This window comes from Helicobacter sp. 23-1045 (genome assembly GCF_053654655.1).
This window is the reverse complement of sequence record NZ_JBSIUR010000009.1, coordinates 1-53,578: the sequence shown is the minus strand read 5'-3', so window position 1 is coordinate 53,578 and position 53,578 is coordinate 1. Positions and strand designations below refer to the sequence as shown.

The following is a 53,578-nucleotide window of genomic DNA, read 5'->3' as shown; positions in this document are numbered from 1 at the left end:
CGCCACGCCTCGCAATGACGATAAGCACTTCATACCAATCCTATCTTTGAAGCGCGATAAAAATTATACGCCACGCGCCCACTTCGCGCACCTTTTTGCGTAGCGTAAGCAAGAGCTTTTTTGCGCACCTCATCGCTAAAATCGCCTTCAAAATATAACGCCACAATTTGCAAATATTCATCGATTGTGGATTTGTAAAATGGGATACTTAAACCAAATCTATCGCTAAGGCTGATTTTTTCCTCTACGGCGTCTTGAAAATGGATTTCGCCGTTTATAAAATGCGCTCCATCATTTTCGCTCTGCATTTCGCTAATCAAATGTTTGCGATTTGAAGTGGCGTAAAGCAAAACATTGCTCGGCACTTTTTCGATAGAGCCTTCAAGGACGACTTTTAACGCCTTGTAGCTCATATCATCTGCCTCAAAGCTCAAATCATCGCAAAACAAAATAAATTTATAGGGCTTATCGCGAATCTTATCAATTAGCATTGGCATAATGTCAATATCGCTCATCGCAATTTGAATGACTTTTAATTCGCCCATAAATTTTGTAAAAATTGCGCGAACCAAAGTGCTTTTTCCGCAACCACGCGCACCATAAAGTAGCGCATTCATTCCGCCACGCCCATTGATGAAGCTTTGCGTATTTTTTAAAAGCGAATCTTTTTGCTCATCAATGCCGACTAATTTTTCTAAATCAAATGCGTTAAAATCCTTGACTTCGTGTAAATATTCGCCCCTCCAAATAAAGGCATTGCTTGTTTCAAAGTCTAATTTTTCAATCATTATTCTTTGCCTTTTTTATGAGTTTTATTTGCAGAATCTAGCGCAGATTCTACGTTTTTTGGGCGTGATTTTGTAGATTCTGCGTTTTTTATATTGTTATTTCGAGTCTCTTTTTTGTTATTTTTTCGAGTCTCTTTTTTGTCATTTTGAGCCGTAGGCGAAAAATCTCTTTTATTTTTTTGAGATTCTTCGCTTCGCTCAGAATGACAATGTGGCAAATCGCTTCGCTCAGAATGACAAATAAAGGCAAATTCGTCGCTTTGTTTAGGGCATTTATTAAATTTTAGTCCATTTTTATCCACGCTAACTTTTATATGAGAATCCTTTGTAAATCGCTCAAAGATTATCATTTCGCTTAATGGGATTTTGATTTCTCTATCTATAATTCGCTCAATCTCCCGCGCTCCTAGCGTCCTGTCAAAGTCCAAATTTAGCAAATAATCCACCGCCTTTGAATCTAGCGCGATTTGCACATCTTTTAGTTGCAGATTCAAATCAGCGATTTGTTTTGCGACAATCTGCCTTAAATGCGACATTTCAAGCGCATTAAACTTCACCACACAATCCAAGCGATTGCGAAACTCAGGCGAAAAAATCTCTTTTAACGCGCTATCTTTGGCACTTGAATCCTTTGTAAATCCAAGCGTAGGCATTTCGCCTTGCCCCACATTTGAAGTCATAATGATTATGACATTTTTAAAATCCGCCTTATTGCCACTATTATCCGTCAATGTCGCGCTATCAAAAATCTGCAAAAGTAGATTATAAATGCTACTATGTGCCTTTTCAATTTCATCAAGTAGCAAAACGCAATGCGAATCCTTGCGAATCGCCTCCACAAGCAAACCGCCCTCTTCAAAGCCCACATATCCCGCAGGTGCGCCCACAAGGCGTGAAACCGAATGCGCCTCACTGTATTCGCTCATATCAAAGCGTTTGAGATTGATATTTAGATTTTTGGCAAGTTCTTTTGCAAGTTCGCTTTTGCCCACGCCTGTGGGTCCTGTAAATAAAAACACGCCGATTGGTTTATTTGGATTGCCAAGCCCAGCTTTGTTTTTAAGCAAGGATTTATAAAGTGATTCGATTGCCAAATTTTGCCCGTAGATTCGCGCTTTTAGCTTTGCGCAGAGATTTTTTAGCAAAATTTTATCATCTACGCTTTTATCAAGTGGGAGCTTTAAAATCCGCGCCACTAGGGATTCAATGTCGCTTTGCTCTATTTTATTTTTTCGTGCGATTTTGTAATGCGCCCCCGCTTCATCAAGCAAATCAATCGCGCTATCTGGCAAAAATCTATCGTTGATATATTTTGCGGAGAGATTTACACAGGATTTTAACGCGCTTGTGGCGTAGCTCACGCCGTGAAATTTCTCATAAAATGGCGCAAGTTGCGTTAAAATTTTAAGCGAATCTTCAATGCTAGGCTCATTTATATCAACCTTTGCAAATCGGCGCGATAACGCCTTGTCTTTGTTGAAATGATTGCGAAATTCGCTAAAAGTAGTCGCACCAATGCAACGAAACGCACCATTTGAAAGGGCTGGTTTTAGCAAGTTTGATACATCTAAACTCCCGCCACTTGTGCTTCCAGCCCCTACAATCGTGTGAATCTCATCGATAAACATTATGGCATTTTTGATTTCTGCAAAGCTATTTATCACCTCTTTTAGCCGTTTTTCAAAATCGCCTCTATATTTTGTCCCTGCGATAAGTGCGCCCAAATCAAGCGCGAAAATTTTGCAATCTTTTAGCTCATCGATTATTTCATTTTTAGCGATTTTTAGTGCCAAACCCTCCGCAATCGCCGTTTTGCCCACGCCTGATTCGCCTACCAAAATGGGATTATTTTTTTTGCGCCTACACAAAATCTCACACACGCGCTCAATTTCGCGCTCCCGCCCTATCACAGGGTCGATTTTCCCATCTTTTGCCAAAGCGACAAGTTCCTTTGTGTAAGTGGCAAGGGCGGGAGATTCAGTGGATTCGGGGGCGGATTTTGTTTGCGTATTTTTGTCAATCACCTGCTCCAAAATATCTAACTTTGTGATATTTTGCGCTTTTAGTAGCATCGTGGAATAAGCGCGTTCATCGCTTGTAAGGGCTATAAGCAAGTCAAAAATATCCATATAACGCTTTTTTTTGTTGTCCGCCAAATTTATCATAATGCCAAAAACATTCTCTAACGCGGTGGTGTAGATAGGATTGCGCACTGATTCGCCTGAATCCAAATAATTTTTCAAATAATTTAGCGTTAAAAGCTTTAATTCATCGGTATTTGCGCCCACATTTGCCAAAAATCGCTCCCCGTCATCGTTGTTTAGCAATGCCAAAAAAATGTGTTCGGTTGTCAAAATATCGTGGTGCAAAATTCCAGCCGTTTTTAGCGCGTCCTCCATAATGGCATTTAGATTTTTGTCTAACATCATTTTATGTCCTTAAAAGCGATAGTTTCTGCGATTTTGCGCTAGATTCTGCGAATCGCAGAATCTGATTTGTTTTATTTTGTGCGAATCGCAGAATCTATATTTTATCATTTTGCAAAATCTCTTTTTTGTCATTTTGAGCGAAGTGAAAAATCTCATTTCACTCGTCCTCAACTACGATTCGCAAGGGGTATCCCGCCTCTTTTGATTTGATTCGTGCGATTTTTGCCTTTGTGTGCGCAATATCATAGGGATAAATGCCACAAATGCCACTGCCCTCGTTGTGAATCTTTAACATTATGCTTTCTGCCTCGCTTTGATTTTTCCTAAAAACTTCACACAAAATCATCACCACAAATTCCATCGCCGTGTAATCGTCATTTAGCATTATAACCTTTGACATTTTAGGCAGCGGGACTTCCACGCTTATGGCGACTTCCTCTTTGATTTTTTCCATAATTTGCTCTTTGTTTAGAAATTAAAATCGTAATTTTAGCATAAGTTTTGGCGTGATTCACAAAATAGAATTTACGATAAATTATTGTATAATGCGCCCTAATTTTTTATGCACTCAAATTTTATGCAAAGGTTACGGCGTTTATGAAGCTAATTTTTAATTTTTTCTCGCGTTTTATGCCCTATATCAAGGGACATTACAAGTATTTTGCAATAGCGATTTTAGGCTCTCTTATGACAGCAGGGGCGACTGCGGGAGTGGCGTATTTTATAAATCCACTTTTAGGCACACTAAATGGTAAAGTGCCAAATCTTCCGCTAATTAGCTTTGAATCAATGCAAAATAATCAAAATCTTGCACTTGTGATGGCAAGTATCATTGTATTTTTGTATCTAATGAAATCAGGCGGTATGTATATTCAAGGCTATTTTATGACTTATATCGGGGGCAATATCGTCCGCAAGATTCAAGATAGAATGCTTCGCCGTGTGCTATCTTTTGAGCTAGGATATTTCAATAAAATGCGCACTGGAGAGCTAATCTCGCGCACACTTAGCGATGTGGGGGCGATTCGCACCGCTGTTAGCAACTATATCCCTGAATTTGTGCGTGAAGTTATCACAATCATAGGACTTGCCGCTGTTGTGATTTATCAAAATCCAAAATTGGCATTCTTTGGATTAGTCGTAATGCCTATGGCTGTAATCCCGCTAAAAATGATTTTTCGCAAAATCAAAAAATATCTCCACACTTCAATGCAAAAAGGCGCGGATATTAGCGCGAAAATCGTAGAAATTTTTAATAATGTAGAGATTATCAAAGCAAGCAATGGCGAAAAAATGGAAGCAGACATTTTTGAAGCAAAAAATTTGGAGCTTTTCAAAATCGGTATGAAATCTACCAAATACGGACAGCTTACCACGCCACTAATGGAAGTGCTTGGCTCTATTGCCTTTGGAATCGTGCTTTATATCGCAATCATTCAAATAAACAAAGGCAATCTCACAATGGAGCAATTTGGCAGCTTTGCCACCGCGCTTTTTATGCTTTGGACGCCGATAAAGCGACTTGTAAATATGTGGGGCGGAATGCAGGGCGTGATTGTGGCAAATGACAGAATTTCGCAGATTTTGGAGAGAGAGCCTGAAATAAAAGACGGCACAATAACGCTAAATGCACCGATTCAAAGCATTGAGCTAAAAAATGCAAGTTTCAAATACGGCGATATTGATGCGATAAATGGCGTGAATCTAAACTTTAAGCGCAATGAAATCACCGCGCTTGTGGGAAAAAGCGGTGCTGGAAAAAGCACTTTGGTAAATCTAATATTGCGCCTTTATGAATGCAGTGGCGGGGAAATCGCCATAAATGATAAAAATATCAACGACTACACACAACAAAGTCTTTGCGCAAATATCGCAATCGTAACGCAACGAATCTTTATTTTTAACGACACAATCGCTAAAAATGTCGCTTACGGGCAAGAGATCGATGAGGCAAGAGTCGAATCTGCTTTGAGGGACGCGCAAATGTGGGATTTTGTCAAAGATATGCCAGAGGGGATTCATAGCATTTTAGACGAATTTGGCGCGAATCTTAGTGGCGGACAAAGACAGCGAATCGCAATCGCAAGGGCACTTTATCGCAACCCTGAAATTTTGATTTTAGATGAAGTAACAAGCGCGCTTGATATAAACACCGAAAATCTCATCAAAGAGGCAATAGGCGCGATTCGCAAGGATAAAATTATCATTATAATTGCGCATCGCCCAAGCACGATTGAGTTGGCTGATAAAGTGGTGCAGTTAGAAAATGGGGTTATAAAAAGTGTGCGTGTAAAGTAGGTTTGGCAATTTGTTCTGGGGTAATCATTTGCGTTGTTTTGACACAAAATTTCGCTCGGGTGTTCCCCCAAGTTCTATCTCGCTCATTTCGCGCCAAAACAACGCAAAGCACCACCGCCATTACTTCGATGGTTGCTTCGCTACGCTCGCAAATCCTGCGGATTGTAGATTCTGCGAATCGCAGAATCTAGTGTGCCTTGCCGTCATTGCGAGAAGTCGCGACTTTGTTAAAAGTTGCAAATTCGTGGCAATCCAAAATTCTCCCCCTCCCTTGCGAAAAATACCCCACCCCAAACCCCTCCCGCAAGGGGAGGGGCTTTCTTTATCTCCCCCTCCCAAATGCGCGCGGGGGATTAAGGGGGTGGGTAAAATTATTTTAGATTCTGCGAATCCAAAAACTTAAATTCTTTTTTCGCTATAATCGCAAAATTTTATTTTCAAACGGAGCAAATTATGCAAAAAAAAATCGAAAAAATACAAGATTTTTTACAAAAAGAGGTAAAAAAGCGCGGATTTAAATCTGTCGTTTTTGGATTAAGCGGTGGCATTGATAGCGCGGTGGTGGGGAAATTTTGCGCTTCTGTTTTCAAAAGCAAAGCAAAGGCAATCATTATGCCCGCATTTACTTCAAATCCTAAAAATACGCAAGATGCGATAAACTTCGCGCGGAGCGTTAGTTTAAGCTATGAAGTGGTGGATATTTCGCAGATTCTGCGGAGTTTTGTTGAAAATTTGGATTTATACAATGCGCCAAATGTCCGCCGTATAGGCAATCTCACGGCACGCATTAGAATGAGTGTGCTGTATGATAAAAGTATCGAAAATAACGCGCTGGTGGTGGGTTGCAGTAATAAAAGTGAGCTTATGCTAGGCTATGGCACGATTTTTGGCGATTTGGCGTGTGCGATAAATCCCATCGGCGACTTGTTTAAGAGCGAGATTTTCGCACTCGCCCAAAATATCGGCATTCCACGCCATATCATCGCTAAAAAACCAAGTGCGGATTTATTCGCGGGGCAAAGCGATGAGGGAGATTTGGGATACTCTTACAGCGAAATCGATAAGATTTTAAAATTGATTGAAAAAGGTGCGGGGGCAAAGGACTTGATTCAGGCTGGTTTTGGCAAAAAATTCGCAGAATCTATCGCAAAAAAAGTAAAAAATAATAAATTTAAAAGCGAATTGCCAAAAGTGCTAAAAATATAAGAAATTTGATTTTGGGCGAATTTCAAAATAGATTCTGCGATTTTGGCAAAATTACAAAGAAATTACAAAGCAGATTCTGCGATTCGCAACATTAAAAGGGGCAAAATGCGTTTTATTGATAGATATTTTTATAAGCCAAATTTCTTGCATATTTGCATAAGTTTTGCTCTGCTTCCTATGTCGCTTTTTTACCTTATCATAGCGACTTTACGGCGTAAATGTGCCAAATATTATGACTTCAAAATTCCTATAATTAGTGTAGGCAATCTCATCGCAGGTGGCAGTGGCAAAACGCCATTTTTATGCGAAATTGCAAAGGATTTTGACAATGTCGCCGTCATCTCGCGTGGTTACAAGCGCAAGAGCAAAGGACTGCTTGTAGTTTCACGCAATGGCGAAATTTCCGCTACACAAGAGCAAAGCGGCGATGAAGCATACCTAATCGCACTAACTTTAAAAAATGCAAGTGTGATTGTCAGCAAAGACCGCGTAGCAGGGATTTTGGAGGCGCAAAAATTAGGCGCGAAAATTGTGTTTTTAGATGATGGATTTCGCTTTAATTTTAAAAAATTAAGCATAGTTTTGCGCCCAAAATTAGAGCCGTTTTTCAAACTCCCCATTCCTAGCGGAATCTACCGCGAAAATCCCTTTGCAAAGGGCGATTTAAATCTAAAAGAGGGCGTGGATTTTGTGCGCGAAGTGGGCGTAGAAAATCCAAGCGAAAAAATGCTACTTCTCACCGCCATCGCAAATCCCGCAAGATTAGATGAATTTTTGCCAAAAGGCGTCATCGGCAAGATTTTGCTAAAAGACCACGATAGATTTGATTTGGACTTTTTACGCGCCGAATTTAAGCGTGTGGGCGCGACTTCTTTGCTCGTTACGCGCAAGGATTTTGTGAAGCTTAGCAAATGCGAACTGCCTTTGAGTATCTTAACGCTAAAAATTCACATAAAAGAGAGCGTAAAGCGCAGAATCTATGAGTTTATCGATGAAATGCGGTATTCTACCCACCCCCTAGCCCCCTCCGCAAGGGAGGGGGAATAAATGTAGATTCTGCGAATCGCACGAAAATTTGCAAAAAAGCGCAGAATCTATGAGTTTATCGATGAAATGCACTAGATTCTGCAAATCGCACGAAAATTTGTAAAATCGCAGAATCTGCAAAATTTTCGCACTAGATTCTGCGAATCGCATAAAAATTTGTAAAATCGCAGAATCTCGCAAACTTAAAAATTCGCAGAATCTCCAAATATTTTCAAAAAACACAAAAATTTTTATGCTACAATTTCAAATTTTAACTTCAATTTTTAAGGACTTGCGTTGATTTCGTGGATGCAAAAGCATAAAAAATATTTAATCGTTACCATTTGGATAAGCACGATTGCCTTTATTGCCGCAGGAATGGTGGGCTGGGGGGCGTATAGTTTTGGCGGCTCATCTAGCGCGGTGGCGAAGGTTGGAAGCATTAAGATTACCGCGAATGATTTGAATTTAGAGTATAGCAATATCTTGCGAAATTACGAGCAAAATAGCGGTATGACGCTTGATGCAGAGCAGGCAAAGGCGCTTGGCATTGAGGATTTGGCGATGCAAATGCTGATAAATAAAGCGTTGTTAGAGAATTTCGCGCTAGATTCTGCGATAAGAATTAGCGATGATGAGGTGTTTGATGAGATTAGCAAGATTGAGAGTTTTAAGGAAAATGGCATATTTAACACGAATCTTTACAAAGAGATTCTGCGACAAAATCGCCTAAAACCGCTTGATTTCGAGGAAAAAACGCGCAGAGATTTGCTAATCCAAAAGATTTTGGCGTTGTTCCCATCCATTCTAACGCCCCTAGAAAAAGAGATTTTAGATTTGGTGAATTTGCAGGATAGATTAAGCGTGCAAATAATCCCCGCAAGTGCCGTGCGTGTGGATATTAGCGATGATGACTTGCAAAAATATTTTAGTGAAAATAAGGAAAAATATAAAAGCGACAAACGCTTTGAGGTTGAGATTCTGCGATATGAGATAGACGCGGTGGAAGCGGGAGATTCTGCGATTAAGAAATATTATGATGATAATTTGCAAAATTATACAAAAGATGGCGCAAGAGAGGATTTTGAAGCGATAAAAGAGCGTGTGGCGGAGGATTTCAAAGAATGGAGGGCGAAGCGAAGTGCTTTGGAGGCGATTATCGCTTTGCGAGATGGGAAGCAAAAAGGCGAGATTCTGCAAATCAATCAAAATTCGCACCCAGCGATTGTTAGCGCGATTGAAAAAGCAAAGGGCAGAGTTGAACCCATTTTGGATGGCGGGGCGTATTACGCGATAAAAGTTTTAAAAGAAATCCCGCAGGAAAATCTCTCATTTGAAATCGCAAAAAAGCAAGTGCGAAGCGACTTCTACCCCACTGCGCTAAAAAATGCTTTGATAAAAGAAGCAAAGGCGAGGCAAAATATTTTCGACGGAAGGGATATTGGGTTTTATTCACTTGGCGCAAATAAGAGCATTTTATCCCTAAATATCGCAGAATCTGCCCACGCTTTGCAAGAGATTTTTAGCAAAAGCGATAAAAGCGGATTTGTGATTTTTAGCGATAAGGTGCTTTTATATAATATTTTGGAACAAAAAATGCTAGATTCTACGCAGAATCTGCCATTTTACAATGACTTTAAATCGCGCATTTTAGAGCAAAGTATATTTGAATTTTTAAGCAGAAAGTATAAGATTGTAGATTACACAAAGCAAAGGGGTTAGGTTATGGAGCAGATAGTTTTAGGTATTGATATTGGTTCATCCAAAATTTGCTCTCTTATTGCGGATTTGCGCGATGGGACGCCACGCATTTTAGGTGTGGGACTAGCGCAGTCAAACGGCATTCAAAAAGGTTCGATTAAGGCGATAGATTCTGCGAGTAAGGCGGTAAAAGAGTCTATTGATGAAGCAAAAAGAATGGCGGGCGTGGAAGTTAGCAAGGCATATATTTCGCTTTCTGGCATTTCTACAAATAGCAAAAATATCAGCGAAGTGGTGACTTTACAGGCAAACTGCGAGATTGGTAGCAAGGAAATAAATCGCATTATGCAGCAAGCCGCCTTCAACGCCCCGCGAAGCGTCATCCCGCAAAATTATGAGTTAGTGCATATTTTGCCCTATTCTTTTAAATTAGACAATCGCGAGTTTATCGATGACCCCTTTGGGATGGTGGGTTCTAGATTAGATATGAATGCGCGTGTGGTGTATGCACACAAAAGCGATTTGGCAAATCTTAAAAAAGTCATCCAAAATGCGGGAGTTGAAGTCGCAGGAATCGTGCTAAATGCCTATGCGAGCTCCATTGCCACGCTAAATAATGATGAAAAGGAACTAGGCGTGTGCTGCATTGATATGGGGAGCGATAGCTGTAACTTTATGGTGCATCGCGGGAACTCAATGCAGTATGATGACTTCGTGCACGCTGGCTCGTGGAATGTGACAAATGACATCGCCACCGTGCTAAATACCACCATAAATATCGCAGAATTGCTAAAAATAAAATTCGCAAAGTTAGATGAATTAACGCAAGATGATTTGGAAATGGTGATGGAAAAAGTCCCCACACGCAGTGGCGAAGAGCGTGCGATTAAATATGAAGTATTTCACGGCATAGTCACCGCAAGGGTGCTTGATATGCTAAATCGCATTGAGGTGTCCCTAAATCAAAGCGACTTTAAAAACACACTTGGCGCAGGTATCGTCCTAACCGGCGGAATGTCGTGTATGAAAGGGTTGCAAACAATGGCACGCGCGGTATTTGGCGAATTGTCTATTAGAATCGCAGAGCCAAAGACGCTAAATGACTCATTTGAGATTTTAAAAGACAAGGGCATTCCGTATGCGTGTTTTAGCACGGCAATCGGGCTAATTTTATATGCGTCTGGGAAATTTACAAATTATGAGTTAGATTCTGCGGGTAAAATGCTACAAAAGCAAAATATGCAATCTAATGCAAAATTTAATTCGCCCGATATAAAGGAAAAAGTTAATTTAGAAGATATCATCAAAGAGAAAGAAAAAGTCGATGAAATCGTGCTAGATGACGGCAAAAAGAGTCTTTGGGAGCAATTTATGAATTGGTTGCGGAATTTGTTTTAGGCAAAATTTGTTTTAGGAAGGATGAAAATGCAAGTAGAAATCACAGAAATGCAAAATAGAAGCAAGGTTAGAATTAGCGTAGTTGGCGTAGGCGGTGGCGGATGCAACACCATAAACCACATCATAAAGCACGGCATAAATGATGAAATCAAACTAATCTCCCTAAACACCGATGAGGAAGCGTTAAGCAAAGTTTCCGCACATAGCAAACTAAAACTTGGCGAAAAAACCACCGATGGACTTGGCGCAGGTATGTGCCCTGAGATAGGCAGAAAGAGTGCCGAAGAGAGCTATGAAAGCATTATCGAAGAGATAAAAGGCTCTCACATCGTGCTAATTGCCACAGGACTTGGCGGTGGCACGGGCACAGGCGCATCGCCCATAGTCGCAAAAGCAGCAAAGGAAGTAGGCGCACTAACCATCGCCGTAGTTACCAAACCATTTAAACACGAGGGTTCATTACGCGCCCGCCTTGCGGATGAGGGATTAAAAGAGATTAAAAAAGAAGTGGATAGCTTCATCGTCATCCCAAATGAAAAGTTGCTCTCCATCATCGATAAATCGCTTGGGTTTAAAAACTGCCTAAAAATCGTAGATGATGTGATGGCACAGGCGGTAAAAGGCATTGCGAGTTTTGTGCTACACAATAGTGGCGATGGGATAAATATCGACTTTGCGGATTTAAACACCGTAATGCAGTTTAAGGGACTTGGACTTATTGGCATTGGCGAGAAAGAGGGCGAAGATTCTGCGGTGGAGGCGGTAAAAGAGGCAATTGAGTCGCCTTTACTTGATAATATCAGCATAAATGGCGCAAGAGGCGCGATTGTGTATTATGAGCTAAATGAAGACTACCCGATGCACAAAGTAAATGAGGCAAATGAAATCATCGAGTCCGCCATCGATAGAGAGGCAAATGTGAAGTTTGGATACAAATGGAATAACGAGTTGCATCCATCGCAAATCAAAGTCACGCTTGTATTTACCGGCTTTGAAAAGGAACTCATCCACTCTCCGCAAGAAATCGCCCCCGTTGATAAATTCCCGCAAATGACGCAAATCAAAATCGCCGTAGGTGGTGGCACACGCAACACTGCGGTGAATTTTGATGATATCGATAGACCGACTTTCCTTCGAGCACAGCAGGATTGAAGTCGCTTCTTATAATCTGCCTAATTATTTTGGGCGGATTTTTTATTTTCAATCACAACTCAGCAAATCGCAGAATCTGCCCCCTGCAAGGCGATAGCATAATCACAATTGGCGATAGCTTGGCAAATGGCTATGGCGTGGGAGAAAATGAGAGTTTCGCCATTCAAACCGCGCAGATTCTGCAAAAAAGAGCGATAAAATTAGGCATAAATGGCGAGACAAGTAGCGAACTTTTAGGGCGGATAGATGGCGAGCTAGCGGGGAAAAATCCTGCTGCGATTATCATCTCCATCGGTGGCAACGACTTTTTACGCAAATTTGATAAATCCGCCACCGCGCAAAATATCCGCGCAATCACACAAAAAGCAAAGGCGAAAACTCCCTGCGTGGTGCTTCTTGGCGTGCCTGATGGACTTTTGGGATTGGTGGGTGGCGTATCAAATATTTACACAGATATCGCGGAGCGCGAGGGCGTTTTACTCGAAACAAGCGCAATGCCAAAAATCCTGCGCCAAAGCACACTCAAAATCGATGAAATCCACCCAAACAAAAACGGACACACGCTAATCGCCAAATCACTCGCAACGCTCATAAATGGCGCGAAATAGGGGATTTGATTTTGCGCGTTTTGGCGACAGATTCTGCGAAAATTTGATTTTTGCGAGCGGATTCTGCGATTTTTGCGCGACAGATTCTGCGAAAAATGGCGTAAGATTCTGCGAAATTTGTGTGAAAAACGCAGAATCTGCTTTTATTTTTCATAGATTCTGCACTTTTGGCAATTTTTCGTGTGAATCGCAGAATCTCGCACGAAATCGCAGAATCTAGTGCACTATTCCGTCATTGCGAGAGAATGAGCGAATGCGAATTCTCGTGGCAATCCATTTCGGATTCTACGAATTTTGTGAGAAAATTCGCAAAATCTCGCGGATTTATTTTCGTCATTGCAAGGCGTGGCGAAGCCCAAGCGTTGCAATCCACGAATCGCAAATCTATCCAAAAAACCCCGTAAATCCGCCCAAAATACACACGAATCTACCCCTTTTTCTCTAACAAATCCGCGTCTATGGTTTTTATAAGCGATTCAATCTCGGCAGTTTGCTTTTCGTCCTCGCAGATTTTTTCTCTCATCTTAAATCCCGCCTCGATGAGCGCGTAAAGCTCGGGCTTTGTGGTGCGCCATCGTTGAAGTGTGCGCGTGGTGATACGCAAAATCCGCGCTTTGTCCCGCTGTGTGTATTTCAATGATTATCCTTTGGGTTTTTGCTTTGGATTCTAATCTCACCACTCTTTATGGCAAACTACGACAATATTTCTAATATTTATCATAATTTAAGAAAATATGTCGTATAATATGATTTTTAAATTTTTCAAATAAAAGGGAGAAAAAATGAGAAAATCATTTTTTACAATGGTAGTCCTAGCGTTAGTTGCTATGTGTTTTAGTGTGTGTAGTAGTGTTAATAGTTGTGATAGTAGCGAAACCAAAAACGCATTAGCGCAATCTATAAAGCAAATGGTAGGTAATGAAGCACGAATTAATTATGATTCGTTTAAAAAGTTGCCAATAGATCCATCAATGTATTATGAAAAAGTAACAACGCAAGATATAGCTATAAGCAAAGGTTTAAATCAAAATACGACATTTACTTGCTCTGCGGATATTACTATTAGCTTAAACAATGAAGTTATTTTTAGGGATTTTATCGAGTATGCACCGCAATATGATTACGATAATAAAATGTATGTAACAATTACTGATAAAGAAATATCTAGGAATCGTTTTGTAAATTTAGAATTTTCAGTAGCTACGACTAGGCTTGATTTGGCTTCGACACTAAAAGCGATTGTGACAAAAGTCTTTGTTGATAATATTGATACAAAACAACCCAAAGCACCAAACCCAGATAATCCTAGCGAAATGATAGAATGGGGCGAGTGGATTATAAAAATAGCTGACTTAAATCCTAAAAAATACAAAGCCATCGGCAATGGCATTTATCCAATCGATAGAATTAGTGGTGCATTATGTGAGTGTATGGATAATAAATTTAACACATTACCACTAATGTGGATAGATACTAAAACAAGTCGCTTACACTTCAATCCAAGTAAAATAAGCAAATATGCTAACCAGTTTTGTGCTATGTTAAAAGGGAGTTACAGAGAAAATAATTCAACACAAGGATTATTTTTGGACGGCAAAGATAAAGTTATACCACTCAGCAAAGACGACGCAAGTTTTTTTATATTTTAAATTAAAAAAGGATAAACAATGACTAATTTAGATTTAACCAAAAAATTGCAAATATTTTTTGGTGATTTTGAGCGCAAGGATATTGAGAATATTTATAATATTTCTTTGGATTCGTTGCCACAAACAATAAAAAATGAAGTGAAATTTTATCCGCAAAAGGATTTTTTGTTTGTAGAATATATCATAGATAAAACACACAAAGACGAGCGATTTGGCGATTTGACAAAAATGGCTCGTTATGGGATAGTAGAAAATATGGCAACCATAAAGCAAGTCATTTTGACAAATTATCCCGCATTACTTTCGTATTTTTTGTGCGAAGTTGCGACAGAGAAAATCGATGCTGATGATATGGTGTTTTATTATCGAAATAAAAGCAAAGGTATATTTAAATGCTATGCCAAATTTGAAAAAAAAGCATATCTTGTAAATGAGCGCGGCGAAAAGGTTAATTTATACGGCGTTTGTGATTGCGAAAATGAGCTAAATTTTTAGATTTGTATAAAAGATTCGTAATTGCGAGGCAGTTTGAGCGAAGCGAAAACAACGAAGCAATCTATTTAGGGGACTTGTGAATCCAAGGTGAATCTATGGTTTGATTCTAAAAATAATTTATTGATTCAATTTGTGTTATTGATTTTTCATTTTCTTTTAAATTTGTGTGCTTTGGATTGCTTAGGCGAATCTACGATTCACCTCGCAATGACGGAGCAGGGTAGTTTGATTTGTTTCATTGCAATGACGGCGTGTGGCACGATTTTATTTGTTTAGATTGCTTTGCCTTGCTACCGCAAGGACTCGCAATTATGGGATTTTGGATTTTTAGATTCTGCGTTTGGATTGCCACGATTTGCTTTCACAAGTCTCGCAATGACGGATTTGGCAAACTAGATTCTGCGAATCGCCATAAAATCGCAGAATCTTAATATTTTTTTGGCGTAGATTCTGCGATTTTTGTATTTTCTTAATTAGATTCTGCGATTTTCGTGCGATTCGCAGAATCTATCTCACAAAATCTGCGATTTTAAGACAAACGCCCTTCACTCCCCATCAAAATATACCAAGCTCGAACCCCAAGTTAGCCCCCCGCCAAAGGCGTCTAGCAAGAGCAAATCGCCATTTTTCAACCGCCCATCATTATAAATCTCATCTATTGCCATTGGGATACTTGCCGCCGAAGTGTTGCCGTATTTTTGCACGGTCAGCACGATTTTTTGCGCGTCAAATTTCAGCGCATCGCCCACCGCCTTTATAATCCGCAAATTCGCCTGATGCGGGATAAAAAAGTCGATTTCATCGGCACTCATTTTATTTTTCGCCAAAATCTCTAACACATCATTTGTGAGCGTTTTAACGGCGAGTTTAAAAATCTCATTGCCCTTCATTTGAAGCGCAGAATCTCGCGGTGTGCAGAGCAAATTTGCATATTTGCCATCCGCGCTAATGCTAACATCTAAAATCGATTTTTTAGCATCATCGCTCCACCCCACAACCGCCGCTCCCGCGCCATCGCCAAAGAGAATGCAAGTCCCCCTATCGCTAAAATCAAGCACAGAGCTTATTTTCTCCGCCCCCACAATCAAAATATGCCTACACGCGCCACTTTCGATATATGCCTTTGCGATTGAGAGCAAGTAAATAAACCCGCTACACGCCGATGAAATATCAAAGGCAGGTTTGTTTGTAATGCCTAACTTATGCGCGATAAGCACCGCCGTGGAGGGCATACAAAGATAGTCAGGCGATAAAGTCGCGCAAATCACCATATCGATTTTATCGGCGGTGATATTTGCGCGGTGCAGGGCGATTTTCGCTGCTTCATATCCCATATCGCTCGTGCTTTGCGTAGATTCTGCGAAAAATCTGCTTTTTATCCCCGTGCGCTTGGTTATCCACTCATCGCTTGTATCTAGCGTTTTCTCAAACTCGGCGTTTGAAACGCTGCGAGATGGCACAAAAGAAGCGATTGATTTTAGCGAAGCGAAAATATTTGCAGAATCCATAAAATCTCCCTTATTCTTGCGTGAAAATCTTTTCGATTTTCTCCACCACCTGCGATTCTACCGCGCTTATGCCTTGATAAATCGCGCACTCAATCGCCCGCGCGTTGCTCTTGCCGTGACAAATGATTAGATTTTTTTTCACGCCTAAAAGTGGCGCACCGCCGTATTCTGCGTAATGTGTGCGCTTTTTAAGTGCCATAAATGCGTCCTTCATTAGCAAAGCACCGATTTTATTTTTGAGACTTTTGCCAATCTCTTCTTTTAAAATCGCGCTAATCGCCTCCGCCACGCCCTCGCTTGCTTTTAACACCAAATTACCGGCAAATCCATCGCACACGATTACATCGATACTTGCGTTAAAAATGTCATTGCCTTCAACATTGCCTTTGAAAAATGCGAAGTTTTGTAGCGTTTTAAACGCCTCTTTTGTGAGTTCATTGCCTTTTGAATCTTCCTCGCCATTTGCCAAAAGTCCCACGCGCGGGTTTTGATAACCTAACACAGACTTTGCGTATTCATATCCCATCTGCGCGAACTGCACCAAATGCTCCGCCTTGCAATCGACATTTGCCCCAGCGTCTAAAATTATGCTAGTTTTTTTGTCAATTCTAGGCATCGTGGTGCAAATCGCAGGACGCAAAATCCCGCCAACACGCCCAAATCGTAGCGTGGCAAGGCTCATACTCGCCCCGCTATGCCCCGCAGAAATCACCACATCGCCCGCATTTTCGCACACAAGCTCGACTGCCTGATATATGGAGGTATCCTTCTTTTTTAGCGCGTTTGTGGCGGCGTCCTCCATTTTTATCGCATTTTCGCAATGGTGAATCGCAACTCGCGCATTTGGCGTGATATGTTTGCAAATCTCGCGCTCATCGCCCACCACAATCGCACTAAAATCACCGCGTGAATCTAGCGCACAGCGCAATCCTGCGATGATGGGAGCGACGCCATTATCGCCACCCATCGCGTCAAGCACGATTTTCACTTATAATTGCCCGTTTCTTTGCAGATGGTGTGCGGCAACTTCCAATTACCATTTTTGTCTTTCACAGGCATTTGCAATTTGACTTTGTAATGCGTCCTGCGCTTCAAACCTCGTGTCTTGCTAACTCTTCTCTTTGGAACAACTGCCATTTTTTACTCCTTTATGTGATAGTCTAATTTCAGCGATTCAATCTCGCCCAAAAATATTTCATCTAAATTTATGAAATCATCAAAAACCTCAATCACAGCGAGATTCTGCGAATCATCATTTGAATTATACGCGCCATTTTTCACAAAAATCGCCGTCTTTTCGCTGATTTTTTCGCTAAAAATCTCGCCACTTCTATCGCAAATCACGCGCATTTCGCCCAAAATCGCAGAATCTATTTTGATTAGATTGCTTTGCATTCTTTGCAAACTCCCGCTAATTTGCACTTCAAAATCATCGCCTTGCAAGCGCAAATTAAAGGGTTTCGCCTCAAATCCAATCTTTCTAAATTCTATTTTCATTTGACTTTTTCAAGCAAAAATACGCAGAATCTAGCGCAGAATCTCAACTAATTTGCGTGTGCGAAAAGAAAAATGCGATTTCATTTTTCGCATTCTCCAAACTATCGCTGCCGTGCACCGCATTTGCGTCAATGCTCTCCGCAAAGTCCGCGCGAATCGTGCCTTTCGCCGCCTTTTTAGGGTCGGTATCGCCCATCAATTCGCGATTTTTTTTCACCGCATTTTCGCCCTCTAACACGAGTGCCACGACAGGTCCGCTCGTCATAAACGCCACCAAATCCCTAAAAAACGGGCGTTCTTTGTGAATCGCATAAAAATCCTGCGCGTTTTTCTCGCTTAGCGTTAGTTTTCGCATCGCAGCGATTTTTAGTCCATTGCACTCGAATCTATCGATGATTTTGCCAATCGCATTTTTTTTCACGGCATCGGGTTTAATAATCGAAAGTGTCCTCTCCACGAAATCTCCTTTTTCAAAAAAATAAAACCGCGATTTTAGCATAAAAAAATTAAAGTTTGTTAAATGTGTAATAATTCGCAGAATCTGGCGTAGATTCTGCGAATTTCGTATTTTTTTTTATTAGATTCTGCGATTCGCAGAATCTAAATATTTTTTTGGATTGCCACGCTCGCTTTACTCGCTCGCAATGACGAAAAATATCAAAACGGCGCAAATTACATATCCAAGACACAAATTGTCGCCAAAAAACGAATTACACTAAAATCTAATCGCCTCTTTTAATCCCTCCCTCCACAAATACGGATTTATCCCGCACCACAATCGCTCCCCTGCGCTAAATGAATTTTCCTTGCCACTGCAAATTTGCTCCATTAAATGCGCGATTTGCGCGGGATTTTCCACTAACTCACATTGTAAAAACTCGCGTGAATGCACCAAATCCATCCCCCACTCCCTCAAATCTCCCTGCAACCAATCCACAATCGGCGAGTTAAACCCAATCTTTGACTTTCGATAGCACACTTCACTAGGCATAAACTCGCTCATACTATCGCGAATTAGGCGTTTTGTATATCCACCTCCAAACTTAAAATGATACGGCAGGGAAAACACAAACTCCACCAATCGATAGTCCATAAATGGCATACGAATCTCCACGCCATTTATCATCGAATATCTATCGTAGTTGCGAAGCAAAGTCGGCAAAATACTTTCATAAAAAATCCCCAAAAGTTGTGCGCTGAAATAATCTAAATGCTTAAAATTTGCGTGATTTTCCGCAAAAAGTGCTTTTTTCTTAAATCCCGTGCTTTGCTTTATGGCGATTTTGGCGGTGTGTTTTAGTGCGCTAAATAGCGTAAGTTTGTTACTCGTGGTGGCATTATGTGTTTGCAAAATATCTAAAAACATTTTTGGAGAAAACTTCGCATCCCACAGGGCATTTAGCAAATGTCCATATCCGCTAAATAACTCATCTGCGCCGTGCCCATCGAGTGTCACGCTAACACCACTTTGCTTAACCGCCCTATATGTGGCAATCATAGGGATGGGCGAAGTGATATACAAATCCTCAAACATATAAAAATAATGCGCAATTTTATCCCAAAATTTAAGTGCCTTTATCTCTAAAAAATCCGCCTTTATTTTCAAAAAATCCGTAACTTTTTTTGCATAAACTCGCTCATCTAGCGCAGTCCCCTCAAAGCAAGCGACAAAAGCGTGCTGAAAGTCCTTGCATTCGCGCGTAGTGAGATTTTGCCTTGCGATTTGCGCCATCGCACAAATCGTAGCACTTGAATCCAATCCACCGCTTAACGCCGTTCCAATAGGCACATCGCTTCGCATACGAATTTTTACCGCGTCTAAAAACAATTCTCTAAACTGCGCTAGTGCGTCACTATAAGACTTTGGCGGTGCTTTTAGATTATCCAAAATGTGATAATAACGCCTAAATGTAAGATTTCTCCCATCAAAATACGCAAAATGCGAGTGCGGAAAGGACTTTATCCCATCAATTAGGCGATTTTCTCCGCTTTCATAATCAAAAATGTTATTTATATTTGCCATTTTGCTAAAATCTTTATGTGGTTTTAAGTCCCTTAAATACGGATAAATCGCCTTCATCTCACTTGCAAAGACAAATAAATTTCTACCATCTTTATCCTTTGTGAATGCGTAAAATAGCGGTTTTTTGCCAAATCTATCGCGCGCCAAAAATAATCTTTTTTCTTTTTCATCCCACAGCGCAAAGGCAAATGCGCCGTTGAACTTATTTAGGCACGCTTCGCCCCACTCTGCAAAACTCGCCAAAATGACCTCTGTGTCGGAGTTTGTGCGGAAAATATAACCTTTTGCGATTAGAATTTCTCTTAACTCAATGAAGTTGTAAATCTCGCCGTTAAAGACGATTTGATAGCGGAGATTCTGCGAATTTGACGGAGATTGCGGGAAGTTATGTGTGAATTGCATACTCAAAGACGAATTGCTTCCCCCCCCCCCGTATTTGCGATTATGGGAGCAATTTTCCTCCCATCAAATCCCATCGGTTGCCTTGCATTATCACTTAAATCCAAAATCGACAATCGCCTATGCCCAAGCATAATCTCTTTGCTTTCATAAATCCCGCAATCATCCGCACCACGATGGGATAGCGCATTTAGTGCCTTTGTGAAATTTGCCCTATTGCTCGATGGGAGCGTTCCTAAAATGCCACACATAAATTATCCTTTGCAAAAAACTTCAAAATATGTGATTTCAATATCATATAACTCATAGCGAATCGCCTTAAAAATCTCGCAAAGCGTGGGAGATTCAGCGAAATTATTTTCATTTGTCATTGCGAGATTTTCGCTAGAAAATCGTGGCAATCTAGTTTTTTGCTCGTGGATAGTTGCTTTGCTTCGTTCGCAAATCCTGTGGATTGCCGCGTTCGCTTCGCTCACTCGCAATGACGAATCTATTTTAGATTCTGCGTTTTTCGTGCGAGTCGCAGAATCTAGCGTGATTTTCACAGAATCTTCCGTAGATTCTGCTAAATTTCCGCCCTGCGCAAAATCTAATTTAAACACTTCCTCCAAAACCCTTGCTGATTCTTGTGCGCGCTTAAAATTTGCGATTGCGATATCACGCAGTGAATCTCGCATAATCTCGCTTTGTGTGGATTTTTTAAGAATGTCATTTTTTATGTCGCGGTTTTGGAGTAGCGAATCCAAAAGATTCGCATTATCGATTTTTGCCCTATGGCGCAGAGTTTTAAGGCGACTAGCCAAAGGCAAATCATTTAGAATATATCTTGCAATGTCCTCAACCACGCGAATCCCTTCTCTTAAACGATTGAGATTCGCGTCAATTAGCCGTTTTTTAGTCCCTATTTGCATATCCAAGTATGTGTAGTAGGCTCACAAAGAGATTATAAACATCTAAATAAAGGCTGATTGCCGCCATTATCGGGCTATCGTAGCGTCCGCGAATGATATTTTGCGTATCATAGGCGATATAAAGCGTGAAAACGATTGTGGCAAACCCCGAAATCACCACGCTTACTAACCCCGCATTTTGAAATCCAAAGAAATATCCCGCCACAAGGTTTATCAAACTTGATATGATAATGCCGATGAGCGCGATAAATAGGATTTTGCCCCAGCTTGACAAATCGCTCTTTGTTTTTAGCGCGTATAGCGACATAATGCCAAATACGATGGTTGTGCCTAAAAGTGCCTGTGCGACTATGCTAACACCCGCAGGGAGCGACAATACGCTATATAAAAGCGGCACTAGCGCAACGCCTGTGAGTGTTGTAAAGGTGAAAAGCAAAATCACATTTACCACAGGCTTATCTTTCAAAAAATGAAGCGCGATTAGCGAGATAATTTCAAGTGCGAAAATCCCAAACATCGGCAACCCGATAATTTTCTCCGCAAAAGGTAGCGCGATATACGCACCAATCGTGCCAAAAAGTAAGCTCGCCGCAAAAAACTTGTAAGTTTCTTTCACAAATGCCACAAGCGCATTTTCACTCGCTCGCTCAACGCCCACGCCTTGCGTGTAATTTCTATCATATAATGCCATTTTCAACTCCGTAATTTAAGATTTAAAAGTGCGGATTATAGCAAAATAAAATAAAATTGCAAGTTTCGCAGAATCTAGCGCAGAATCCGCCCTAATTTCGCAGAATCTGCCACTAATTTCGTCATTGCGAGGCAGTTTGAGCGAAGCGAAAACAACGAAGCAATCCATTTTTTAAATAAATCATAGATTGCCACACTCGCTTCGCTCGTTCGCAATGACGAATCTATTCTAGATTCTGCGATTCACTAAAACAATATTAGATTCTGCGATTCGCCAAAATTAAGTCAGATTCTGCGATTTTACACTTTTTACGCTACAATTCGCGCTTTTTAAAAGGACAAAAATGACACGAAATAAACTCATAAATTTAGGTATGCTTTATATGTTTTTGGGTGCGCTGTTTTTTTCGTTTATGAACTCCGCGCTAAAAATTCTCTCGCAAAATATCACAATCCACGAAAATCTCTTCTTTCGTGGCATTACGATGAGCGTGTTTGTGGCGTTGCTCTTGTGGATTCGAAGCAAGAAGCGCCACAAGCACCATCACAAAAAAGGCGGGTGGGGTAAGCTGCTCTTTCGTGCGGTGGTGGGGAGCATTTCGCTTTATGCGATGCTTTATAATGTCGCTCATATCGAGCTTGGGACGGCGATTGCCTTTGCGCAAAGTGCGCCCATTTGGACGGCGATTTTTGCGTTTTTTATCTTGCGTGAATCGCTTAAAATATCGCAGATTGTAAGCGTGTGCGTGGGATTTATCGGGGTGATTTTGATTAGCAATCCGCAAACTTCAAATCTCCCGCCTTTTACCATTTTTTGCGGTATCATAAGTGCCACATTTGCCGCACTTGCCTTTATTAGCATTCGTTCGCTAAAAGGATATTTTGATGATTTGGAGATTATGCTTAGTTTTGGCGTGGTGGCGAGTGTGATGGGATTTGTGGCGATTTTAATCGCACAAGATTCATTTAGTGCGCTAACTTTCAAAGACTTCTTTTTTATCGTGGTAGTAGGCATTATGGGGACTTTTGGGCAGTATTATATCACTCGTGCTTACACTTTTGCCCCCGCTGGGATTGTCGCGCCAATCGATTATAGTCGAATCGTTTTTAGCGCGGTGCTTGGCATTTTGCTGGGCGATTCACTGCCAAATATTTTTATTTTTTCAGGGATTTTTCTTATAATTTTATCAGGCATTTTAATCGCATTGCCAATAATATTGCAAGAATTTCACAAAGGACGCAAATGATAGCTTTACAAAACTTCAAAGACGCAAGAGCGCGCGTGCAGGACATAATCGCAAAAACAGAATTTAGTTTCGCGCCAAAGTTAAGCGAAATAGCGCAATGTAGCGTATTTCTAAAAAAAGAAAATTTGCAAAAAACAGGCGCATATAAGATTCGCGGGGCGTTTAATAAAATCTCGCGTTTAAGCGAAGCTGAAAAGCAAAATGGCGTAATTGCCGCAAGTGCGGGGAATCACGCGCAGGGCGTGGCATTTAGCGCGAAACATTTTGCGATTCGCTGTGTGATTGTAATGCCCGAAGCCACGCCACTTTTAAAGGTGAAAAACACGCAGGATATGGGCGCGGAGGTGATTTTAGCGGGGGAGAATTACGATGATGCTTACAATCACGCGCTGAAACTCGCCAAAGAGCAGAATCTCGCTTTTATCCACCCCTTTGCAGATGATGATATTATCGCTGGGCAGGGCACTATCGCGCTAGAAATTGCCGAAGAGCAAGATTTGGACTTTGTCATCGTGCCTGTGGGCGGTGGTGGGCTGATTTCTGGCATTTCAAGTGTGTATAAAAATATTTCGCCAAAGACAAAAATTATAGGCGTTGTCGCGCAAAGGGCAAAAGCGATGTTTGATTCATTTCACAAAAATGCGATTTGCAACGCAAAGTCCGTGCATACGATTGCCGATGGGATTGCCGTGCGCGATGTGAATGCAAAGAATTTCGCGCTAATCAAAGAGTGCGTAGATGACATCGTGATGGTAGATGATGAAGAAATCGCAAATGCCGTGCTATTTTTGCTAGAAAAGCAAAAGTTAGTCGTTGAGGGCGCGGGAGCTGCGGGAGTGGCGGCGATTTTGCACCATAAAATTGCGCCAAAGCAAAATGAAAAAGTCGGCATAATTTTAAGCGGGGGCAATGTCGATGTGACGATGCTAAGTCTCATCATCGAAAAAGGCTTGATTAAGGCACATCGCAAAATGCAGTTTAAAACCGTGCTGATTGACAAACCGGGCAGTTTGGAGAAACTCACAGCGATTTTATGCAAGGCGGAGGCAAATATCATCAAAATCGACTATAACCGCATCTCAACGACTATCGATTATGGCGATGCGATTATCACAATGACGCTAGAAACAAAGGGCAGAGAGCATCAAAATGAAGTGCGGGAGAGTTTGAAAAAGGCGGGGTATAAAATTGATGAGTTTTATTGATGGCAATTTCTTTTGTGGCAATTTGTTCTGGGGTATGCGATTTCGCACTTGTGAAAAATTTTGGGATTTCGCAGACTCCAAGTCTAGTCTCAATCCCAAAAATTTTCACAAATACAAAAGCCACACCGCCATTACTTCGATGGTTGCTTCACTGCGCTCGCAAATCCTACGGATTGTGATTGCGCTATCGCAAATCAAATTGCAAAATTTTTGTCATATTGAGCGAAGCGAAAAATCTCAAATTCTCCCCCTCCCTTGCGAATTTTATACCCCACCCCAAACCCCTCCCACAAGGGGATGGGCTTTTTCTTTTCTCCCCCTCCCTTGCGGAGGGGGATTAAGGGGGTGGGTAGATTCTACAAAATCCACAAATTGTCATACTGAGCGAAGCGAAGTATCTCAAAAAAATATTAGAGATTTTTCGCTCATTACATTCGCTCAAAATGACAATGTAGAGAGCGATTCTGCGAATCTATCGCCAAACCCCACTTCAAAATCTCTTATTTTTTCGCAAAAGGGCTGCACCCCCCTCCCCGCTCCCCCTACTCGCCAAAAGCTACCGCTTTTCGCTTTTAGGGGGAGAGCCTCGCTTAATCCGCTTCTAGCAAAAAATCGGCGGTTGCACTACTGCAACCTTGCTCCCGATTTTTTGCACCACGAAGCGGGCGAGATTAAGGGTGCTTCGCACGAATCTTTTTTAGATTCTGCGAACGCAGAATCTAAAACTACCCACCCCCTAGCCCCCTCCGCAAGGGAGGGGGGATTTTTAGATTGCCACGATTTGACTTTGGCAAATCTCGCAATGGCAAAATTTGGCACACTAGATTCTGCGATTCACGCAAATTTCTCACAATTCGCCAAAATCCCGCGAACGGATAAAAAATGAAAAAATTCTGCGATAAATACGACTTTTACTTCGCGCTCATCGCATTTGCAAACATTATCGCCTTGCTCTATCTCATAGACGGCGCAAGTGTAAGCTACAATGAAGCAAATCTATTTTTGGCAAACGCCACGCCCAGCGCGAAAATCGCCCATTTTTTCGTAGCGAAATTTGGCGCAAACGACTTCGCCCTAAAACTGCCAAATTTGCTCTTCCACGCGCTAAATCTCGCCTTAATCTATCTTATCTCAAATCGTATTTTAAAGCAAAAGAGCGATTCAATCCTATGCGTGGGGATTTACGCGCTATTACCTTGCACGATTATGCAAGGTGTGATTTTCAACGAAACCACGCCAATGCTCTGCCTTACGCTACTAATTTGCTATGTCGAGCTATTTTCACGCACAAAATTTCTCATCTACCCGCTTGTTTTGCTTCTCGCACTCATCAGCAAAAGTGCTGTGGTGCTTTGCGTGGCGATATTTTTATACGCACTTTTGGGGCAAAATAAGCAAATGCGATTTTTGGAGAAGTTAAAGGCAAATTTCGCGCAAAACGCCGCCCTTCTAATCTTTGCAGCCCTTTGCTTCGCGCTAAATTTATACATTTATGGAACGGATATTTCAGGTAGTCCAAGCGGTAATTTTGTGGATATTTTTGGCGCATTTGCCCTGCTCTACTCGCCTCCGCTCTTTGTGTATTTTATCTACACGATTTATCGAAGTTTTACCAAAGGCAGCGCGAATCTTTTGCTATTTGTGGGTGGCGTGAGCTTAGTGGCGAGTATCGTGCTATCTATCCGCCAAGATGTGAATAAAGAGATTTATATGTTTATGAGTTTGTGCGGAGTGCCGATTATGGTGCGCCAAATGATGAGCGATATCCGTCTGCGTCTGCCGAGATTTCAAGACGCATATAAACGGCGATTTGTCATCATTATCGCGGTGCTCGTGCTTGAATCTACGCTAATGCTTTTTGCAAAGCCCATTTGCGCGTTTTCAAACGATGATGGTTTATTTTTACATCAATTTTATTTCGCCAAAGAACTCGCAGATGAGCTAAAAGAGCGCAAAATCTCACGCGTGAAAATCGAAGGGCGAATGCAAAGGCGAGTGGAATTTTATGGGATTAAGAATGGTGGGCAGAGACTAAGAAAGGTGAATCGCGGAGGGAATATTTTTGTGAAATATAAGGAAAAAATTATCGCAAGGTATGTGCTGTGAAAGCAATTCGTCTTTGGGTAATCATTGCAGAGATTTGCAATTTTTCGGGGTGTCGCAGACCCCAAGTCTAGTCTCCACCCCAAAAAATTGCAAAAACTCTACAAGCACAACCGCAAATACTAGAATTGTTTTAAATGCAGAATCTAAAATAGATTCGTCATTGCGAGTGAGCGAAGCGAGCGTGGCAATCCAAAAATCGTGCGAAGCACCCGAATCTCGCCCGCTTCGTGGTGCAAAAAATCGGATTGAAGGTTGCAGTAGTGCAACCGCCGATTTTTTGCTAGAAGCGGAAAAGCGAGGCTCTCCCCCTAAAAGCGAAAAGCGGCAGCTTTTGGCGCGTAGGGGGGAGCGGGGAGGGGGGTGCAGCCCTTTTGCGAGAAAAAACAAGCGAATCTAATCCAAAAAACGGCGAAAATATCGCAGATTCTGCGAAACAAACAAAAAACGCAGAATCTAGCAAAATTTCGCAGAATCTAAAAATAAATGTGGATTGCCACGATTTGACTTCGTCAAATCTCGCAATGACGGAGAGCAATGCAGATTCTGCGATTCGCAGAATCTAACACAAAATCGCAGAATCTAAAAAAGAGATTTTTCGCTCGTTTCACTCACTCAAAATGACAATGTGAAATTAAATTTAAAATGCTACAATTTCGCCTTTAATTCTATGCAATTTAGGACAAAAAAATGATTGATTTAAGCGATTTAGACGCGAAAAATTTGGTGCGACTTTATGATTTGGATTTGTTTGAATTGGGCGAAATGGCGGATTCGATTAGGCAGCAAAAACACAAAAACAAGGTGTATTTTAATCTAAATCGCCACATAAATCCTAGCAATATTTGCGCTGATATTTGCAAATTTTGCGCATTTAGCGCACATCGCAAGAATCCAAATCCTTATGAAATGACAAAAGATGAGATTTTGGCGTCTGTCAATGGCGCGTATAGTCGTGGAGCGCGGGAGTTTCATATAGTCAGCGCACATAATCCAAACTATGATTATGCGTGGTATTTTGAGATTTTTAGGACGCTAAAAGCGCGATTTAGCGACATTCACATTAAGGCTTTAACAGCGGCAGAGGTGGATTTTTTGCACCGCAAATTTGGCAAGGATTATGAAGAGATTTTGCGCGATATGGTAGATTCGGGCGTGGATTCTATGCCCGGGGGCGGGGCTGAGATTTTTAATGCTGAAATCCGCGCAAAAATTTGCAAAGGCAAGGTGAGCGCGGAAAATTGGCTAAAAATCCACGCACTTTGGCACAAAATGGGGCGCAAAAGCAATGCGACAATGCTTTTTGGACATATCGAATCAAAAATTCATCGAATCGAGCATATTTTGGCGATTAGAAATTTACAAGATGAGAGTTTGGGATTCAATGCTTTTATCCCTTTGCTTTACCAAAAGCAAAATAATTTTCTCAACATCACAAATTTTCCTAGCGGAATCGAGGTGCTAAAAACTATCGCCATTAGCCGAATTTTGCTCCCAAATGTCCCAAATATAAAGGCGTATTGGGCGACTTTGGGGCTAAATGTCGCGCTAGTGGCGCAAGAATTTGGCGCAAACGACATTGATGGCACGATAGAGCAGGAAAATATCCAAAGCGCAGCGGGAGCGAAAAGCAAAAATGGCGTTAGCAAAGAGTTGCTGATTGCGCAAATAAAAGACGCGGGATTCGCCCCCATTTTGCGGGATAGCCTATACAACGAAATTGAAGCGTTTTAGATTCTGCGATTTGGCAAAAGATTCTGCGAATCGCACAAAAATCACAGAATCTAGTAAAAAAAATCAAAAAACGCAGAATCTGCCATCACTTCGTCATTGCGAGGCAGTGTGAGCGTAGCGAACACAACGAAGCAATCTATAAAAAAATCAAATCCGTGCGAAGCACCCAAATCTCGCCCGCTTCGTGGTGCAAAAAATCGGGAGCAAACGAGCAGTAGTGCGAGTGCCGATTTTTTGCTAGAAGCGGAAAAGCGAGGCTCTCCCCCTAAAAGCGAAAAAGCGGCTGCTTTTTGGGAGCACAATTTAAATGAAGTCGGGGGGAGCGGGAGCGGGGTGCAGCCCTTTTGCGAGAAAAAACTAGCGAATCAAATGCTGAAAATTGCGAAATTATCGCAGATTCTACAAATGAAACAAAAATCGCAGAATCTAATTATGGATTGCCACGAAGTCGCCCAAAGTGCGACTTCTCGCAATGACGGAAAAACAGAAAATTCGCAGAATCTAATGCGAAAATTACCCACCCCCTTTAATCCCCCTCCGCAAGGGAGGGGGAATCAAATGCAAAAAATCATCCGCAAGGGAGGGGGAAATTTTTGAGATTCTTCGCTCAAACTGCCTCGCAATGACGGAAAATCAAACGAAATTCACAGAATCTTGCAATGATAAATCAAAAATCCCGCGCCGTAATTTAAATCAAATTTCACGCAAAAAGTCAAAAAACTTATATTTTTTTGAAATTAAAAATTTTTTCAAAAAGTATATTTTCACGCTAGATTCTGCGATTTTTGATTTTTTAAAACTCTTTTTTGTTACATTTTTGCAAAATTCTTGCAGAATCTACTTCGATTTTACATTTACAAACAAAAACTTTGTGATAACCTTAAAGCGTTGCATAATTTTTTGTGACAAAATTTTACAAAAAAAGGGAGATTTTATGAGAAAAGTTACGGCAGAAGGCGCAAAGGCGCGGTTTTACAAATTTATCGCATTTCGAGATAGATTCTGCGTGTGGTTGTCGCTTGTGATTATTGTGTTTTATTACGCGTTTGTGGCGAGTGTGGGATTTTTGCCTGAAATGCTTGGGTATCGCTTAGGTCCTAGCTCAATTACGCTTGGCATTTTGTGGGGCATTGCGATAATCGTCACTTCAATCGCAAGCACGGGCATTTACACGCTTTTTGCAAACAAATATTTTGACAAAGAGCAAAGCGAGATAATCGAAGATTTAAGCGAAAGTGGCGCATTAGATTCGATGATAAAAGGCGCAGAATCTAGCGTAGATTCTACGAAATAAGGGGGATTTTATGAAAAAAGTATTTTTAATTAGCGCGATTTTGGGCGTTGTAAGTGGCGCATTTGCCGCTGGGATTGACACGGCGGGATTGGAGCAGGGCGAGCGAAACTACTTTGCCATCGGGATGTTTTTGGTTTTTGTCCTTGCTACGCTTGGCATTACATATTTTTCGAGCAAAGTCTCGCAATCTGCCGCTGGATTTTACACCGCTGGGGGCAATATCACGGGTTTGCAAAATGGCATTGCCATTGCTGGGGACTTTATGAGTGCGGCTAGCTTTTTAGGCATTGTGGGGCTAGTTGTGGCAAATGGATTTGATGGGCTGATTTACTCCATCGGCTTTTTGGTGGGGTGGCCCATCGTGCTATTTCTAATTGCTGAAAAATTCCGCAATTTAGGCAAATACACATTTGCGGATATTATCGCGTATCGCTTGGATTCAAAAAAAGTGCGGACGATTTCGGCGATTTCGGGCTTGGCGGTTGTAATGTTTTATCTAATCGCGCAAATGGTAGGCGCAGGTGGGCTAATTCAGGTGCTTTTTGGGCTGCCATATTCGTATGCGATAATCATTGTGGGCATTTTGATGATTTGCTATGTGACTTTTGGCGGTATGCACGCAACTACTTGGGTGCAAATCATAAAGGCACTTTTGTTGCTCGGTGGCGCGACTTTGATGGCGATTTTGATTTTGCAAAAGAGCGGATTTGACTTGCATAAATATTTTGAAATGGCAATTAGCAATCACGCAAAGGGCGATGCGATTATGAAGCCCGGCACATTCTTGCCTGACCCTGTGAGTGCGATTTCGCTAGGACTTGCGCTGATGTTTGGCACGGCGGGATTGCCACATATTTTAATGCGATTTTTCACGGTGAAAAACGCCAAAGAAGCGCGAAAATCGGTATTTTACGCCACAGGATTTATCGGGTATTTTTACATTTTGACTTTCATCATCGGCTTTGGAGCGATTGCATTTTTGATAAATGACCCATCATTTATCAGCGATGAAGGCAAGAGCCTAATCCCGCCAAATATGGAGGCAGTTTTGCTCTCAAAAGTGCTAGGTGGCGATATATTTTTAGGATTTATCTCGGCGGTGGCGTTTGCTACGATATTAGCGGTGGTTGCGGGGCTTACAATCTCGGGTGCTGGGGCGATTAGCCACGATTTATTTGTGAATGTATGCAAGGATGGCAAGTGCGATTCAGCAACCGAAATGCGCGTGACAAAAGCCGCGACAATTGGCATTGGCATTATCGCAATCATTTTAGGACTCGCATTTCAGGGGCAAAACATCGCATTTATGGTGGGACTAGCCTTTGCAATCGCTGCAAGTGTGAATTTCCCAATAATCTTGCTTTGCATTTATTGGCGTAACTTAACCACAAATGGTGTCCTTTATGGTGGCATAATCGGGCTTGTGTGTGTGCTAACGCTAGTGCTTTTAAGCCCGAGCGTGTGGGTAAAAGTGCTAGGATTTGAAAGCGCGATTTTCCCCTATGACCATCCTGCGATTTTCTCAATGCCGCTTACATTTATCGCGATTTGGGTGATTTCAAAGAGCGATTCAAGCATTCGCGCGAAAAAGGATAAAGATGGATTTGCGGCGCAAGATTTTCGTGCGCAAAGTGGGATAGGGGCGAGTGAAGCAGTGGCACATTGAAGTTTGAGTTTCAAGTGGGCAATTTGTCTTTGGGTATGCGATTCACACGAAGTTTGCCGTCCTTGCGTCGTCGATGAACCATTAGTTCTATCGCCTAGCAAGGCGACAAACTTCGTGCAAAGCCACACCGCAAATACTTCGATTGAGATTCTGCGAATCGCAGAATCTAATAAACAAAACGGCGAAAATATCGCAGATTCTGCGTTTTTACGCGATTCGCAGAATCTATTTTAAAATTGTCATTTTGAGCGGGTGAAACGAGCGAAAAATCTCTGTCATTGCAAGTCCTTGCGATAGCAAGGCGAAGCAATCCACACGCCCTAGATTCTGCGTTTTCCGCAAAATTTCGCAGAATCTGGCACTAATTTTGCTATCATTTCCGCAAAAATTTTAAGGATTTTTATGCGAATTTTTATGATTTTACTTGCATTTTGTGCGCTCTTTGCGCAAGATGGGCGCAGGGAGTTTATCACGCAGATTGAATATGGCAAGGCGTTGTATAAAAATCCGCGCGGGATTGGGTGCATAAAGTGTCACGGGGGAAACGCGGAGGGCGCGGTGATTAGCATTATTTATCAAAATGGCAAGGCAAAGAAAATCACCGCGCCAAGCATTCGTGATATAAATTTTTTGCGATTTGAGAGCGCGCTCAAAAATCCAAAAGGGCTAATGCCTAGCTACAATCTCACAAACTCTGAGCTTGTAGCACTTTATGCGTTTCTAAATCCAAATTTCAAACCACCAAAATGACTTACGAACTCACAAAGAAAAATATCAAATCGCTAACCCTTCGCGTGGATAAAAATGGCGTCATAAAGGTTTCTGCGCCCCGCCGTGTGGATAAAGAATACATCGATAACTTTGTGGCAAAGCATAGCGAGTGGATTGCCAAAAAACGGAAGAAAATCCCTAAATACGCGGACGGAGAGGCGATTTACTATTTTGATGAAAAATATATTTTAGATGTGCGAATCGGCGATAAAAACAGCGTGCGTGAATCGCAGAATCTTTTTGGCGAAAAAACGCTAGAAATCACGCTAAAAGCATTAGATTCGCCACAGATTCAAGCGAATCGCACGGCGCAAATCAAAAAAATGATTTTCAAATGGTATCGCCAAAAATCGCAGAATCTAATCAGCCAAATCATCGCAAAGCACAAAAGCACGATAAATAGGGATGTTTCACATATTAGTTTGCGTGAGATGACTAGCAAATGGGGCAGTTGCAACTACAAAAGCGCGCGAATCTCCCTAAATATCGCACTTTTTGCGCACCCACAGATTTGCTTTGAGTATGTTTTGTGCCACGAACTCGCGCATTTGCTCCACCCAAATCACGGGAGCGGATTTTACGCGGTGCTTGGCGAGTTAATGCCAAATTGGCGTGAAATAAAATCAATATTGAAAGGATAAAAATGGTGGCATTAGTTACAGGCGCAAGTGTGGGCTTTGGGAGAGAAATCGTGCGAAGATTTGCAAATGCAAATCATAAAGTCATCGCCCTTGCACGGCGCGAATCAAAACTAAAAGAATTGCAAGATGAATGCGGGGGCGAAAATGTGGCGATTGTGCCTTGTGATATTTGCGACACGGAGGCGGTTAAGGCGGGTTTGCAAAGTTTAGGCGAGAGCGACAAATCACTGCAAAAAATCGATATTTTGGTAAATAATGCAGGACTTGCGCTTGGGTTATCAAGCGCGGATAAGGCAGAGATTGGCGATTGGGAGCGAATGATTGAAGTAAATATTTTGGCACTCACGCGCCTAACGCATTTGCTTTTGCCCCAAATGGTGGCGCAAAAAAGCGGACATATCATAAATATCGGCTCGATTGCAGGGAGCTATCCCTATCCCGGTGGCAATGTCTATGGCGCGACAAAGGCGTTTGTAAAGCAATTTAGCCTAAATCTCCGCGCGGATTTGTTTGACAAAGGGATTCGCATTAGCAATATTGAGCCCGGACTTTGCGGTGGGAGCGAGTTTTCGCTGGTGCGATTTAAGGGTGATAAAGCAAAAGCAAATGCCGTGTATGATGGCACAGAGCCACTTTTGCCAGAAGATATTGCTGAAATCGTGCTATGGGTTGCGAATCAACCAAAGCGCGTGAATATCAATCGAATCGAAGTTATGCCGACTATGCAAGCGCCAAGTGCGTTAAGCGTCGCTAAAAAAAGTTAGCTGTGGGGCAATTTGTTCTGGGGTAATCATTTGCGTTGTTTTTATGCAAAACTGCGCTCAATGGACGCCAAAGTCCTATCTCGCTTGTTTCACGCAAAAATAATCCAAAGCACTACCGCCATTACTTCGATGGTTGCTTCACTTCGTTCGCAAATTCTGCGAATTGTGATTCGTTACACGAATCAAATTGTAAAATAATCTGTCATTGCGAGGCGAATCGTAGATTCGCCGAAGCAATCCAAAGGGCGCGAATCTAAACGCTAGATTCTGCGAAATGTGTAAAATTCGCAGAATCTACAAAATTTTCATATTTTTTAAGAAAAATTTAAGGGGGGGGGGAATTATAATGCCCTTTTATTTTAATAAAAGGGAGGCTAAATGAAGCTAATTTCTTGGAATATCGAAGGATTGAGGGCAAAGGTTGAGAGTAAAAAATTGCAAGATTTAGTGGCGACACAAAAGCCAGATTTGCTATGTTTGCAAGAGGTAAAGACTGCTGATTTTCCGCACGAGCTTAACGCGCTTGGCTTTAAAAATATCTTGCATAACACACAAAAGCAAAATAGCGGTGTGATGACGCTATGCAACCTTGAAGTTGTGGCGGATAAAAAATGCGAGTTTGCCGATGACGCGCAAGCTAGGGCGATTGAGAGCCATTTTGATGATTTTGTGCTGTTTAATATCTATTTTCCGCTTGGCGACAATGGGCAGTTGGATTATAAAATCAAATTTTACAATGATTTTCTCGCGTATCTCGCAAATTTTAGCGATAAAAAAGTCATAATTTGCGGGGATTTTAATATCGCGCATAAGGATATGGACTTGAATACGCAGTGGAGCGGTGTCGGCACTTTGGCGGAGGAACGGGCATTGATGGATAAACTCATAAAGTTGGGCTTTGTGGATACGCTTCGTGCGATGAATGCGAGCGAGCGCAAAGTCACTTGGATTAGCCATCAAAATCGCAATGCGAAAAATTATGCGGGATTAAGATTGGATTATATTTTCATTAGCGAAAATCTCCGCCCTGCGTTAAAAAACGCCTTTATTGTGGATAGTAGCTTTGGCTCAGACCACAATCCTATCGGCGTGGAGATTGAGTTGTAAGGCTATAAAATGAAAAAGATAATTTACGCCATTGTGGCGATAATGTGTAGTGTGTGCAGTGCGAATGAAATTTGTGGTGATAAGACTTTAAGTGATTGTATAAGTCATTTTGACAAGCAATGCAAAGCTAAAAATTATAGTGCTTGTGGGCTGTAGGAAGTTTGCTTAGTGAGCAAGGACGGTTTGGCGAAACGAAAAAATATCTTGAAATGGTATGTGATAAATCAAATAGCAAAGATAGCTATCAAATAGAGCGAATCGATGGTAGTTTAGGTCCGAAAATGCCTATTATTATAGAAATGCAAATCGCTTGTAGTGCTGTAGCAAACTTATATTACGAAGGATTAGGCGTTAGGCAGGATTATAGCAAGGCATTACAATATAGGAAAAAGGCTTGTGGTTTAGGTAGTGCAGGTGCTTGTAGTGGTGCTGGGTTTTTATATTATGTTGGCGAAGGCACAAAAAAGGATTACAAACTAGCGAAAAAATATTTTGAAAAAGCCTGTAAAATGCAATATGGCGGTGGTTGCAATTTATTGGCTGCAATGTATATGAGTGGCGAAGGTGTCCCAGCAAATTTCTCCAAAGCAAAAGAGCTATTTGGCAAAGCCTGTGATTTTGGGGAACAGGCTGGTTGTGATGCTTATAAAAATCTAAATAAATTAGGCGTGAAATAGGCTGTTTGTGATTCGCTATATTTGGATTGCTTCGCCTTGCTATCGCAAGGACTCGCAATGACGGAGTGGGTGGATTGCCACGACTTGCCTTTGGCAAGTCTCGCAATGACGGAGTTTTTAATTTTTAGATTCTGCGATTCGCATAAAAAAACGCAGAATCTCGCAATGACGGATTATTTTTGAGATTCTTCGCTCGTTTCACTTGCTTAGAATGACAATATAAATTAGATTCTGCGAATCTCACAAAATTCGCAAAATCTAGCGTAAAAATGCAGAATATAGCGCAGAATCGCAGAATCTCCACAAAATAACGCAAAATCTAGCACAGAATCGCAGAATCTAAACTTTTAAAATCTCTTCTTCTTTATGCTTTACCATTTCGTCAGTCTTTTTCACAAACTCATCGGTGATTTTTTGCACTTCATTTTGTCCCGCTCTGCTCTCATCTTCGGTGATATTTTTGTCTTTTTCTAATTTTTTAATCGCATTGTTTGAATCTTGGCGGATATTGCGAAGCGCGATTTTGGTTTTTTCGCCCATCGATTTTGCCTCTTTGGCGATTTGCTCTCTTTGCTCTTTTGTCATTGGGGGGAAAAATAGTTTCACACTCTCGCTGTCGCTATTTGGATTTACTCCGATATTTGCCTCTGCGATGGCGCGTTCGGTGTCTTTCAATAGATTTTTATCCCACGGCGTTACGATTATCGTGGTGGCATCTTGCGCAATCACCGAGCCAATTTGATTTAGCGGTGTGGGAGTGCCATAATAATCCACGCGAATATTATCCAAAATGCTGATAGACACCTTGCCACTGCGAAGCGTGGAAAAGTCGCGTTTTAGGGCGTCAATGCTCTTTTGCATACTCTCTTTTGTGTGATTATAGACTTCATTTAGCATCATTTATCCTTTTTGCCAAAGGGCGAATCGCCCACATTTGGCGCATCAAACTCTAATTTTTTGGGTTCAGGCGCACTTTGTGGCACTTCGATTTTTTTGTTATCAAAGACGGATTTGCTCGTTTCTTTATTGTAAAAATACCCTAGCGCGATGGTGTTTATGATGAAAACTAGCCCCGCAATCATCGTAAATTTCGCTAAAAATCCAGCCGGACCTTTCGCGCCAAAAAGGCTCTCATTGCTCCCGCTATACACGCCAAGCCCGATACTTGAACTTTTCTGCAAAAGGACTGCGATTGTGATGATGATTGATAGTAGAATCTGCACCGCTAAAAGAATGCTTGTCATTGCGTAACTCCGTTTGTTTTATGTTGTTTTTATGGATTTTGAAAAAATAAAAGTTGCGATTGTAGCATAAAAATCTTAAAAAAATATTTATTCGAATCGATTCGCAGAATCTAGCGTGTTTTTCGCAAAATCTAGTGCGATTTCGTAGAATCTTTTTGCAGAATCTCGCACATTTTCGCAGAATCTACACAAAAAAAATACAAAAAAATGATTTTTATTCTTATTTAAGTTTTGCTTTGCTAAAATCGCGCTTTTTAAATTTAAAAATCGAAAGGACAAAAAATGAAGTTTTTTAAGATAGTTACGCTTGGCGTGGCATTTAGCGCGATTTTAGGTGCAAGTGAAGTGAATATTTATTCACATCGTCATTATGACACGGACAAGGGCATTTTCAAGGCATTCACGGACAAAACGGGCATAAAAGTCAATGTGCTTCAAGCAAAAGCAAACGAACTCGCCCAAAGGCTTGAATCTGAGGGCAAAAACAGCAAGGCAGATATTTTCATGACAGCAGACGCGGGTAATTTAGAGCAAGTGCGCGTAGCGGGGCTTTTTCAAAGCGTTACTAGCAAAACGATTGAAAATCTCTCGCCAAAAGCGTGGCGTGGCAAGAATAATGAGTGGTTTGCCATATCCAAACGCGCTAGGATTATCATTGCTTCAAAAGAGCGCGTCCCAAAGGGCAGCATTGCAAATTATGAGGATTTGACGGATAAAAAATGGAGCGAAAAAGTGCTTGTGCGAAGTTCAAGCGCGGTGTATAATATTTCGTTGCTCTCGCAAATGATTGAAACGCTTGGACGCGATGAAGCAAAGGCGTGGGCGAGTGGTATCGTCCAAAATATGGCGCGAACTCCAAAGGGTGCGGATAGAGACCAGATTCGCGCGGTGTATGCGAAAGAAGGCGATGTGGCGATTTCAAATAGCTATTATTTAGGGCATTTGCTAAATTCTAAAAATACAAATGATAAAAAGGCGGGAGAGAGCGTCTATGTGATTTTCCCAAATCAAGATGGGCGTGGCACTCACATAAATGTAAGTGGCATAGGTGTGCTTAAAAACGCGCCAAATAAGGCAAATGCAATCAAATTAGTAGAGTTTTTGCTATCCCCCGAAGCACAAAAAATGCTAACTGATGGCAACTTTGAATATCCAATAAATCCAAGTGTCGAGCCAAATGCACTTTTAAAAAGCTGGGGCGAGTTCAAAGTGCAAGAGCCGGACTTTGAGAGCTATTACAAAAATGCAAAAGAGGCGTTGAAAATCTTTGATGAAGTGGAGTGGAAGTAGTTTTGGCGGTGTGATGAAAATGCAAAGCGGTTTGAAAGCATAAGCGCAGAATCTATGAAAAATCTAAATTTTAAGTGGATTTTTCCTGCGATTATTCTCGCAGGATTCGTGCTTGTGCCGATTTTTGTAGTTATTTTTCATTTGCCATTTATTGATTTAGGGACGCTTAGTCATTTAAGCAAATTCGTGCTACCGCGCTATATTTTGGGTAGTGCGATTTTGCTTTTTGGGGTGCTAATTTGCACTTTGATTTTAGGTATTTTAAGCGCGTATTTAATCGCATTTTATGACTTTTTTGGACGCAAAATCTTTGAAGTCGCCCTTATTTTGCCACTTGCCATCCCAGCGTATATTATGGGATTTGCGTGGGTGAATCTATGCGAATTTGAGGGTGTGATACCCACGCTATTTGGGATAGATTCGCGCATTGATATTATGAATATGTTTGGCGCGATTTTGATTTTGTCTTTTTCGCTCTACCCTTACATTTATTTTTTTACCAAAAACAATTTTTCGCAGAATCTTGGCACGATAATTCGTAGCGCACAAAGTTTGAGTGGCTCATCTATGCGGATTTTTTGGAGAGTTGTTTTGCCATTTTGTCGCGTTAGCATTGTGGGGGCGAGTTTGCTAGTGCTAATGGAGACGCTAAGTGAATATGGGCTTGTGTCGTATTTTGGCGTGGATTCATTTAGTGCGGGGATTTTTCGCACTTGGCTTGGCGGTGGCGATGAAAGCAGTGGCGTTGCGCTATCGGCGGTTATGATAATTTTTGTATTTATAATTGTGGTAGCTGAATCCTATCAGCGCAAATCGCGCTCTTACGCACAAAGCGCGTTTTTGCCTACTCCACGACAAAAATTGCGTGGATTTAAAAATGCACTTGCGTTTTTTATGTGCTTTGCAGTGCTATTTTTTGCCTTTATTGTGCCATTTGCGTGGCTTTTGTATTGGGGGCTTTATGATGTGGCGCAAACCTTTCCCAAATTTACAAGCGCGATGATTTATAGCTTGGTGATGTCGTTTAGTAGCTCATTTGCAATCGTTTTAATCGCGTATTTTCTTTGCTTTGTGGTGCGACTTGGCGGTGGCAAAGTGGCAAAGGCGATTTTAGCACTCGCAAGTCTTGGATATGCAATCCCGGGCGCGGTTGTGGCGATTGGCATTTTGCTATTTTTGGGCTTTATAAATGCCAAAATTTTATCTCCGCTAAATATCGCTTACGCGCTTGGCGGGGGATTTGCGGTGCTATTTTTTGGATATTTGGTGCGATTTTTGGCATCGGGCATATTTGCGATTCAAAGCGGATTTACCAAAATCCCGCGAAATTTTGACTTTGTAGCGTTAAATCTCAAAGCCACTCCGCTTCGCATTTTTACCAAAATCCACTTCCCGCTAATCCGCACTAGCCTAGCACTCGCCTTTGTCATCGTGGCAATCGACATTTTAAAAGAGCTCCCCATCTCTACGATTTTGGCGAGTTCGGGCTATCAAACTTTGGCAGCAGCAGCCTTTGGATACAGCGACAATGAGCAAATCTATGACGCCGCCTTGCCTAGTTTGCTAATCGTGCTTTTTGCGCTAATCCCAACGCTTCTAATGCACTTTTTGCATAAAAATGATGGAGGCGCGAAATGAAAATTTTAACCATAAAAAATCTAATCAAATCTTTTGGCAAAACGCCCGTGTTGCGGGATATTAGCTTTGAAGTGGGGGATGGCGAAATCGTAGCGATTTTAGGGGAGAGTGGCTGTGGCAAAAGCACACTTTTAAGCGCGATTGCGGGATTTTTTGGCATAGATGGCGGAGAGATTTGGCTATATGGTGAAAAAGTCGCAGATTCTGCGAATTTTGCCCCGCCAAAAGAGCGCAATGTCGGCATTTTGTTTCAAGACTACGCGCTATTTCCGCATTTTAGCGTGAAGGATAATATTTTGTTTGGTATCGCGCATTTGCCAAAGGCAGAGCAAAAACAACGCTACGATGAGCTAGTGGCGATGCTTGGGCTTGAAACGCTTGGCACTCGCTATCCGCACGAGATTAGTGGCGGACAGCAACAGCGCGTGGCACTAGCGCGCTCTCTTGCCCCGCGCCCCAAAATGATTTTATTTGATGAGCCATTTTCAAATCTCAATCACACGATGAGCGCGAGAATGCGAAGCGACATAAAGGCGATTTTACGCACACACGGGCTTTCTGCGATTTTTGTGACGCACGATAGGGAGGATGCCTTTGCTTTGGCGGATAAAATCATTTTGATGGAGGGCGGTAAAATCATCGATAAAGGCACTCCAAAAGAGCTTTATGAGAACCCAAAAAGTGCGCAAAGTGCGGAGTTTTTGGGTGTGATAAATGTGATTGAAAAAAGTGCGATTGAGAATGTGAAAAATGCGAATTTTCGCAAATTTTTAGAATCAAAAAATGGACTAATTCGCCCAAAAGACTTGCGGATAGTGGATTTTGTGGGCGTGGATTCGCAAGTTTCACAAGATTTGCGAAAAACAGATTTGATAGATTCGCACAAAATGGAGCAAGATTCGCAAGATTCGCGCATTTCACACGCGATTCAAGCCGAAGTTTTGGAGAGCGTTTTTTATGGCGATTATTATGAAATCATCGTGTGCGTGGAGAATCTACGCTTTACACTGCAAACATTTTTTAAAATAGATTCAAAAGAAATAATGCTAAAATTTAATTAGATTCTGCGAATTCAGCCAAAAACGCAGAATCTGCGCTAGATTCTGCGCTTATTTTCCATCACTTGCGAGATTCTGCGTTTTTCTGTATTTTTTTCGTCATTGCGAGATTCTGCGTTCGCAATGACGACGCAGGGCAGATTCTGCGAAATCTAATCTAACAACAACTCTTTTGCGATTTTATCGCGCACCTCGCGCCCTAGCAGGTATTCCACAATCGCAAGGGCAAAAAGCGTGGCACTTGTAGGACCATTTGCGGTGATGATATTTTCATCGATAACCACGCGCTCCGCGCAATATTTCGCACTCGAACTTATCGCATTCTCACAGCTTGGGTAGCAGGTAAATTTATTTTTTAGCACACCTGCCTTGCCTAGCACGATTGGCGATGCGCAAATCGCCGACACTAGCTTCCCTTGCGCGTTTAGCTCTTGCAGTGCCTTTATCACAAAATTATCATTACAGAGATTTTGCATACCATCATAGCCACCGGCAAGGGCGATTGCGCTAAATTCGGCTAAATTTACCGCGCTCAAATCGCACTCGCTTTGCAAAATGATATTATGCGCCCCGCACACAGACTTTTCGCGCCCTGCCAAAACCACGCAAAGCCCAGAGCGGCGCAAAATATCCACAATGCTAACTAGCTCAATTTCCTCAAATCCGCGCAAAATAGGCACTAAAACTTTCATTTTCCCCCCTTAAATTTAAATGCGAAATTATGGCAAAATCACTCTTAAATCGCAGAATCTAGCGGAGATTCTGTGATTTTTCTGTCACTTGCGAGATTCTGCGTTCGCAATGACGACGCGGGGCAGATTCTGCGATTTTATTGATTTTTTTCATTAGATTCTGCGATTTTCTACAATTTTCGCAGAATCTAAAAAAATTTTATTTTTTAAGCAAAATTTAAGTTTTTGGGGGGGGTAAAATTATGCTTTTAGATTTTAGATTTAAGAAGGTTAAATGAAAGCTACGATTATATTTTTGCTAGGGATTTTATTTTTTAGTGGATGTTCTTTGCAAGAGCCTATGACGCCACAAGAAATAGATGAAAAAGCCATCGCACCACATAAGCGAATCAAACTTTTCTCCCCGCCACCAAATGGCTATGCAAGGTTGATAATGTATAGAGATAGCGTGGTTTTTGATGGTAGTAGATATGATATTTTTGTGAAATACAAGCATTATGGTTTATATGACAAGACTTTATTAAGCGATATGGTGTTCGATAGAGCATTATGTAAAATTGAGTAGTGATACTAGTTGCATTGTAAATATCAAAGCTGGACAGCCCATCGCATTAGTGGGCGAAAAGAAAGTAGGTATGGCTTCTTGGGTGATTGCTGGTGTTTTGATGTCTCCATTATTGTTAATCATAAATGCAATAGAGCACAATAGTTTAGATTATATGGCAGTTTTTACGCCCAAAAATCAGCATATTTATTGCATTAACTTTACAATGAATGATAATTTTCGTCAATTTAGAGATGGGCGCACCTGCCTAGCGGAATATAGGGCAATATATAAGTCAAAACATAGGGATGAGCAAAAAGAGTGGTTTGATGACTTGGTAGATAGTGGCGATAAACGCGCATATAAGGAATAAAGATGAAAAAAATTGCAGTGATATTTGTGGTGATTTTTGCGCTATTTGGCGATGACTTGCCCTATGATTATATTGAAGATTCTGCGCCAAAGATTACCAAAAAGAATGTAAAGCGCATAGCAAAGAAAAACGCAGAGATAAAACTAGCAAAGCAAGAAACAAGCGGATTTTTCTTGGGATTTGGCGGAACATTGGCAAATCCAAGCGCGACTAGTGAATATAGCAGGAAAATTAGAGTATATTCTGCTCTTATGCATAGTTATTGGGGAGCAAACTATGTTTATACATTGTGGGGAACTTACTATCCTGCAAATGTCGATGGCGGATTTGAAGCGTTGCTAGGATATAAGCACTTTGCAAATCCATACTTTGGAGTGCGCTCTTATTTGGATTACAATGCGCGATTTTTGGATTTATTACATTCGCATAATTTCACCGCTAACTTTGATATGCTAATAAATTTTGTGACAACCAAACCTTTAAAGGTGGGATTTGTGCTAGGATTTGGCTATGGGCTAGTGTATGAGCGCGTAAATAGCGATATTTGCAAGTATTTTAATGGTTGCAATATAATAGGCGAGACGATGCAGGGGAACTTTGGAGTGCGCTTTGTGATTTACAACAACAGCGCGATTGAAGTGCTATTTCAGCCGCGATATTCGGGTAGATTGCTTACGGAATTATACAAAAGTAGCTACGGCACATATTATGGCACATATCACTACGAGTTATTAAATGAAATTACAGAAGTCGCGATGATAGGCACTTTGCGATTTGTATATACATTTTAGTGTGTCTCTTTATGCAACTTTCGCACGGCGTAAATCGCGCTTGTGAGCGTGGATAGGGCGATGCCTAGCAAAAATGGGATTGCGAAAAATGCGCCGTTATTGATGAGTGCGATGACGCTAATCCCCAAAAATGCGTAGGATAAAAGGCGAAAAAGTCCAAATGAGATTTTTGCACCGATGAAAAATCGCTCTTTTTTGGGGAGAGATTCAGGGGTAGATTCTGCGATTTGTGCGTCAGATTCTGCGATTTTCTGCGATTTTTTTGTCATTGCGAGATTCTGCGTAGCAGAATCGTGGCAATCCATATTATTATTTTTTTGGATTGCTTCGGCACTTCGTGCCTCGCAATGACGAAGCGAAGCAGAATCTGCGAGATTTTCGCCATTTTGCCACTTTGATTCACTTGATTCTTTTCGCAAAAAGGGCTGCACCCCGCTCCCGCTCCCCCCGACTTCATTTAAATTGTGTTCCCAAAAAGCAGCCGCTTTTTCGCTTTTAGGGGGAGTGCCTCGCTTATCCGCTTCTAGCAAAAAATCGGCGGTTGCACTACTGCAACCTTGAATCCGATTTTTTGCACCACGAAGCGGGCGAGATTCGGGTGCTTCGCACGGATTTGATTTTTTTTTGGATTGCTTTGCGCGAATCTGCGATTTGCCTCGCAATGACGGATTTTTTGAATCTTTTAAATCCTCCGCAATTCTAGTATCTTGCGCGAGATTCGTGGGTTGTGCCGAAAAATTCGAGCGAGATAGAACTGATGGTTCATCGAGCGAGAATTTTTCAAACTCCCGCGAAGGTCGCGTGAGAGACGAATTGCCAATACCCAAAGACGAATTGCATTCACTTACCTTTCTCATTACCGAGCGATATGAACTCCGCACAATCATCATCGCCCCCACCCACGCCACTTCAAAACTTATCAAAAATCGCACATCAAGCACCGCCACAATCAAAGCGCACACGAGATTCGCGCATAAAATCAGCATTTTTCGCCCTTTGCAATCAGCAAATAATACGCCACCAGCGCAAAAATCGCAATCACACCGCACCCCAAAAACGCCACGCTAAAATCCCACGCCCCAATCGCAAATCCCAAAAAATATGGTCCCACCCCCGCGCCCAAGTCTATCATCATAAAATATGTCGCTGTGGCAAGTCCCAATTTGTCCTTTGGCGCGAGTTTGATGGCGAGACTTTGCGCCGATGAGACGAAGTTGCCATAGCCAAAGGCACAGCAAATCGCCCCCAAAATTAGCACGAATCCATTTTGCGCAAAAGCGATTAAAACAAGCGCAAGTGCGAGAAAAACAAGCGATGGCGCGATGATTGCATTATGCCCTTTGATATCAAAAATGCGCCCAGCAAAAGGGCGAATGAGAAGCGAAGTCACCGCATACACGATAAAAAACGCCGAGCCGGCTTCTATCAGCCCCCGCTCTTTGCAATACGCGCCAATAAAGCTCAAAATCCCGCCAAAGCAAAACGCTACCAAAAATCCCACAAACGCAATACGCAAGGCACTTGGCTCGATAAATTCAAGCAATTTTGTTTTTAGCGAGTGAGTGCGTGGCTCAAAGTGCAATGCGCCCTTTTTTAGCTCACGCACCTTCATCGCAAACACACACAAAATCGCACACGCTATAAACCCAAGCGACACGCAAAATCCCGCGTCAAACGCACTATGATTCACCAAATACACCGCCACAAAGGGCGCAATCCCACTTGCCACCACGCTACTAAGCCCATAATACCCAATGCCAACGCCCCGCTTAAAACTCGGTATCATTCGCGCTACAATCGTCCCGCACACGCTAGAACACAGCCCAAAGCTAAGTCCGTGCAAAAATCTAGTGAGATTTAGCAATGCGATATTGTGCGCGAAAAAATACAGCGCATTAAACGCAAGGGAGGCAAAAAGCCCCAAAATAAGCCACTTTTTAAGATTGAGCTTATCCAAACTTTTGCCAACGCAAAGTCTAGCCATCATCACGCCGATGACAAAAATCCCACTTGCAAACCCCGCCACCGCGCTTTTTGCGTGCAAAATATCCAACGCATAGCTTGTCGAAATGATGGTGGTTAGGTAAAAACTCGCCGATATGCAAAAATTTATCCAAATCACAGCGATGAAATAGAAATTAAAAAGATTGTATCGTTTTGTCATCAAAATCCTTTATGTGCGGTGCTGTGGCGTTTTTAAGCTATTTTTCATTTCTGTATTTTGGATTTTCTTTGATTTTTTCAAAGTCGCGCAGTTCGGCTTTATAGACTTTATAGACATTTAAAATAGCAGCGGCAATCCCCCACGCCACGCCTAAAAATAGCACCCAAAAAACGCCAAAGATTTTTTGCATTAGCACTCCCGCGCCGATGCCTAGCAAAATCGCTACGACAATGGAGATGCCAAGTGAGAGTCCATTTGCGCCTTTTATTAGGGGACGAAGTTTGGGCTGTGTGTGTTCGTCATTCTGTGCGAGTGCAACGAGCGAAGAATCTCTTTTTTGAGATATTTCGCTTCGCTCAATATGACAAAATGAAGTGCGATTCACAGAATCTGCGTCATTTTCCGTCATTGCGAGATTCTGCGAAGCAGAATCGTGGCAATCCATAGGATTGAATAAAGAAACTTCGGCTTTGCCTTGTTTTGTGAGCGAAGCGAAACAACCATCTATTTTTAGATTCTGCGATTCTGCGATAAAATCGCCGTTTTTTAGATTAGATTCGCTAGTTTTTTTTCGCAAAAAGGGCTGCACCCCCCTCCCCGCTCCCCCTACGCGCCAAAAAGCAGCCGCTTTTTCGCTTTTAGGGGGAGAGCCTCGCTTATCCGCTTCTAGCAAAAAATCGGCGGTTGCACTACTGCAACCTTGCTCCCGATTTTTTGCACCACGAAGCGGGCGAGATTTGGGTGCTTCGCACGGATTTGATTTTTTTATAGATTGCTTCGTTGCACTCGCTTCGCTTCGTGCGCCTTGCAATGACGAAATAGGGGGAGATTCTGCGTTTTGTCCCCCTTCCCTTGCGGAGGGGGTTAGGGGGTGGGTATTTTTTATTTTAGATTCTGCGTTTTCGTGCGAGATTCTGCGATTCACAGAATCTGCGTCATTTTCCGTCATTGCGAGATTTTGCGTAGCAAAATCGTGGCAATCCACATTTAGATTCTGCGTTGTTATGTAAGATTCTGCGATTTTTGTATTTTTCGCATTATTATTTTTTTGCATTTTTAACCCACCCCCTTAATCCCCCTCCGCAAGGGAGGGGGAGATTTTGAGATTCTGCGATTTTTTTGTCATTCTGAGCGAACGAAGTGAGCGAAGAATCTCTGTTTTTTGAGATATTTCGCTTCGCTCAATATGACAATTTTTTTTGGATTGCTTCGGCGAATCTATCGATTCGCCTCGCAATGACAAATCATTTGAATTGCTTCCACTATCCATTTTTTAGCTCTTCAAACACTACTTCACACGAATCTACTACCCTATCAATGACAGATTCGTCCATCGCCGTGCAAACAAAGCCTGTTTCAAATGTTGATGGCGCAAAATACACACCGCGCTCTAACATTTTTTGATGAAACTTCGCAAAAAGCAAGGTCACGCTCTTTTTGGCATCATCGAAATTTCGCACAGGCTTGTCATTAAAGAAAAAGCCAAACATACTGCCACGCACCGCAGTTTGCATTGCAAAGCCAAAGCGATTCGCCCTATCTTGCATTCCTTTTGTAAGACGCAATGCCAAACTCTCTAACCGCCCATAGATATTACTATCGCGCTTTATTTGCTTCAACACCGCTAATCCCGCCGATACAGCGATAGGATTGCCACTCAAAGTCCCCGCTTGATAAACCGCGCCTGTGGGGGATAGCATTTCCATAATGTCGCTTCGTCCGCCAAATGCCGCTAGTGGCAATCCTCCGCCGATGACTTTGCCAAAAGTCGCCAAATCGGGCGTTACTTCATAAAATCCAAGTGAGCCTTTTAAGGACGCGCGAAATCCGCTCATCACCTCATCAAAAATTAGCACCGCGCCAAAAATATCGCAAAGCTCTCTTACACCTTTGATAAACTCCGCTTCCGCAGGGACTAGCCCCATATTTCCCGCAATCGGCTCGATTATCACGCACGCGACGCCTCTACTTCCACTTTGGCCACTTGCCTTAAAACACGCTTTTAGCGAATCCAAATCATTATATCGCGCCACAAGCGTGTGTTTGCTAAAATCCTGCGGCACACCGGGCGAACTAGGATTACCAAAAGTAGCACAGCCACTTCCCGCACTCACAAGCAATGAATCGCTATGCCCGTGATAGCAGCCATCAAACTTTATAATATCATCTCTCCCTGTAAATGCCCGTGCCAAGCGAATCGCACTCATTGTCGCCTCCGTGCCAGAGCTTACAAGGCGAATCTTTTCGATTCCATCATACACTTCGATAATCTCTTTGGCGAGTTTTGTCTCCATCGTAGTGGGCGCACCATAGCCCACGCCACGCTCTAATGCCTCTCTTATTGCTTCAAGTGTCGCGCTATCTTTATGCCCTAAAATAAGCGGTCCCCAGCTCTGCACGAAATCGACATATTTGTTATTGTCCTCATCGATGAGATAGCAACCATTCGCGCTTTTTATCATTCGTGGATTCCCGCCCACAGAGCTAAATGCGCGGACAGGCGAATTTACGCCCCCTGCAATCACTGCCTTTGCTTCGTTGAAGTCGTTTATGGAGTTTAAAATATTCATTTTACGCCTTTGAATCAAAAAAATTTTAGTAATTATACTACTTTAAAGCGTGTAAAATATACAAATTTTATGAAATTTTGTGTAATTTTTCTTGCTTTTTTTGCAAAATTTCATATAATGCCAAACTTTTTAAACGATAATTTTTATCAAATTTGACAAATATAAAGGAAATGAAATTGAAGGAAGTTTATTTAGATAACAATGCCACGACAATGGTGGATAGCGCGGTTTTTAGCGCGATGAGTGATTATTTTTGCAAACATTATGGCAATCCAAATTCACTTCACAAAATCGGCACGGACACGCATAAGCCTTTGCGCGAAGCATTTGATAAGATTTATGACGCAATAGGCGCAGATTCGAGCGATGATGTCATAATCACTTCGTGTGCTACGGAGTCAAATAATTGGGTGCTAAAAGGCGTGTATTTTAATGAATTGCTAAAAAATAATGGCAAATTAGGCGATAAAAATCATATCATCACCACACAAGTAGAGCACCCCGCGATTAGCTCAACTTGCGCGTTTTTGGAGGAATTAGGCGTGAAAATCACCTATATTCCTGTAAATAGCAAGGCTGGGATTGACGCTTCTGCCGTGCGTGATGCGATTACGCCACAAACTATGCTAGTTAGCGTAATGTGGGCAAATAACGAAACAGGCGTGATTTTCCCCGTGCAAGAAATCGGGGCGATTTGCAAAGAAATGGGCGTTTTATTCCACACGGACGCCGTTCAAGCGATTGGCAAGATTCCTGTAAATGTGCGCGAATCAAATGTAGATTTTTTGAGTTTTAGCGCACATAAATTTCACGGACCAAAGGGCATTGGCGGACTTTATATTCGCGCTGGATTGGAGCTGATACCACTTTTTCACGGCGGAGAGCAAATGCAAGGCAAACGCAGTGGGACGCTAAATGTGCCTTATATCATCGGTATGGGCGAAGCGTTTGCGCTTGCAAAGGCGCATTTGGATTTTGAAGCTGACAAAGTGCGACAAATGCGCGACAAACTTGAAAGCGCGCTTTTAGCGCACGATGATGTGCTGATAATTGGGCGCGATTCGCCCCGTGTGCCAAATACGATTTTGGCAAGTATTCGAGGCATTGAGGGCGAGGCAATGCTTTGGGATTTAAACAAAGCTGGGATTTGCGCATCTACGGGCAGTGCGTGTGCAAGTGAGGATTTGGAGGCAAATCCTGTGATGAGTGCCATCGGCGCGGACAAAGAGTTAGCGCACACGGCGATTCGATTATCCTTATCGCGATTCACAACCGAATCTGATATTGATTATGCCATTGGCGTGATAGATTCGGCGATTAAGCGACTTCGCAATATTTCAAGTTCATATTAAAAGGAAAAAGTTATGGGAAAAGATAATTTATTAGGCGGTTCATTGTGGGAGGCGTATTCTAAAAAAGTCCAAGAGCGAATGGACAATCCCACGCATTTGGGCGTTATCACACAAGAGGACGCAGACAAAAAAGGCGCGAAACTAATCGTAGCAGACTATGGCGCGGAGGCTTGTGGCGATGCGGTGCGACTATATTGGCTGGTTGATTCAAATGACACGATAATCGATGCGAAATTCAAAAGTTTTGGCTGTGGGACGGCGATTGCAAGTAGTGATATGATGGTAGAGCTTTGCCTAAATAAAAAAGTCCAAGACGCCGTAAAAATCACAAATATCGATGTCGAAAAGGCGTTAAGAGATGAGCCAAACACTCCCGCAGTGCCCGGACAAAAAATGCACTGCTCTGTAATGGCTTACGATGTGATTAAAAAGGCAGCGGGGCTTTATTTGGGCAAAAGCGCGGAGGATTTTGAAGATGAAATCATCGTGTGCGAATGTGCGCGGGTTAGCCTATCTACGATAAAAGATGTGATACGCCTAAATGATTTGAAATCCGTTGAGGAAATCACGCAATACACCAAAGCAGGGGCGTTTTGCAAGTCTTGTATAAAGCCGGGAGGACACGAAAAAAGAGAGTATTATTTGGTGGATATTTTGCGTGATGTCCGCGCTGAAATGGAGGCTGAAAAGCTAAAAGCAAACGCCACAAAGTCAAGCGCAGGGACGCTAGAATTTAAAGATATGACAATGGTGCAAAAGGTAAAGGCGATTGATAAAATCATTGATGAAAATATCCGCCCTATGCTTATGATGGATGGCGGAAATATGGAAATCATCGACATTAAGGAAACTAGCGATAATTTTATCGATGTGTATATCCGCTATTTGGGCGCGTGTAGTGGCTGTGCGAGTGGCTCTAGCGGCACACTTTTTGCAATCGAATCGATTTTGCAAGAAAATTTGGCAGAAAATATAAGAGTGCTACCGATTTAAGATTTTGCGAGATTTATTTTAAGATTCTGCGAAAAATGCGCTAGATTCTGCGAATTTTGGCGAGATTCTGCGTTTTTATTTTAAGATTCTGCGAATCGCAGAATCTGCCCTCACTTATTTCGTCATTGCGAGAAGTCGCACTTTGGGCGACTTCGTGGCAATCTATAAATCAGTTTTATGGATAGCTTTGGCAAATCAAAATTTGCCTCGTGATAACGGACAATGGCGAGATTCTGCGTTTTTATTTTAAGATTCTGCGAAAAACGCGCTAGATTCTGCGTTTTTATTTTAGATTCTGCGAATCGCAGAATCTTAACACCACAAAATCACAAAAATCCACATTTAGATTCTGCGAATCGCAGAATCCACCCCAAAAAATCATCATTTTTGTTATAATCTTTCACTTTTGAGGGAGATTCTGCGAATCTTTGGAGATTCTGCGATTTTTTAGCGAGATTCTGCAAATTTTTGGCGAGATTCTGCAAATTTTTGGCGAGATTCTGCAAATTTTTGGCGAGATTCTGCGAATTTTGCAGAATCTGTAAAATTGGGAGATTTTTATAATTTTTGGAGGTAGGAAATGAGTGCAAAACCAAATTACACACACTTCATAAGCAAGGCAAAATCAATCTGCATTGGGCGCGTTTGGGATTCGCGCTTAATGCGATACGCACTAGGCGTTGATGCGAGCTGTTATAGCTATGTGCCAAAAGTCGTCATTCGCGCAAATAGCGAAGACGAAATCATCGCACTTTTGGCATTAGCGCGAAAATACCACACGCCTATCACTTTTCGCGCCGCAGGGACTTCATTAAGCGGACAATGCAGTAGCGATTCTGTGCTTGTTATCGCAAATGAGGGTTTTAAAAGCATTAAAGTTAATGGCAATGTCATCGAATGTGGCTGTGGCGTGATTGGCTGCGAGGCAAATGCGGCGTTAGCGAAGTTTGGCAAAAAGATTGGACCAGACCCAGCGACTATCACAACCGCACTAATTGGCGGGATTTTTAATAACAATTCAAGCGGAATGTGCTGTGGCGTGGAGCAAAATAGCTACAACACCATTCATTCTGTTCGTGCGGTGCTAACAGACGGCACTATCATCGATACAAGCGATAAAAATAGCGTTGAATCTTTTTGTAAAACCCACGCACACATTGTAGAATCTCTGCAAAAACTCCGCGCCGAAATTTTAGCCGACAAAGAGCTAACCGCACTCATCGCGCGAAAATACAAAATCAAAAACACCACAGGATACAGCATAAACGCCCTAGCAGATTTTAGCGACATTGCGGACATTTTAAATCACATTTTAATCGGCAGCGAGGGGACTTTGGCATTCATTAGCAAGGTGCGCTACAACGCCGTGATTGACGCGAAATTTAAAGCGTGTGGATTGCTATTTTTTGCGGATTTGAGTGAGGCGAGTAAGGCGGTTGTCGCACTATCCAAACTTGGGCGAGACAAAGTTGTGAGCGCGGAAATGATGGATTATGCCTGTCTTATGGCGGTTAAAGATAGCGAAGGGATACCTAGCATAGTCAAAGAGTGCAAAGAGGGCTATTCGTGCATTTTATTTCAAAGCGAATCACAAGAGATTTCAACGCTAGAATCAAATCTAGTCGCCATAAAAGCGGAGTTAGAATCCATCAAAATGCCATTTGCGCCGTTGTATTCAAAGGATTCGCGTGAGTATGATGCGTGGTGGAAGATTCGCAAGGGAATCTTGCCTATTGTCGCAGGGACGCGCCCCAAAGGGACTACGATTATCACCGAAGATGTGTGCTTTGAGATTGATAAATTTACCGATGGCGTGGCGTGGTTGCAAGAGTTGTTTAAGAAATATGGCTTTGATGGCGTGATTTTTGGACACGCGTTAGCGGGGAATCTGCATTTTAATATCACGCCCGATTTAAAGGACAAAAAGCAATATGAAAATTTTGCCGCGCTTGTGGAGGAAATGAGTAGCAAAGTCGCGCTAATGGGCGGTAGTGCCAAAGCAGAGCACGGCACAGGGCGAATGGTCGCGCCATTTGTGGAAATCGAGTGGGGCAAAAAGGCTTACGCAATCAATGTGGCGATAAAAAATGCCTTTGATGGGACGCGACTTTTGAATCCAGATGTCATAATCAGCGATGATGCGACAATTTTTAAGAAAAATCTCAAATCCGCGCCCAAAAATCTGCTCAACCTGCCCGAAAATAGTGAGATGATAAATCGCTGTATGGAGTGCGGATTTTGCGAGAAAAACTGCCCATCGCGTGAGATTGCGCTAACACCGCGCCAGCGAATCGCAGTGCTACGCGAAATCACACGACTTTTAGAGGATGGCAAAAAGTATGAGGCAGATGCACTTTTGAGCGAATATGAATACTTTGGCGATGAAACTTGCGCGGGGTGCTCATCGTGCCTTGCACTTTGTCCGCTTGGGATTGATACCGCAAATGTCGCCTTTGAGTTGCGAAAAGCTATGAGTGGCAAAACGCAGAAATTCGCGCAAAAAATCTATGATAATTTTAGTGCGATTTTGGGTGTGGCGCGTGGGGGACTGCGAATCTACCGCTTGGCAAGTGTGATAATTAGTGAATTTTGGATTAGTAAAATCACAGGCACATTACATAAATTAAGCGCAAATCTGCCCTTTACTCCGCCATTTATGCCCCGCGCAAATGCTTATAATCTCACAAATAAGGGCGAAAATCTGCCTGAAAAAGTCGTGTATTTCACTTCTTGCACGAATCGCATTTTTGCCCCAAATGCCAAACAACGCGACAAACGCCCTTTGCAAGAAGTGGTGGAGAGCATTTGTGCGAAGGCAAAAATTGGCATAATTTATCCGCACAAAATCAAGCAAATGTGCTGTGGCAAGTCGTTTGAGGATTATGAGAGCATAAAGGCGCAAAATATGGCATTTTTAGAATCTGAGCTAGAAAAGGCGACTTGTGGCGGGAAATATGCGATTTTAACAGACCATTCGAGTTGTTTTTACTCTACGATTACGCAGTTTGGGGATAGATATAAAGTGTATGACATTAGCGAATTTATTTTAAGCATAAGCGACAAACTTGCGTGGTGCAAGGTGGATTCGCCACTTTTGGTGCATAGACTTTGTTTGCTAAAAAAGATGGGCAAGGATAGCGCGATAATAGAAGTGGCAAAGCTATGCAGCGATGATGTGCGCGTGGTAAAAAGCTTTGAGTGTTGCGGATTTGCGGGTAAAAAGGGCTTTTTCACGCCAGAGCTCAACAAGTCTAGCACGGCGCATTTGGCAGATGAGAGCGCGACAAATATCATCGGTGTGAGTTCAAGTAGCACTTGTGAGATAGGACTTTGCGCGTATGGTGAGAGTAAATTTCAAAGCGTGGCGTATTTAGTAGATAAAGCGACTAGCGCGAAATAGGTGCGCTCAATTCGTCTTTGGGTGCATCTTTCGCACTTGTGAAAATTTTGGGGATTTCGCAGACTCCAAGTCTAGTCTCACACCCAAAAAATTTTAAAACTACAAAACTTCCACCGCAAAATACTAGAATTGTTTTTAAAGGCAAAAAAACGCCGTCATTGCGAGAAAATGCGTAGCATTTTCGTGGCAATCCAAATCAAATTGTCATTCTGAGCGAGTGAAACGAGCGAAGAATCTAAAAAAATCGTCATTGCGAGGCGCACGAAGCGAGGAGAGTGCAACGAAGCAATCCAAGATTCTGCGATTTCGCAGAATCTAAAATATTTTCTGCTACAATTCATCTTTTATTTTTGAAAATAAGGATGTGAAAATGAAAGAGTTGATTAAAAAAAGTTTGATTTTTAAGGTGCTAAATCCCTTGCGCTTGGCGATTCTGCGAATGTGGGAGAAGCGATTAAGCGATGAGGAATACTTCAAAAAAC

The 53,578-nt window shown here is 42.0% G+C and carries 71 protein-coding genes and 2 pseudogenes; 45 read left to right on the top strand and 28 right to left on the bottom strand.

Annotated features, from left to right (window positions below; translation table 11 throughout):
• Positions 1 to 29 precede the first annotated feature (29 nt).
• From ACWIUE_RS09310 to ACWIUE_RS09295, 4 genes are read right to left on the bottom strand one after another with little or no spacing between them, the layout of a single operon-like run.
• The gene (locus ACWIUE_RS09310) at positions 30 to 788 is read right to left on the bottom strand and encodes an ATP-binding protein (RefSeq protein ID WP_454136464.1); all 759 of its coding nucleotides are present in this window, start codon (positions 786 to 788) and stop codon (positions 30 to 32) included.
• Positions 788 to 3,217, bottom strand: a complete 2,430-nt coding sequence (locus ACWIUE_RS09305; protein WP_454136462.1) for an AAA family ATPase — start codon at positions 3,215 to 3,217, stop codon at positions 788 to 790. The genes ACWIUE_RS09310 and ACWIUE_RS09305 overlap by 1 nt, the downstream gene beginning before the upstream one ends.
• A 9-nt stretch (positions 3,218 to 3,226) precedes the next feature.
• Positions 3,227 to 3,373 carry a hypothetical protein gene (locus ACWIUE_RS09300; protein ID WP_454136461.1) on the bottom strand — a complete coding sequence of 49 codons (147 nt, stop codon included), beginning with the start codon at positions 3,371 to 3,373 and terminating at the stop codon, positions 3,227 to 3,229.
• Position 3,374: 1 nt separating this feature from the next.
• A complete protein-coding gene (locus ACWIUE_RS09295) occupies positions 3,375 to 3,671 on the bottom strand; it encodes an ATP-dependent Clp protease adaptor ClpS (protein WP_454136460.1) in 297 nt (98 codons plus the stop codon).
• Between the two features lie 143 nt (positions 3,672 to 3,814).
• Here ACWIUE_RS09295 and ACWIUE_RS09290 point away from each other — a divergent pair, with 143 nt between their 5' ends.
• The 4 genes from ACWIUE_RS09290 to ACWIUE_RS09275 all read left to right on the top strand — a co-directional run bounded on the left by ACWIUE_RS09290 (position 3,815) and on the right by ACWIUE_RS09275 (position 7,768).
• Positions 3,815 to 5,515, top strand: coding sequence for an ABC transporter ATP-binding protein (locus tag ACWIUE_RS09290; protein WP_454136458.1), 1,701 nt, complete (start codon positions 3,815 to 3,817; stop codon positions 5,513 to 5,515).
• A 28-nt stretch (positions 5,516 to 5,543) separates the two neighbouring features.
• On the top strand, positions 5,544 to 5,918 hold the full coding sequence (locus tag ACWIUE_RS09285; protein ID WP_454136457.1) for a hypothetical protein: 375 nt from the start codon (positions 5,544 to 5,546) through the stop codon (positions 5,916 to 5,918).
• Between the two features lie 50 nt (positions 5,919 to 5,968).
• Positions 5,969 to 6,721 carry an NAD+ synthase gene (locus tag ACWIUE_RS09280; protein ID WP_454136456.1) on the top strand — a complete coding sequence of 251 codons (753 nt, stop codon included), beginning with the start codon at positions 5,969 to 5,971 and terminating at the stop codon, positions 6,719 to 6,721.
• A gap of 105 nt (positions 6,722 to 6,826) precedes the next feature.
• Positions 6,827 to 7,768: a tetraacyldisaccharide 4'-kinase gene (locus ACWIUE_RS09275; protein ID WP_454136455.1), complete on the top strand. Its 942-nt coding sequence runs from the start codon at positions 6,827 to 6,829 to the stop codon at positions 7,766 to 7,768.
• Here the strand turns inward: ACWIUE_RS09275 and ACWIUE_RS09270 are convergent.
• Complete coding sequence (locus ACWIUE_RS09270) at positions 7,739 to 7,990, bottom strand: hypothetical protein (RefSeq protein WP_454136454.1); 252 nt, start codon at positions 7,988 to 7,990, stop codon at positions 7,739 to 7,741. The two genes, ACWIUE_RS09275 and ACWIUE_RS09270, sit on opposite strands and share 30 nt — an antisense overlap.
• 54 nt (positions 7,991 to 8,044) lie before the next feature.
• Between ACWIUE_RS09270 and ACWIUE_RS09265 the strand changes: the two genes are divergently transcribed.
• The 6 genes from ACWIUE_RS09265 to ACWIUE_RS09240 are packed head-to-tail and all read left to right on the top strand — an operon-like array spanning position 8,045 to position 13,010.
• Positions 8,045 to 9,469 carry a peptidylprolyl isomerase gene (locus tag ACWIUE_RS09265; protein WP_454136453.1) on the top strand — a complete coding sequence of 475 codons (1,425 nt, stop codon included), beginning with the start codon at positions 8,045 to 8,047 and terminating at the stop codon, positions 9,467 to 9,469.
• 3 nt (positions 9,470 to 9,472) lie between these two features.
• Positions 9,473 to 10,846, top strand: a complete 1,374-nt coding sequence (gene ftsA / locus ACWIUE_RS09260; protein WP_454136451.1) for a cell division protein FtsA — start codon at positions 9,473 to 9,475, stop codon at positions 10,844 to 10,846.
• 27 nt (positions 10,847 to 10,873) lie between these two features.
• Entirely contained in the window at positions 10,874 to 11,998 is a 1,125-nt protein-coding gene (gene ftsZ, locus ACWIUE_RS09255) for a cell division protein FtsZ (protein ID WP_454136450.1), read from the top strand.
• Positions 11,995 to 12,606 carry a GDSL-type esterase/lipase family protein gene (locus ACWIUE_RS09250; protein ID WP_454136449.1) on the top strand — a complete coding sequence of 204 codons (612 nt, stop codon included), beginning with the start codon at positions 11,995 to 11,997 and terminating at the stop codon, positions 12,604 to 12,606. Before ftsZ ends, ACWIUE_RS09250 begins: the two co-directional genes overlap by 4 nt.
• Positions 12,593 to 12,826, top strand: a complete 234-nt coding sequence (locus ACWIUE_RS09245) for a hypothetical protein (RefSeq protein ID WP_454136448.1) — start codon at positions 12,593 to 12,595, stop codon at positions 12,824 to 12,826. Before ACWIUE_RS09250 ends, ACWIUE_RS09245 begins: the two co-directional genes overlap by 14 nt.
• A complete protein-coding gene (locus tag ACWIUE_RS09240; RefSeq protein WP_454136447.1) occupies positions 12,774 to 13,010 on the top strand; it encodes a hypothetical protein in 237 nt (78 codons plus the stop codon). The genes ACWIUE_RS09245 and ACWIUE_RS09240 overlap by 53 nt, the downstream gene beginning before the upstream one ends.
• 23 nt (positions 13,011 to 13,033) lie before the next feature.
• Here the strand turns inward: ACWIUE_RS09240 and ACWIUE_RS09235 are convergent, their stop codons facing one another.
• Positions 13,034 to 13,243, bottom strand: coding sequence for a hypothetical protein (locus tag ACWIUE_RS09235; protein ID WP_454136446.1), 210 nt, complete (start codon positions 13,241 to 13,243; stop codon positions 13,034 to 13,036).
• A 145-nt stretch (positions 13,244 to 13,388) separates the two neighbouring features.
• Between ACWIUE_RS09235 and ACWIUE_RS09230 the strand changes: the two genes are divergently transcribed.
• The 3 genes from ACWIUE_RS09230 to ACWIUE_RS09220 all read left to right on the top strand — a co-directional run bounded on the left by ACWIUE_RS09230 (position 13,389) and on the right by ACWIUE_RS09220 (position 15,181).
• Entirely contained in the window at positions 13,389 to 14,255 is an 867-nt protein-coding gene (locus tag ACWIUE_RS09230; protein WP_454136445.1) for a hypothetical protein, read from the top strand.
• Between the two features lie 18 nt (positions 14,256 to 14,273).
• Complete coding sequence (locus ACWIUE_RS09225; protein ID WP_454136444.1) at positions 14,274 to 14,750, top strand: hypothetical protein; 477 nt, start codon at positions 14,274 to 14,276, stop codon at positions 14,748 to 14,750.
• 230 nt (positions 14,751 to 14,980) lie between these two features.
• Complete coding sequence (locus tag ACWIUE_RS09220; RefSeq protein WP_454136443.1) at positions 14,981 to 15,181, top strand: hypothetical protein; 201 nt, start codon at positions 14,981 to 14,983, stop codon at positions 15,179 to 15,181.
• A 114-nt stretch (positions 15,182 to 15,295) separates the two neighbouring features.
• Here the strand turns inward: ACWIUE_RS09220 and ACWIUE_RS09215 are convergent, their stop codons facing one another.
• From ACWIUE_RS09215 to ACWIUE_RS09165, 11 genes and pseudogenes are all read right to left on the bottom strand, one after another.
• The gene (locus ACWIUE_RS09215) at positions 15,296 to 16,258 is read right to left on the bottom strand and encodes a beta-ketoacyl-ACP synthase III (RefSeq protein WP_454136442.1); all 963 of its coding nucleotides are present in this window, start codon (positions 16,256 to 16,258) and stop codon (positions 15,296 to 15,298) included.
• A gap of 10 nt (positions 16,259 to 16,268) precedes the next feature.
• A complete protein-coding gene (plsX, locus tag ACWIUE_RS09210; RefSeq protein ID WP_454136441.1) occupies positions 16,269 to 17,246 on the bottom strand; it encodes a phosphate acyltransferase PlsX in 978 nt (325 codons plus the stop codon).
• Positions 17,243 to 17,395, bottom strand: a complete 153-nt coding sequence (rpmF, locus tag ACWIUE_RS09205; RefSeq protein ID WP_454136439.1) for a 50S ribosomal protein L32 — start codon at positions 17,393 to 17,395, stop codon at positions 17,243 to 17,245. Before rpmF ends, plsX begins: the two co-directional genes overlap by 4 nt.
• Positions 17,396 to 17,398: 3 nt before the next feature.
• A complete protein-coding gene (locus ACWIUE_RS09200) occupies positions 17,399 to 17,755 on the bottom strand; it encodes a hypothetical protein (RefSeq protein ID WP_454136438.1) in 357 nt (118 codons plus the stop codon).
• A gap of 43 nt (positions 17,756 to 17,798) precedes the next feature.
• Entirely contained in the window at positions 17,799 to 18,254 is a 456-nt protein-coding gene (gene ndk / locus ACWIUE_RS09195; RefSeq protein ID WP_454136437.1) for a nucleoside-diphosphate kinase, read from the bottom strand.
• 7 nt (positions 18,255 to 18,261) lie between these two features.
• Complete coding sequence (locus ACWIUE_RS09190) at positions 18,262 to 18,444, bottom strand: hypothetical protein (RefSeq protein WP_454136436.1); 183 nt, start codon at positions 18,442 to 18,444, stop codon at positions 18,262 to 18,264.
• A 26-nt stretch (positions 18,445 to 18,470) separates the two neighbouring features.
• Positions 18,471 to 20,180 (bottom strand): asparagine synthase (glutamine-hydrolyzing), encoded by a 1,710-nt coding sequence (gene asnB, locus ACWIUE_RS09185; RefSeq protein WP_454136506.1) that lies wholly within the window; start codon positions 20,178 to 20,180, stop codon positions 18,471 to 18,473.
• Positions 20,181 to 20,182: 2 nt separating this feature from the next.
• A complete protein-coding gene (locus ACWIUE_RS09180; RefSeq protein ID WP_454136435.1) occupies positions 20,183 to 20,428 on the bottom strand; it encodes a hypothetical protein in 246 nt (81 codons plus the stop codon).
• A 339-nt stretch (positions 20,429 to 20,767) separates the two neighbouring features.
• Positions 20,768 to 21,088: pseudogene (locus tag ACWIUE_RS09175) on the bottom strand (thiamine-phosphate pyrophosphorylase); the annotation flags it as partial.
• Positions 21,072 to 21,779: a Bax inhibitor-1/YccA family protein gene (locus tag ACWIUE_RS09170; protein WP_454136434.1), complete on the bottom strand. Its 708-nt coding sequence runs from the start codon at positions 21,777 to 21,779 to the stop codon at positions 21,072 to 21,074. The pseudogene ACWIUE_RS09175 and the gene ACWIUE_RS09170, both read right to left, overlap by 17 nt.
• A 15-nt stretch (positions 21,780 to 21,794) precedes the next feature.
• Positions 21,795 to 21,947, bottom strand: a complete 153-nt coding sequence (locus ACWIUE_RS09165) for a hypothetical protein (protein ID WP_454136433.1) — start codon at positions 21,945 to 21,947, stop codon at positions 21,795 to 21,797.
• Positions 21,948 to 22,122: 175 nt separating this feature from the next.
• Between ACWIUE_RS09165 and ACWIUE_RS09160 the strand changes: the two genes are divergently transcribed.
• The 20 genes from ACWIUE_RS09160 (at position 22,123) to ACWIUE_RS09065 (ending at position 35,170) form a co-directional block, all read left to right on the top strand.
• Positions 22,123 to 23,025: a DMT family transporter gene (locus tag ACWIUE_RS09160; RefSeq protein ID WP_454136432.1), complete on the top strand. Its 903-nt coding sequence runs from the start codon at positions 22,123 to 22,125 to the stop codon at positions 23,023 to 23,025.
• Positions 23,022 to 24,230 carry a threonine ammonia-lyase gene (ilvA, locus tag ACWIUE_RS09155; RefSeq protein ID WP_454136431.1) on the top strand — a complete coding sequence of 403 codons (1,209 nt, stop codon included), beginning with the start codon at positions 23,022 to 23,024 and terminating at the stop codon, positions 24,228 to 24,230. The genes ACWIUE_RS09160 and ilvA overlap by 4 nt, the downstream gene beginning before the upstream one ends.
• Positions 24,217 to 25,116, top strand: coding sequence for a hypothetical protein (locus ACWIUE_RS09150; protein ID WP_454136430.1), 900 nt, complete (start codon positions 24,217 to 24,219; stop codon positions 25,114 to 25,116). Before ilvA ends, ACWIUE_RS09150 begins: the two co-directional genes overlap by 14 nt.
• Positions 25,113 to 26,336 carry an ArnT family glycosyltransferase gene (locus tag ACWIUE_RS09145; RefSeq protein ID WP_454136429.1) on the top strand — a complete coding sequence of 408 codons (1,224 nt, stop codon included), beginning with the start codon at positions 25,113 to 25,115 and terminating at the stop codon, positions 26,334 to 26,336. The genes ACWIUE_RS09150 and ACWIUE_RS09145 overlap by 4 nt, the downstream gene beginning before the upstream one ends.
• 34 nt (positions 26,337 to 26,370) lie before the next feature.
• Positions 26,371 to 26,733 (top strand): hypothetical protein, encoded by a 363-nt coding sequence (locus ACWIUE_RS09140; protein ID WP_454136428.1) that lies wholly within the window; start codon positions 26,371 to 26,373, stop codon positions 26,731 to 26,733.
• Entirely contained in the window at positions 26,708 to 26,899 is a 192-nt protein-coding gene (locus ACWIUE_RS09135) for a hypothetical protein (RefSeq protein WP_454136427.1), read from the top strand. Before ACWIUE_RS09140 ends, ACWIUE_RS09135 begins: the two co-directional genes overlap by 26 nt.
• Positions 26,900 to 27,023: 124 nt before the next feature.
• The gene (gene mqnE / locus ACWIUE_RS09130; protein WP_454136426.1) at positions 27,024 to 28,067 is read left to right on the top strand and encodes an aminofutalosine synthase MqnE; all 1,044 of its coding nucleotides are present in this window, start codon (positions 27,024 to 27,026) and stop codon (positions 28,065 to 28,067) included.
• Positions 28,054 to 28,179 (top strand): hypothetical protein, encoded by a 126-nt coding sequence (locus ACWIUE_RS09125; RefSeq protein WP_454136425.1) that lies wholly within the window; start codon positions 28,054 to 28,056, stop codon positions 28,177 to 28,179. Before mqnE ends, ACWIUE_RS09125 begins: the two co-directional genes overlap by 14 nt.
• Positions 28,176 to 28,664, top strand: coding sequence for a hypothetical protein (locus tag ACWIUE_RS09120; protein ID WP_454136424.1), 489 nt, complete (start codon positions 28,176 to 28,178; stop codon positions 28,662 to 28,664). The genes ACWIUE_RS09125 and ACWIUE_RS09120 overlap by 4 nt, the downstream gene beginning before the upstream one ends.
• A 337-nt stretch (positions 28,665 to 29,001) precedes the next feature.
• Positions 29,002 to 29,361 carry a DUF485 domain-containing protein gene (locus ACWIUE_RS09115; RefSeq protein ID WP_454136505.1) on the top strand — a complete coding sequence of 120 codons (360 nt, stop codon included), beginning with the start codon at positions 29,002 to 29,004 and terminating at the stop codon, positions 29,359 to 29,361.
• A gap of 10 nt (positions 29,362 to 29,371) precedes the next feature.
• Complete coding sequence (actP, locus tag ACWIUE_RS09110) at positions 29,372 to 31,027, top strand: cation/acetate symporter ActP (RefSeq protein ID WP_454136423.1); 1,656 nt, start codon at positions 29,372 to 29,374, stop codon at positions 31,025 to 31,027.
• 3 nt (positions 31,028 to 31,030) lie between these two features.
• Positions 31,031 to 31,261 carry a hypothetical protein gene (locus ACWIUE_RS09105; protein WP_454136422.1) on the top strand — a complete coding sequence of 77 codons (231 nt, stop codon included), beginning with the start codon at positions 31,031 to 31,033 and terminating at the stop codon, positions 31,259 to 31,261.
• Positions 31,262 to 31,429: 168 nt separating this feature from the next.
• Positions 31,430 to 31,777 (top strand): c-type cytochrome, encoded by a 348-nt coding sequence (locus ACWIUE_RS09100; protein WP_454136421.1) that lies wholly within the window; start codon positions 31,430 to 31,432, stop codon positions 31,775 to 31,777.
• Positions 31,774 to 32,439: a M48 family metallopeptidase gene (locus tag ACWIUE_RS09095; RefSeq protein WP_454136420.1), complete on the top strand. Its 666-nt coding sequence runs from the start codon at positions 31,774 to 31,776 to the stop codon at positions 32,437 to 32,439. Before ACWIUE_RS09100 ends, ACWIUE_RS09095 begins: the two co-directional genes overlap by 4 nt.
• A gap of 2 nt (positions 32,440 to 32,441) precedes the next feature.
• A complete protein-coding gene (locus tag ACWIUE_RS09090; RefSeq protein WP_454136419.1) occupies positions 32,442 to 33,203 on the top strand; it encodes an SDR family NAD(P)-dependent oxidoreductase in 762 nt (253 codons plus the stop codon).
• 35 nt (positions 33,204 to 33,238) lie between these two features.
• Positions 33,239 to 33,460, top strand: coding sequence for a hypothetical protein (locus ACWIUE_RS09085; RefSeq protein WP_454136418.1), 222 nt, complete (start codon positions 33,239 to 33,241; stop codon positions 33,458 to 33,460).
• Positions 33,461 to 33,581: 121 nt separating this feature from the next.
• A complete protein-coding gene (locus ACWIUE_RS09080; RefSeq protein WP_454136417.1) occupies positions 33,582 to 34,310 on the top strand; it encodes an exodeoxyribonuclease III in 729 nt (242 codons plus the stop codon).
• A 9-nt stretch (positions 34,311 to 34,319) separates the two neighbouring features.
• Positions 34,320 to 34,466, top strand: a complete 147-nt coding sequence (locus ACWIUE_RS09075) for a hypothetical protein (RefSeq protein WP_454136416.1) — start codon at positions 34,320 to 34,322, stop codon at positions 34,464 to 34,466.
• Between the two features lie 5 nt (positions 34,467 to 34,471).
• Positions 34,472 to 34,987: a tetratricopeptide repeat protein gene (locus ACWIUE_RS09070; RefSeq protein ID WP_454136415.1), complete on the top strand. Its 516-nt coding sequence runs from the start codon at positions 34,472 to 34,474 to the stop codon at positions 34,985 to 34,987.
• 21 nt (positions 34,988 to 35,008) lie between these two features.
• On the top strand, positions 35,009 to 35,170 hold the full coding sequence (locus ACWIUE_RS09065) for a hypothetical protein (protein WP_454136414.1): 162 nt from the start codon (positions 35,009 to 35,011) through the stop codon (positions 35,168 to 35,170).
• Here ACWIUE_RS09065 and ACWIUE_RS09060 read toward each other — a convergent pair.
• The 3 genes and pseudogenes from ACWIUE_RS09060 to secG all read right to left on the bottom strand — a co-directional run.
• Complete coding sequence (locus ACWIUE_RS09060) at positions 35,112 to 35,303, bottom strand: hypothetical protein (RefSeq protein ID WP_454136413.1); 192 nt, start codon at positions 35,301 to 35,303, stop codon at positions 35,112 to 35,114. The genes ACWIUE_RS09065 and ACWIUE_RS09060 overlap by 59 nt on opposite strands.
• 23 nt (positions 35,304 to 35,326) lie before the next feature.
• Positions 35,327 to 35,884: a ribosome recycling factor gene (frr, locus tag ACWIUE_RS09055; protein WP_454136412.1), complete on the bottom strand. Its 558-nt coding sequence runs from the start codon at positions 35,882 to 35,884 to the stop codon at positions 35,327 to 35,329.
• A gap of 68 nt (positions 35,885 to 35,952) precedes the next feature.
• A pseudogene (secG, locus tag ACWIUE_RS09050) lies at positions 35,953 to 36,231 on the bottom strand (preprotein translocase subunit SecG); the annotation flags it as partial.
• A 282-nt stretch (positions 36,232 to 36,513) separates the two neighbouring features.
• Between secG and ACWIUE_RS09045 the strand changes: the two are divergent.
• Genes ACWIUE_RS09045 through ACWIUE_RS09035 form a run of 3 tightly spaced genes read left to right on the top strand, consistent with a single transcriptional unit; the run spans position 36,514 to position 40,220 of the window.
• Positions 36,514 to 37,521: a Fe(3+) ABC transporter substrate-binding protein gene (locus ACWIUE_RS09045; protein ID WP_454136411.1), complete on the top strand. Its 1,008-nt coding sequence runs from the start codon at positions 36,514 to 36,516 to the stop codon at positions 37,519 to 37,521.
• Between the two features lie 54 nt (positions 37,522 to 37,575).
• Positions 37,576 to 39,159, top strand: coding sequence for an ABC transporter permease (locus tag ACWIUE_RS09040; protein ID WP_454136410.1), 1,584 nt, complete (start codon positions 37,576 to 37,578; stop codon positions 39,157 to 39,159).
• The gene (locus ACWIUE_RS09035; RefSeq protein WP_454136409.1) at positions 39,156 to 40,220 is read left to right on the top strand and encodes an ABC transporter ATP-binding protein; all 1,065 of its coding nucleotides are present in this window, start codon (positions 39,156 to 39,158) and stop codon (positions 40,218 to 40,220) included. Before ACWIUE_RS09040 ends, ACWIUE_RS09035 begins: the two co-directional genes overlap by 4 nt.
• A 149-nt stretch (positions 40,221 to 40,369) precedes the next feature.
• Here the strand turns inward: ACWIUE_RS09035 and ACWIUE_RS09030 are convergent, their stop codons facing one another.
• Positions 40,370 to 40,909 (bottom strand): DJ-1 family glyoxalase III, encoded by a 540-nt coding sequence (locus ACWIUE_RS09030; protein WP_454136408.1) that lies wholly within the window; start codon positions 40,907 to 40,909, stop codon positions 40,370 to 40,372.
• 274 nt (positions 40,910 to 41,183) lie between these two features.
• Between ACWIUE_RS09030 and ACWIUE_RS09025 the strand changes: the two genes are divergently transcribed.
• From ACWIUE_RS09025 to ACWIUE_RS09015, 3 genes are read left to right on the top strand one after another with little or no spacing between them, the layout of a single operon-like run.
• Positions 41,184 to 41,474 (top strand): hypothetical protein, encoded by a 291-nt coding sequence (locus ACWIUE_RS09025; RefSeq protein ID WP_454136407.1) that lies wholly within the window; start codon positions 41,184 to 41,186, stop codon positions 41,472 to 41,474.
• Positions 41,467 to 41,826, top strand: a complete 360-nt coding sequence (locus tag ACWIUE_RS09020; RefSeq protein ID WP_454136406.1) for a hypothetical protein — start codon at positions 41,467 to 41,469, stop codon at positions 41,824 to 41,826. Before ACWIUE_RS09025 ends, ACWIUE_RS09020 begins: the two co-directional genes overlap by 8 nt.
• A gap of 2 nt (positions 41,827 to 41,828) precedes the next feature.
• Positions 41,829 to 42,617 carry an outer membrane beta-barrel protein gene (locus ACWIUE_RS09015; protein WP_454136405.1) on the top strand — a complete coding sequence of 263 codons (789 nt, stop codon included), beginning with the start codon at positions 41,829 to 41,831 and terminating at the stop codon, positions 42,615 to 42,617.
• Here the strand turns inward: ACWIUE_RS09015 and ACWIUE_RS09010 are convergent.
• Genes ACWIUE_RS09010 through hemL form a run of 5 tightly spaced genes read right to left on the bottom strand, consistent with a single transcriptional unit; the run spans position 42,614 to position 47,351 of the window.
• A complete protein-coding gene (locus ACWIUE_RS09010; protein WP_454136404.1) occupies positions 42,614 to 43,603 on the bottom strand; it encodes a hypothetical protein in 990 nt (329 codons plus the stop codon). The genes ACWIUE_RS09015 and ACWIUE_RS09010 overlap by 4 nt on opposite strands.
• Entirely contained in the window at positions 43,597 to 44,781 is a 1,185-nt protein-coding gene (locus ACWIUE_RS09005; protein WP_454136403.1) for an MFS transporter, read from the bottom strand. Before ACWIUE_RS09005 ends, ACWIUE_RS09010 begins: the two co-directional genes overlap by 7 nt.
• 37 nt (positions 44,782 to 44,818) lie before the next feature.
• Positions 44,819 to 45,835, bottom strand: a complete 1,017-nt coding sequence (locus ACWIUE_RS09000) for an AtpZ/AtpI family protein (protein ID WP_454136402.1) — start codon at positions 45,833 to 45,835, stop codon at positions 44,819 to 44,821.
• 15 nt (positions 45,836 to 45,850) lie between these two features.
• Positions 45,851 to 46,051 (bottom strand): hypothetical protein, encoded by a 201-nt coding sequence (locus ACWIUE_RS08995; protein WP_454136401.1) that lies wholly within the window; start codon positions 46,049 to 46,051, stop codon positions 45,851 to 45,853.
• Positions 46,044 to 47,351 carry a glutamate-1-semialdehyde 2,1-aminomutase gene (gene hemL / locus ACWIUE_RS08990; protein WP_454136400.1) on the bottom strand — a complete coding sequence of 436 codons (1,308 nt, stop codon included), beginning with the start codon at positions 47,349 to 47,351 and terminating at the stop codon, positions 46,044 to 46,046. Before hemL ends, ACWIUE_RS08995 begins: the two co-directional genes overlap by 8 nt.
• Before the next feature lie 170 nt (positions 47,352 to 47,521).
• Between hemL and ACWIUE_RS08985 the strand changes: the two genes are divergently transcribed.
• The 4 genes from ACWIUE_RS08985 to ACWIUE_RS08970 are packed head-to-tail and all read left to right on the top strand — an operon-like array spanning position 47,522 to position 50,092.
• Positions 47,522 to 48,703 carry a NifS family cysteine desulfurase gene (locus ACWIUE_RS08985; RefSeq protein WP_454136399.1) on the top strand — a complete coding sequence of 394 codons (1,182 nt, stop codon included), beginning with the start codon at positions 47,522 to 47,524 and terminating at the stop codon, positions 48,701 to 48,703.
• A 12-nt stretch (positions 48,704 to 48,715) separates the two neighbouring features.
• The gene (locus tag ACWIUE_RS08980) at positions 48,716 to 49,696 is read left to right on the top strand and encodes an iron-sulfur cluster assembly scaffold protein (protein ID WP_454136398.1); all 981 of its coding nucleotides are present in this window, start codon (positions 48,716 to 48,718) and stop codon (positions 49,694 to 49,696) included.
• 56 nt (positions 49,697 to 49,752) lie between these two features.
• The gene (locus ACWIUE_RS08975; protein ID WP_454136397.1) at positions 49,753 to 49,881 is read left to right on the top strand and encodes a hypothetical protein; all 129 of its coding nucleotides are present in this window, start codon (positions 49,753 to 49,755) and stop codon (positions 49,879 to 49,881) included.
• A gap of 37 nt (positions 49,882 to 49,918) precedes the next feature.
• Positions 49,919 to 50,092, top strand: coding sequence for a hypothetical protein (locus ACWIUE_RS08970; RefSeq protein WP_454136396.1), 174 nt, complete (start codon positions 49,919 to 49,921; stop codon positions 50,090 to 50,092).
• On the opposite strand, the gene ACWIUE_RS08965 is transcribed toward ACWIUE_RS08970, so the two are convergent.
• On the bottom strand, positions 50,023 to 50,292 hold the full coding sequence (locus tag ACWIUE_RS08965) for a hypothetical protein (protein ID WP_454136395.1): 270 nt from the start codon (positions 50,290 to 50,292) through the stop codon (positions 50,023 to 50,025). The two genes, ACWIUE_RS08970 and ACWIUE_RS08965, sit on opposite strands and share 70 nt — an antisense overlap.
• Between ACWIUE_RS08965 and ACWIUE_RS08960 the strand changes: the two genes are divergently transcribed.
• Together ACWIUE_RS08960 and ACWIUE_RS08955 are read left to right on the top strand one after the other, a co-directional pair.
• Positions 50,277 to 53,096, top strand: coding sequence for an FAD-binding and (Fe-S)-binding domain-containing protein (locus tag ACWIUE_RS08960; protein ID WP_454136394.1), 2,820 nt, complete (start codon positions 50,277 to 50,279; stop codon positions 53,094 to 53,096). The two genes, ACWIUE_RS08965 and ACWIUE_RS08960, sit on opposite strands and share 16 nt — an antisense overlap.
• Before the next feature lie 17 nt (positions 53,097 to 53,113).
• Entirely contained in the window at positions 53,114 to 53,272 is a 159-nt protein-coding gene (locus tag ACWIUE_RS08955) for a hypothetical protein (protein ID WP_454136393.1), read from the top strand.
• On the opposite strand, the gene ACWIUE_RS08950 is transcribed toward ACWIUE_RS08955, so the two are convergent.
• A complete protein-coding gene (locus ACWIUE_RS08950; protein WP_454136392.1) occupies positions 53,252 to 53,437 on the bottom strand; it encodes a hypothetical protein in 186 nt (61 codons plus the stop codon). The two genes, ACWIUE_RS08955 and ACWIUE_RS08950, sit on opposite strands and share 21 nt — an antisense overlap.
• Between the last annotated feature and the right edge of the window lie 141 nt (positions 53,438 to 53,578).

Coding starts and splice junctions, on each gene's coding strand:
- ACWIUE_RS09245 (WP_454136448.1), top strand. CDS start 12,593: ATGGCGCGAAATAGGGGATTTGATTTTGCGCGTTTTGGCGACAGATTC.
- ACWIUE_RS09025 (WP_454136407.1), top strand. CDS start 41,184: ATGAAAGCTACGATTATATTTTTGCTAGGGATTTTATTTTTTAGTGGA.
- ACWIUE_RS09095 (WP_454136420.1), top strand. CDS start 31,774: ATGACTTACGAACTCACAAAGAAAAATATCAAATCGCTAACCCTTCGC.
- ACWIUE_RS09290 (WP_454136458.1), top strand. CDS start 3,815: ATGAAGCTAATTTTTAATTTTTTCTCGCGTTTTATGCCCTATATCAAG.
- hemL (WP_454136400.1), bottom strand. CDS start 47,351: ATGAATATTTTAAACTCCATAAACGACTTCAACGAAGCAAAGGCAGTG.
- ACWIUE_RS09165 (WP_454136433.1), bottom strand. CDS start 21,947: ATGGATTGCTTCGTTGTTTTCGCTTCGCTCAAACTGCCTCGCAATGAC.
- ACWIUE_RS09080 (WP_454136417.1), top strand. CDS start 33,582: ATGAAGCTAATTTCTTGGAATATCGAAGGATTGAGGGCAAAGGTTGAG.
- ACWIUE_RS08970 (WP_454136396.1), top strand. CDS start 49,919: ATGGCGAGATTCTGCGTTTTTATTTTAAGATTCTGCGAAAAACGCGCT.
- ACWIUE_RS09295 (WP_454136460.1), bottom strand. CDS start 3,671: ATGGAAAAAATCAAAGAGGAAGTCGCCATAAGCGTGGAAGTCCCGCTG.
- actP (WP_454136423.1), top strand. CDS start 29,372: ATGAAAAAAGTATTTTTAATTAGCGCGATTTTGGGCGTTGTAAGTGGC.
- ACWIUE_RS09200 (WP_454136438.1), bottom strand. CDS start 17,755: ATGAAAATAGAATTTAGAAAGATTGGATTTGAGGCGAAACCCTTTAAT.
- ACWIUE_RS09115 (WP_454136505.1), top strand. CDS start 29,002: ATGAGAAAAGTTACGGCAGAAGGCGCAAAGGCGCGGTTTTACAAATTT.
- ACWIUE_RS09100 (WP_454136421.1), top strand. CDS start 31,430: ATGCGAATTTTTATGATTTTACTTGCATTTTGTGCGCTCTTTGCGCAA.
- rpmF (WP_454136439.1), bottom strand. CDS start 17,395: ATGGCAGTTGTTCCAAAGAGAAGAGTTAGCAAGACACGAGGTTTGAAG.
- ACWIUE_RS09035 (WP_454136409.1), top strand. CDS start 39,156: ATGAAAATTTTAACCATAAAAAATCTAATCAAATCTTTTGGCAAAACG.
- ACWIUE_RS09005 (WP_454136403.1), bottom strand. CDS start 44,781: ATGACAAAACGATACAATCTTTTTAATTTCTATTTCATCGCTGTGATT.
- ACWIUE_RS09215 (WP_454136442.1), bottom strand. CDS start 16,258: ATGGATTCTGCAAATATTTTCGCTTCGCTAAAATCAATCGCTTCTTTT.
- ilvA (WP_454136431.1), top strand. CDS start 23,022: ATGATAGCTTTACAAAACTTCAAAGACGCAAGAGCGCGCGTGCAGGAC.
- mqnE (WP_454136426.1), top strand. CDS start 27,024: ATGATTGATTTAAGCGATTTAGACGCGAAAAATTTGGTGCGACTTTAT.
- ACWIUE_RS09310 (WP_454136464.1), bottom strand. CDS start 788: ATGATTGAAAAATTAGACTTTGAAACAAGCAATGCCTTTATTTGGAGG.
- ACWIUE_RS09045 (WP_454136411.1), top strand. CDS start 36,514: ATGAAGTTTTTTAAGATAGTTACGCTTGGCGTGGCATTTAGCGCGATT.
- ACWIUE_RS09075 (WP_454136416.1), top strand. CDS start 34,320: ATGAAAAAGATAATTTACGCCATTGTGGCGATAATGTGTAGTGTGTGC.
- ACWIUE_RS09010 (WP_454136404.1), bottom strand. CDS start 43,603: ATGCTGATTTTATGCGCGAATCTCGTGTGCGCTTTGATTGTGGCGGTG.
- ACWIUE_RS09180 (WP_454136435.1), bottom strand. CDS start 20,428: ATGTGTGGCATTTTAGGAACGCTCCCATCGAGCAATAGGGCAAATTTC.
- asnB (WP_454136506.1), bottom strand. CDS start 20,180: ATGCAATTCACACATAACTTCCCGCAATCTCCGTCAAATTCGCAGAAT.
- ACWIUE_RS08985 (WP_454136399.1), top strand. CDS start 47,522: ATGAAATTGAAGGAAGTTTATTTAGATAACAATGCCACGACAATGGTG.
- ACWIUE_RS09280 (WP_454136456.1), top strand. CDS start 5,969: ATGCAAAAAAAAATCGAAAAAATACAAGATTTTTTACAAAAAGAGGTA.
- ftsA (WP_454136451.1), top strand. CDS start 9,473: ATGGAGCAGATAGTTTTAGGTATTGATATTGGTTCATCCAAAATTTGC.
- ACWIUE_RS09225 (WP_454136444.1), top strand. CDS start 14,274: ATGACTAATTTAGATTTAACCAAAAAATTGCAAATATTTTTTGGTGAT.
- ACWIUE_RS08995 (WP_454136401.1), bottom strand. CDS start 46,051: ATGGATAGTGGAAGCAATTCAAATGATTTGTCATTGCGAGGCGAATCG.
- ACWIUE_RS09145 (WP_454136429.1), top strand. CDS start 25,113: ATGAAAAAATTCTGCGATAAATACGACTTTTACTTCGCGCTCATCGCA.
- ndk (WP_454136437.1), bottom strand. CDS start 18,254: ATGCTAAAATCGCGGTTTTATTTTTTTGAAAAAGGAGATTTCGTGGAG.
- frr (WP_454136412.1), bottom strand. CDS start 35,884: ATGCTAAATGAAGTCTATAATCACACAAAAGAGAGTATGCAAAAGAGC.
- ACWIUE_RS09230 (WP_454136445.1), top strand. CDS start 13,389: ATGAGAAAATCATTTTTTACAATGGTAGTCCTAGCGTTAGTTGCTATG.
- ACWIUE_RS09160 (WP_454136432.1), top strand. CDS start 22,123: ATGACACGAAATAAACTCATAAATTTAGGTATGCTTTATATGTTTTTG.
- ACWIUE_RS09275 (WP_454136455.1), top strand. CDS start 6,827: ATGCGTTTTATTGATAGATATTTTTATAAGCCAAATTTCTTGCATATT.
- ftsZ (WP_454136450.1), top strand. CDS start 10,874: ATGCAAGTAGAAATCACAGAAATGCAAAATAGAAGCAAGGTTAGAATT.
- ACWIUE_RS09000 (WP_454136402.1), bottom strand. CDS start 45,835: ATGCAAAAAAATAATAATGCGAAAAATACAAAAATCGCAGAATCTTAC.
- ACWIUE_RS09090 (WP_454136419.1), top strand. CDS start 32,442: ATGGTGGCATTAGTTACAGGCGCAAGTGTGGGCTTTGGGAGAGAAATC.
- ACWIUE_RS09040 (WP_454136410.1), top strand. CDS start 37,576: ATGAAAAATCTAAATTTTAAGTGGATTTTTCCTGCGATTATTCTCGCA.
- ACWIUE_RS09305 (WP_454136462.1), bottom strand. CDS start 3,217: ATGATGTTAGACAAAAATCTAAATGCCATTATGGAGGACGCGCTAAAA.
- ACWIUE_RS09300 (WP_454136461.1), bottom strand. CDS start 3,373: ATGAGATTTTTCACTTCGCTCAAAATGACAAAAAAGAGATTTTGCAAA.
- ACWIUE_RS09150 (WP_454136430.1), top strand. CDS start 24,217: ATGAGTTTTATTGATGGCAATTTCTTTTGTGGCAATTTGTTCTGGGGT.
- ACWIUE_RS08980 (WP_454136398.1), top strand. CDS start 48,716: ATGGGAAAAGATAATTTATTAGGCGGTTCATTGTGGGAGGCGTATTCT.
- ACWIUE_RS09015 (WP_454136405.1), top strand. CDS start 41,829: ATGAAAAAAATTGCAGTGATATTTGTGGTGATTTTTGCGCTATTTGGC.
- ACWIUE_RS09030 (WP_454136408.1), bottom strand. CDS start 40,909: ATGAAAGTTTTAGTGCCTATTTTGCGCGGATTTGAGGAAATTGAGCTA.
- ACWIUE_RS09170 (WP_454136434.1), bottom strand. CDS start 21,779: ATGGCATTATATGATAGAAATTACACGCAAGGCGTGGGCGTTGAGCGA.
- ACWIUE_RS08950 (WP_454136392.1), bottom strand. CDS start 53,437: ATGAATTGTAGCAGAAAATATTTTAGATTCTGCGAAATCGCAGAATCT.
- ACWIUE_RS08960 (WP_454136394.1), top strand. CDS start 50,277: ATGAGTGCAAAACCAAATTACACACACTTCATAAGCAAGGCAAAATCA.